Source organism: Oligoflexus sp. (assembly GCF_035712445.1).
Classification (GTDB): domain Bacteria; phylum Bdellovibrionota_B; class Oligoflexia; order Oligoflexales; family Oligoflexaceae; genus Oligoflexus.
In genome coordinates, this window is the sequence record NZ_DASTAT010000086.1 from 1 (window position 1) to 57,671 (window position 57,671).

Sequence of the window (57,671 nt, forward strand, 5' to 3'; positions counted from 1 at the left end):
AACCTGGATAAGATCGCCGAGTCGACCAAGGTTGATGTGGCCGCCGCTTTGAAAGATTACAAAGGCCGCACGGAAGTGGCAGCTGGTGAACTCTTCGAGCCGACCCTCGTCAATGTTCAGAAAAGAACGCAGTACAGCGAGCTGCCGAGCGGCATGAAGGTCGCGCTGACCCCGAAGAAATCCCGCGGCGCGCCTGTGAGTTTCCGCTTCGATCTGCAGGTGGGAAGTGAAGCCGAACTGAAGGATCGCCTCGTGGCTCTGCACATCCTGCCTCGCGTGATGATGCGCGGCACCAAAAAGCATGATTACCAAACCCTGACCGATCAGCTCGCGCTGACCAAGACGAGCTTCGGCGGTTATTCCGATTGGTCGCTCGATAACCCTGGCAAGATCGTTTTCTCCGGCACCACAGTCGGCCCGAACCTTGATAAGGCCATGGACCTCGCGACGGAAGTTCTGATGCAGCCGTCCTTCGATCCGCAGCAGTTCCAGCTCGTGAAGCAGGAATACCTCGCTGCTTTGAAAGAAGCCGCCCTGGATCCGGACGCTTTGACCAATCGTGAGTTCCTGCGGACCATGGTGGCTGTTGCGCCAAGCGATGTGCGCTATATCCCGACCATCGAGGAAGAGATCAAGCTCCTCGAAAAACTGACTGTGAATGACGTCAAGAATGTTTACAGCAAACTCGTGGGCGGCAGCGCCGGTCAATTCGTGGCCGTCGGTGATCTGGATGCGGAGAAATTGAAGAAGCAACTGACGGCCAGCGTCGGTCAGTGGCGTTCGCCCAAAGCCTTCCAGGCCATTGCCTATAAGCACCAGCCTGTCAAAGGCGCTATCAAGACCTTCAATACCCCTGATAAAAAGGGTGCGAACGTCTCGGTCGTTCAGCCTCTGGCTCTGAAGGATTCGGATCCCAACTATCCGGCTCTGCGCATTGCCAGCAACATCCTCGGCACGGGCGGTACATCGCGCATCTTCGGTCGCCTTCGTCAGAAGGAAGGCCTGTCCTATGGTGCCGGCGGCATGATCCGTGCGGATCAGAAAAGCGATGTCGGCTATATGCTGGCTTATGCGATCTGCGCCCCGCAGAACGTGGATAAGTCGGTGACGGCGATTCGCGAAGAGCTGGTGAAATTCCAAAAAGACGGCGTCACAGCCGACGAACTGACGATGGCGAAGCAGGCCTATGCGGAATCGAAGAAGAACGCTCTGATGCGCGATGCGAGCATCGTCGAACTTCTGTCCCGCAACATGGAGCTGGGCCGCGATCTGAGCTTTGATATCAAGCTCGACGAGGCCATTGCCAAGGTTGATCTGGCCGCTGTGAACGCAGCTGTCAAGGACGCTGTGAAACCGGATCAGCTGACCGTGATCACGGCTCTGGATAAGAAAGCCGCAAGCGAAGTGGCCAAGGCCACGATGTAAAAGAAATGATCAGCAGGGGTTCGGCTTTCGGGCCGAGCCCTTTGCTATTCTTCCAAACCTGCCCCCTTCAAGCCTTCGGTATCCCGCATCGCCAGTTCTCACCAACTATTTCGCGAACCTTTGGGTCTGTGACAAATAAGAGGACGGATTGTCCCCATTCCAGCCGTTAAGAAAATGTCCTGACTTCGGGACTCTTTCCTTACTGATTGGTTGAATAAAAATCCTTAAGTTTATCGACCGAGAACCGAACGCTTGAGGGAAGCTATAATTCCTTTTGGAGATCATACGTTATGAAGTTCTCGACCCCTTTGAAACTGTTCTCGGTAAGTTGTCTCGTGGCATGGGCGGCCGTCAACTGTGGTGCTCCGGAGGAGGACAAGGAGACAGAGAAGGCCTCCACCAGCGCCAGCGAGACATCAACAAGTACCGGAGGAAGCACCACCACGCAAACCTCGGGTAGCTCTGGCAGCTCAGGCAGCAGCTGCACTGCGACCGCCAACACCACCGCGACAAACACTCTCAGCACCTATGGCTGCGCACTTCTCACTCGCGATACCACATCCTGCAAGGCCAGCCGTGAAGCGCAAGGTCTGAGCGGTTTCTGGCTGAAATTCTCGTGCAGTGTGACACTGACCAAAAGTGGAAACAACGTCGTCATTGCGACGAAAAATCTCCCGGATACCAAATCCTTCTATTACAGCAGCACCGATGCATGCTACGAAGCCTTCTCTTCGACAGCGCGCAAGGCAAACCCCAACAAGATCGCTTCCAAAACGGTTTCCCTGACTGTGCCCTACGCTCCGACTGCAGCAGCCACTGCCTCAGCGACTCCCGAGGGCATTATCGGTGTTGCTCTGAACGGCGTTGCCATCTATGACAACAGCGCGGCTCCAGGTGATGACATCTTTAACGAGGAAGCCACCTTCGACAAGTGCGATGGTCACCCCGATATGTCGAGCACCTATCACTACCACACCGAACCTGGCGCCATCACCAATAGCGACTCCAACTTCATCGGTGTGCTCCGCGATGGATTCCCGGTCTATGGTCGCAACGACTACAACACCACCACGGCGGCCAGCGGCCTCGATTCTGCCGGCGGCAAAACCGGCAAGACCGTCGATAGCCCCAATACCGATGTCTATCACTATCATCTGAATCTGCAGAGCAATGGGACCAAGTCCGCGTACTTTATCTCGGCTGGTTACTACAAGGGAACACCTGGAACATGCACAGGCTGCCAATGATCAAGGCTATTCTTTCCATCACAGTCCTGATAGCGGTTGGCGCGGGAATCGTCCTTTCGTCTCTCCTGGTCCACGCGGATGATCCCCGTCTCAGGCTCGTCAGCTATGACTACGAGTGGAAGGACAGGCCTGCGAACGCCATCGTTTACAGTCTCTATGACAATCATCGTCCCAAGGAATTCTTTGTGCTGTGGCAAGGGAAGAAGCTCGGGACCGAATACATCTGGTATGACAATGGTCAGCTGATGGCCGAGCGCCCCCATTCCAAGGGCCTGCCTCACGGCGCCTGGAAGATGTGGTACGAAGATGGATCAGCCAAGAGCCTGAAAACGTATGAACTGGGGGCCATAGTCGGAGACGCCTGGAGCTGGCATCCCAACGGTCAGGTCGGAACCTTCAATCGTTATGCGGGTGGGAGCGAACGTGAGGAAACTCACAAGGCCTGGATTCCAGATGGAACGGTTTATTACAATTACGTCTATCAAAATGGACACAAAGTCGGGGTTAAAGGAGGCGAATTTTGCAAGCGCTTGGAGATTATAAAAAAATAGCCTGGATGCTGCTGGTCATCCTGAATCCCGGCTGCAAGGCGGGGCCCGATGTTTTCGAAACCGCGATAGCGCGGCATAAGGCGACACTCGTGGATCAGGTCAACAGCCCCGCCACGGGTCTGCCCTATTTCACGGTGGAGACCCTGAATCCAGTTTGGCAGCTGTCCGCCGCCACACCGATCGTCACCATGCCCGCCCTCAAGCTCACGGATCAGGACGGCAAAGTTCGTGACAGCTCGCTCTTTGATGAACGCATCACCGTCATCGGCTTTTTCTTTGCCAGTTGCAGCGGCTTTTGCCCATTTCTCGTGGAAGGCATGAAGAAGATCGAGAAGGAGACGGAAGCGATCTCGGACAAGGTGCGCTTCGTGGCTTTTTCTGTGAATCCCGAACAGGATACGCCGGCTCGCCTGAAAGCCTATGCGAAAGAGAGGGGTCTGAATACGGATAAAACGTGGACTCTGCTCACCGGCGATCGGGAAACGATCTATTCCCTGGCGAAAAAAACTCTTGTGAGTCAGGTCTTCCGCAGAGCCAGCGCCGCCAACAGCTTCGTGCATTCCGAGCATCTTTATGTGATCGACGGGCAGCGGCATCTTCGAAGCGTGTTGAATGGAACACGCGTGGATGTCAGCCGCGATGCGAAGATGGTGATACGCCAGCTCGCAAATCCTTCCGAGCTGACGAGCAATTGATAGAAAACGATTTCAAGGCAGGGTATAGCTTTGATCTTTCGAAGTCTTGGCCGTATAGAGAAGCTTGTGCCGCTGAAAAACCGAAGCTCGTAAGCATAGGCTCGGCATCATTTCGGGTTCTCACCCTTCGGCGAACGCCGCAGCTGATCGACAAATGGATAGACAAGCTGCTTGACGAAACTGCTGGAAATTCTTTCCTGATAGAGCCCGTACTTTTCAGGCCACGCCCGCGGGCAATGGAAGGTTCCAAAGACGACGTCGATGATCGAGAACGTGACGGCGAAATTCTTATCCAGGGCCTCGGGCTGGCTGCTGTGATGCCAGTGGTGGACCAAGGGGGTGGTGAGGATATAGCGCAAAGGGCCGAAGTGAAAGCGCACGTTGCTGTGCACGAAAAGGGCCTGGATGGCCACGATCGGCATGTAGACCTGGACTGCGGCCTGCGAAAAACCGAGGCACACGATCGGCACATAGCTGAAGGCCCGGGTCGCGATCACATCCCCGATGTGAAGGCGCGAGCTGGCAAGCCAGTCCATTTTCATCGTCGAATGGTGAATCTTATGAAACTGCCACCAGCGTTTACGCGTATGAAAATAGCGGTGGATCCAATACTGAGCGAAGTCGGCAATGAAGAGGATAGCGAGGACCTGAAGCCAGATCGGCATTTTTTGGGTCAGCTGCGGCACGCGGTTCAGAAAAATATTCTGATGTATCCAGTTCCCGGGCCATACGATCAGCACAAAAATCCCACCCATCAGAAGATGATTCAAAGCATAGTGACTCAGATCCGTGGCCAGACCCTCACGCAGAAAACGCTGCCGCCGCAGGTAAAAAATGCGTTCAAGCGGTACGAAGATCAGGGACATGACCAAAAGATCGAGGATGATCAGATCAAGGCTCAGATAGATCGGTTTTTGCTGGATGGGCACCTCCACCGTGACCGCCGATCCCCCAAGGATGCTGGCCAGCGCCGCCATCAGAATCGCCGCCAGGGCCAGGCCCTTTTTCCGACCCAAAAGCAGCGCAATCAGTCCCAGGCCGAACGATACATAAAGACTGCCGAGCAGGATCATGCGAAGCTGCTCGACATCATAGACTTCGCGCAGCTGAGGATTGGATAGATATTCCGGGAAGTGGAAGGCCAGGACCGAGAGAAAACAGAGGATCGCCAGATAAAGAGCGATATAGGCCAGCTTGTTATAAATCGACGTTTTCACAGCCCGTCCTTAATCAAAGTTGGTCGGAATGCCAAGACGCAGAAGAAGCGCTTCGATCCGCGTCCAGGGAATGCGATTGGTCAAAGGATTGGCCCAGCCGCTCAGGATGCAGTAATTCACGCGGAAGGGCGGCCTGTGATGCTGCAGGTGCTCGTCGCTCGGAAGGACGATGCGATACTTCTGAAGGGATGAAAGCCAGGACGGTTTCTGCGTCCGAGGCCAGTGGGACCAGCGATGAAAAAGATTGGAAAGAAAACTGAAGAGGAGAAACCAGATCCAAAGATGCCAAAGGAAACCCTGGCTCCCGGCCTCTGGCCGCAGGAAAGCCAGGATCGCAGTCCCGGCTATCGCGGATGCCCCCAGATTTTCAATCAAAGAGATACGGGTGATTTCCAAAGGATCCCGATGATGACGCCGAAACGGGCCGACCAGCATGGGACCCCACACAGGAGTCGTCTCGCAGCCGAAGGAATCGCAAACCCAATGGACAAAGCCCGTGAAGAGATCTGCAAGGTAATAGCCCAAAGGCAAAGCGAGGCAGCTCCAGCCCAAAGCCGAAGTAAAATCGTCTGCGAACAGATGATGAAAGGATAGGACCAGCAGACTGCAAAAGCCGACGAGTCCCATGACCTCGAAGCCGCGTACTAGCATCGCCTGTGTTTCCCGGGGTAAACTTTTCAATTTCAGTATATCCTACTATAATAATGAACGGAAATGCCGCCCTCTTTTCTCAGGACACAGAGCATGCAGTCTTTCGCACAACCTCGTATGGATGCGAAGCGTTCTCAGGCGCTTTGGCAAACGATGCTCGAAACCATCCATGAGCAAAAACTGGATGCGCCGGCGACCGCGCGCCTTCTCTTGAAAGTTCCCGCGCTCGTGACCCTCGGCGGTCTTGGGCTCTACGCAGCATGGTTCGCGGCAGATTCGGCCCAAACTATTATCGCCTGCCTCGCCCTGGCCTTCATCCTCGCGCAGTTCGCGTTTTTGGGCCATGACGCGGGGCATGGGGCTCTTGGCTATTCACGGCGGATTCACACGGCGCTTGGGCAACTCTGTATGACGGTCGCGACCGGGCTCGCCTTTCAGGAATGGTACGGACGTCATCGGACTCATCATCAGTTTTGTCAGTATGAACCCAAAGACCCCGATATGGATGTGGACCTCGTCGTGTCCCTGACGGAGGATTCACGGCGTCGTAAAAGAGGGCTCGGACGTTTTTTGACCCGCTGCCAGGGGATTTCCGTCTGGTTTTTATCCCTGCTTTTCGCCCAGAGTCAGCGGCATCTTTCCCAATGGGGCGTGCTGCTGAACCTCAGGGCCTATGCCCTGGATGCTGCCGTGCTCCTCATTCACTTCGGACTTTGGTGGGGTCTTCCTTTGGCCTTGGGCGTCGATCCCCTACGGGTGCTGATCGTCTATACCCTGCCGCTCTTTTTCCTCGGCCCCTATCTGGCTGCCATTTTCTGGGTCAATCACGTGGGCATGCCGCTGATTGAAAGAGTCGACAGCTTCAGCTTTCTGGAGCATCAGGCCGTGACCTCACGCACGGTCACCAATCCCCGCGCCCTCGACTGGTTCTTCGGTGGCCTTAACTTTCAGATCGAGCATCACCTTTATCCGCAGATTCCTTCGTTTCGCCTGCGCCAGGTCCAAACGATAGTCCGCCCTTCCCTGGAAGCGGAACGGATTCCTTATCAAGCCGTGTCTTTTGCTCAGGCCGTCCGCGATATCGCGGCCCACTTTCGATTTATTGCAAAGGGAACGAATCCATGAAAGCGCTTGTCATCGTCAATCCCATGGCCGCGCATGGCAAGGTCGGGCGTAACTGGAAGCAGTCGGAGTCGCGCCTTCATGAGAAAATCGGGCCCTTTGATACGGTCTTCACCGAAAGACCGGGGCATGCCGAGGTTCTGGTGCGGCAAGGGCTCAAGGATGGCTACGATCATATCCACATCTATGGTGGGGATGGAACCGCGACCGAATCCATCAGCGGCTTTTTTCAGAACGGCAAAGCCCTGCGTCCCGAAGTTCTGTTCTCCGTCTGGCCCGGCGGCACAGGCTGCGACTTTCATCGCGCGATTCTGCTTCCCGATACCTTCAAAAATCGCGGTGCGGATGGCATCACAGTGATCGATGTGGGTCGCCTGACCTTTCTGGACCATCAAAAGAAAGAGTGCGAAAAATATTTTCTGAATATCGCGAGCTGCGGCATCAGCGGTTATGTCGATCAGCTGATGGCGAAGAAGTGGAAACGCCTCGGCAGCGCGGGTTTTCTTTTGAATACCATCGAAGGCCTCGCGCGCTATAAGAACCGCCGGGTCCGCATCAAAACCGATCGTGGTGATCTGGGTGAGCGGGTCGTGCGGGCCGTTGCGATCGCCAATGGCCGCTTCTTTGGTGGCGGCATGAAGATCGCGCCCGATGCGCAGCTGGATGATGGAAAATTCCAGATGGTGATTCTGGGCGACATCGGTCTCGCCGATGCCCTCATCAACACGCCGAAGATTTATTCCGGTGAGCATATGAGTCATCCCAAGATCGAAACGCAGAACATCACCTGGACGGAACTGACCAGCGACGAGGAAGTCCTGCTCGATCTGGATGGCGAACCGCTCGGTACTCTGCCCCTGCGCGTCCAGATTATTCCCGCCGCCCTGCGCCTGAAAACCTATTGATCTTCCGCCTTGACCTCCCTGAACCTGCTGCTTAGAATCGCCGGCAAGAGGGAGGAGAATTCACCTATGCAAAACATCATCAAACAAGGAATTCTGGTCAGCCTTTTGACACTGGCGGGTCCAGGCTCCGTACAGGCCACGGAGGCTCCACCGAAAATGGAATTTCAAATTCGCGATCCGCAGACCCGCGAGGTCTTTTTTCAGGGCTATGAACGCGTCACCGACACAGGTGCCAATACCCGCAAGGAAACCTTTTTCTTCGACATGAATCGGAAAGAGGCTCTGGTCGAAGACGCCGTTTACAACCGGGATTCGCTGCGCATGGAAAGCTATGTATCCCGCAGTTCCGTGACGGGTGAAGAGACCATCATGAAAACTGAAGGCCAGCGCATCCAGATCAAATACCGGCCGGAAAAGGATGACGACTTCAAGGAAACCACGCTGTCGTGGTCTGCGGACACTCTGCATGGGAAAGTCTTTGACGACCTGATCGTGCGCAACTGGGACAAGCTCCTGAAGGGCCAGATGCTGAAGTTCGATCTGGTGCTGCCCTTTCGCCTCGAATCACGCGGTTTTCAGATCTTTCATAACCGCCGCGTGACCAATCAGGGCCGTGAACTGGAAGTCTTCTCGCTGCAGCCGCAGAATTTCCTCTTGCGTGCCTTTGTTCCGAAAATGGAATTTTATTATGCGAGCGACCCCAAGCCGGAACTTAAAATCTTCACCGGACCATCTGTGATTCCGATCAAGGGCGAAACCAATCGCATGGTCGAAATCATTTATGGACTCTCGGGTGCTCCCAGCTGAGGGAGCTTCGCAGCCGCAGACTGGGCCGAATAGGCCCGGTTTTTCCAATTCATGGGCCGACGGAACACCCGATCATAGACGGCCAGCATGGTGATATAACAGAAGAGTCCCAGGGAAAACGGCAGAAGGATCACACCCCATACCGAAAATCGTCCGAGATTATTCTGGATCCGGAGCAGCACCAGCCATGTTAGAAGCAGCACGAGCCAGGGATAGGGTTCGTTCAAACGCCCTTCACCGATCGCCGCCGTTATGAAAAGCGTAATTTCGAAGGTCGAGCCCCAGTAGCTATAGCCCATGCCGGCACGAAAATTCCGACGCCAACCGCGAATGAAATCGGAAAGAGTTTCATACATGCGCACGGAAAAAACAGCTGGTCCTGTATAGACTTTCCAGCGGCCACCATCGGCCAGCACCGCCTCGGCCAAGGGAATATCCTCGACCCAGTCCGCGCGCACCCGTGTGTGACCGCCCATGCGTTCGTAAAACTTGCGTTCAAAAACCAGATACTGGCCAATGGCAAAGACCTGACCCGAACGGGCTTTGCCATAAGGATTCGTCACGGCCAAAAGAAGCGCATGAAAGGGTCCTGTCAGACGTTCCCAGAATTTCGGATTCTGATGCTGCGGCAGGACCGTGAAACCCTGCGCCTCGCTGTTCAGCATCTCGCACATGACCCGTCTGAGTCCTGTGGTGTGATGCACGGTATCCGCATCGGTGAAGAGCAGGTACGAACCGTGCGCGGCCATGGCTCCCTGATGGCAGGCCCACTGCTTGCCGTTCCAACCCTCGGGCCTTTCCTTTCCGCGGATCAGACGGACATTATAGGTCCTGGCAATGAGGGCCGTATCATCGTCCGAGCAATCATCGACCACGATGACTTCGTAGTGTGGATAATCGAGCCTGGTCAAGGAATCCAGCAGCGGACCGAGCACCTTCTCTTCATTGCGTGCGGGCACGATGATCGAGACAAGCGGCCAGCTGGCCGGCTGCACCATGCAGGGACGAAAGGTTCGTGGCCACATGCGATAGATCAGAAGCAGCAGGCCCAGGGCTCCAAGCAATCCAGGGATCATGCGCGCGGCCCTTTAAAATGGCAATTGAGCGACCGTTTCCGCGACGCCGGGATAACCTTCAAGGTACCAGTGCCACCAGGCGGCGATCATGAGCACATGACCGGCAATCGCGACGAAGTGAGCCCACATTTCCACGCGGTCCACGCCCTTGTTCAGATAGCGGTGCCAGTGCAGGGCCTCATCAATAATACTGTAAAAAAAGGATAGAGCGGTCAGTCCTGCCGCCGCCACCGCAAAAGTTTCACTGTGCTCGTAGCAAAGACAGAGGGCCATGACGCTCGTGACAGCGGTGACCATGATCATCTGATGAACATGCTCCTCTCCGCCTTTGATATCCTCTTTGTAAAGCGTGCGATGGCCGATATCATCAATCGACAAGGCGGTCACGAACATGCCGACGCCGATGGGAATCCACCAGACATAGCCGGGATATTGCACGCCTTGGGAATGACCAAACGCAAGAAAGGCGCTGACGCCGATCAGAAGGCTGGTGATGGTTCCAATCCAGCAGGAATAGCGGAACCAGTCTTCGCGTTCGAAATTTCTTATCTCGCGGACATAATCCCAGGCTTCCGTCAGCCAGGGTTTGGGTTGGGCCAGAGCTTTCGTACTATTCATGCAGAGCCATCCTTTCTTCCGTACGCAGACCTAGAGTCAACTGATGCAAACGATAGGGCACGGTTTTCAGTACGCGGCCCACACCACGGCAGGCCACGCGCACTTTTTGAGGCCAGGGTATCCATACCCGCTGATCCCACGCGTGTCCCTGACGACGCCGGACCTCGTGCCCAATAGCGGAATAAACCTCACGGGCTATGGCCACGGCGAAGGCGCAGCGCAGCGGCAGATATTTCAGTCCGGCATCACCCGAACTGTAATAGCGATCGGCCATGCTCAGGGCCCGTTCGACAACGGCAAGGAGAGCAGGCCTATACACGGGATGCAGAATATTTGCGCCTTCCGGGATGCCCGCCTTGTCCAGCCAGGTTCGCGGCAGATAAATGCGGCCCATCGCCGCGTCCTCGGCGATATCGCGCGAGATATTGGTGAGCTGCATGGCAATTCCAAGGTCCACGGCATGCGGAAAGGCAGCCTTCGACTCGGCGTTCATCATGTAGCTCATCATCAGGCCCACCACACCGGCGACCCGATAGCAATACAGCAGAAGCTGCTCTTCCGTCTGGTACTGAACCTTGTCGAGGTCCATGGCCATGCCCTGGATCAAATCCCGCGCATGCTCATCGGGAAAAGGAACTTCGCCGCGGACCTCGCGAAAGGCCTGCATCGCAGGATGGAGTTCGCGGGGCGGCATCTCGGCAAAGCTTTCGTCTTCCAGTTCACGCAGAACGCGCTGACGCTCTTCGAAGGAAGCTGTGGCCGGCAGACCGTCCACCCGATTATCCACATAACGGCACCAGGCATAGAGTCTCACCACGCGACTGCGAATGCTTTTGGCAAAGAGTCGCGAGGCGAAGGAAAAACTCAAAGAGCCCTTTTGCATCGACTGCTGGCCGTAACGGGTGAGCTGGCCCTGAGCCACCGCATTCATGCTTCGACTCCCTGCATGGTGGGCGAGAAGGGACGGGCCACGGCGGGCACCGCGAAATCCTCTTCAATCACCGAGCAGGTGGCCTTGGCCGAACCGATCACACCGGGAATGCCGGCACCGGGATGCGTGCCCGCACCGACGAAGTACATGCCCTCGATCGCGCTGTCGCGATTGTGCACGCGGAAATAAGCGCTTTGCCGCAGGGTCGGCGTCAACGAGAACGCGGCCCCATGGAGTGCATTCAATTCCGTTTCGAAATCCTTCGGCGTGAAGAGGCGCTGCACCTGGATGCTTTCCCGAAGACCGGGCATGTAATGCTTTTCCAGATAATTCAAAATTTTATCCGCGAAGATCGGCGCCTCATCCTTCCAATCGACCGACGAGATCTTCATGTTGGGAACCGGTGCCAGCACATAGTAGCTCGCGTGTCCCGGAGGCGCGAGCGAGTCATCCGTTTCACCCGGCGCATGCACATAAAGCGAGAAGTCATCGGCCAGCTTTCCGGTTTTGAAGATATCATCCAGAAGGCCTTTGTAGCGGCGACCAAACATGATGTTGTGATGGGTCAGCTTCTCGAAGCGCTTATTGCAGCCGAAATAAATCACGAAGAGCGACATCGAAAAATCCTGCCGGCTCATGCGATCGGCTTTTTTCTGGGCGCTCGTGTTGCTGGCCAGAAGCTTATCGTAGGTGTGGAAGACATCGGCGTTGCTGACGACAAGGTCAGCGGGAATCGGCGTGCTGTCACCGACGACCTGGACGCCGGTCACCCGGTTGTCCTTGGTCACGATCGAGGTGACGCCGCGATTCACATGCATGCGGCCGCCGATTTCTTCAAAGAGCTTCACCAGCGCCATGACCAGCGCATGGGTTCCACCCTTGGGAAAGTGCACGCCGAATTTCTTTTCGAGCGGATGGATCAGGGTATAGATCGAGGAAATTTCAAAAGGATTGCCGCCGATCAGAAGGCTATTGAAGCTGAGCGCCTGGCGCGTCCTTTCATCTTTGATATAGCGGCTGATCGTGCTGTAAACCGGCCGATGCGCATTCAAACGCAAAAGCTGTGGCGAGACCTTGACCATATCCCAAAAGCGCAGGAAAGGCACCTGGCCGAGTTTCACGTAGCCTTCCTGATAGACGTCCTCGGCATAACGCAGAAATTCCTGATAGCCCGCGACATCATCCGGATTCCGCTTGCGCATTTCCGCGTGCAGCGCTTCCTCGTTGTTATCATAATCGAAGGTGTCGCCGTCCTCCCAGAAGAGGCGATAGAAAGGATGAATGGGAATCAGCTCGATGTAATCTTCCATTTTGCGGCCGGCGAGTTCAAAGAGCTCTTCCAGACACTGGGGCACGGTCACCACCGTCGGGCCCGCATCGAAGCGGTAGCCCTGGTCTTCGTACATATAAGCCCGGCCACCCGGCTTGTCCCTTTGTTCGAAAAGTTCCGTCTGGAAACCGGCGGCCTGCAGACGAATGGCCGCGGCCAGCCCACCGAATCCACTGCCAATGACTATAGCTTTGCGTTTAACCATAAGCCTTTTGAATCCTTTCCTTCAATTGAGCGAGGGGGCGTAGATCGCTCCACGACATGTGAGTCGCATTTTTAAAGTCCCTGAGGGCTTGATCCATTTCGCGTTCAGCCAGAGCTTTGGCTTCATCACAGAGTTTATGGCTGTCCATCCACGCCTGCCACGCGCTGTCATCCGGCAGGGCGCGCACGGCTTCGATCAGCTGCTGCACATCGGCCTGACCGTATTCCCGGGCGACAAAGCCCCAGATGAAGGAAGGCTTCCATTGAATCAGGTCCTCCCATTTTTTTTCCGGGTCAAAGCTGCCGGCGCAGTTGCCGAGGTCGTTCATCCTTTGCAGATAGATGCCGAGCGCGTAGCCCAGATGTTCCACCGCCTTGAGTCGCGCCTGATCCGCGCCGCCTACCAAAGCGCCGAGCATCAGCGCCAGCATCACGATGGATCCGGTTTTGTAGCGCATGCATTCGTGCGAGAGAGTGTCCATCTGTGAATAGGGCACGCGATCGATCTTCACGCAAAGGTCGAGGATCTGCCCGTAATGAGCGATCTCCACCGTTTCATGATAGACCTCGTAAAGAGCGTTCCGCTGCGCCTCGCTCAGTTCCAGATTGGAAAGGATGCGCAGGGAGTAAAAATAAAGCCAGTTGCCGACGCCCAGGGCATGCGGCGTCCCGAGGATGCAATGCAGGGCCTTGCCGCTGCGGCGAACTTCGCTGCCATCCTGGATGTCATCGACGATCAAAGAACCGAGATGCAGATATTCGATGGAATCGGCGCAAATATCCAGATTATGCCGATCCTGGGCTTTGGGAAGAAGACCCTGCGCGAGTAAAAAACCAAGGTCAACCAGCTGGGAACGAAAGCTGTGGCTGGGACGCTGCCGCAGTTCCATGGCGGGCTTGAAAAGATACTCATTCAAGGCGTCCTGAACGGCAGGATGCAAAAGCCCCGCGCCGCCCGGCAGATGACCCTGACGTTCCCGATAGCCATTCGTTCCGGCTTTCATCGCTTCCAGCCGCTGCTTGTGAAGAGACAGAAATGTTTCGATCTGGCTAAGCTGTTCCACGACCCACTCCGACTCTATGAAAGAAATGATAAAGCCCTTTGCTCACGGGAACCGGCGGCTTGCCTGATAGGATGGCCAGCTTATCCCGGGCACTGGTCTGTCCCGAATAAAAGCGAGCGACGAGACCTTCCTCGTGCTCATAGAACTTTTCAAGGACACGATAGCGTTCATGATCGACGCTGGCCAGAAAGAGCATATTATTGAGGCGTCGATAAAATTCATTCTGACGCCAACGCTCACTTGTGAACTGCTTCAGTTTCCGTTGCAAATCTGCGGCCAACCAGGTCGTCTCGCGAGCCAGCCATTCCGCAATCATGATGGCCTCGTAAATGGAGTAGCCAGTTGTGGCATGAAAGAGCCCCGCACGGACGCCGATTGTGGGTACGGCTCCTGTGTCCGGCAGCTCCTCGCCGTAAAGCGGAATCGGCAGAGCCCCCTGCTCACGGGCCAAGACGCGATCAAGCTGCCAGGATTTTTGCCGGGCATAGTTGAGGATTTCAGTCTGATAGAGTTCGAAATCAATCACCGGGTTCCGGCTGTAGTGCGTGTCTTCGATCAGCAGATGGCGATCGTCCCAGGGCAGCACATACATGAAACGGAAGCCATCAGTCTGTGGCACAGTGGCATCCATGAGGATGGGATGCTTCAGTCCATGCGGCTCTTTTAATAAGAGCTGAAGGCCGACAAACTTTTGAAAGCCCGAAGTGCTCTGCGGGCCCGCCTCACCCCAGCCACGCGCATCCACCACGCAGCGGGCGCGAATCTTCGCTCCATCACGCAGCGTCACGGCTTCAGGCTCGACCTTGCTGATCCAGACCCCGCTGCGATAGCTGGGACCGAGACTTTTTTGAAGCAGCTGGATGAAGTCGCGATAGCGGAGGCTGGCATAGGGCAGATTCATGACCCGGTGTCGCTCGGGAAAATGCACTTCATAACGCGGCCAGTATCCCGATAGAAAGGGTGCCAGCCACGACTGATCAGGCGCGCGGAACACCTCGCTGCCGGTCTCACGAAGTCGTCCAGGGACAGTTTGAAACGACCAGGTCTGATCCCAATCCGCCGGCCGTCCTGCATCGAGGACGAGTATTCGCGCCGTAGGGCGTTCCCGTCGGATAAGATAGGCAGCGAGGCCGGACGCAAGGCCACAGCCAGCAAATACCAGATCGTAGTCAAATTCTCCCACTTCATCTCTCCCTGAGGATCGTTGACAACGGTCGTACTCCGTCATCCCACAAAATGGACCTCGAAATCTATCATGGTTTTGCACAAGCAGACCCTGGTAAGTCTACCCAAACGCTGTCTGATTTTGCGGATATACGAATGAAACGCAGGGCCAGAGCGCCTGCAAAGTTGCACAGCTATTGAGCAGCAGGCCTCAGAAGGCGAAAAAAAAAATTTATGCGAGAGAGGAAGGACCAGCAGCAGACACCGGTTGGGGCAAGGCGTTCTGGCTAGACAAGCCCTGCCAAGGTATGCGGACTTCAGCGTGATTCGGCGCTCGGGCAGATCTGCATCGCAGCCAGATAGCGACAGAATCGTTCGTAAAGGGTCGCAGGCGAGTTGGGAATAAACAGCACATCACCCTGGACGGCCGTGAGGATGTCCCCGCCGTCGGCGCTGATGCTGAGAGCCCTGGATTCCTGCAGGCCACGCTTCAAAACAATTCGATGACGGAGCGAAGCGTCCGCAAGATTGAAGGTAACAAGATCACCGGCAAAGGTGGCGACGGATAAGATGTTCTGCCGCGAATTGAGATCGGCCATGTAAGGGAAACTTTTTTCCAGCGGGAGCTGCGTGAGCTGCCCGGTACTGAACTGATAGACGATCACCGTGCTGAAGCGTGCGGCTATGGCGATGAAGTCGTCGTTCAGATCCACATGATAGATAATCTCGGGCACGGCAAAGAGCAGCTGGCTCGCATAAGCCCCGGCCTCATTCGGAGTGAGCATGAAAAGCTGTCCATCCTGCCCGGCGGAAACCACATCATGGCTCGCCCCGCGGAAGTCGATGCTTGAGACCGCTTTGCCAAACATATCCCCATTGACCTGATACGGCGACTGCTGATGCAACTGCTGCATAAACAAAATGGTTTGCGACTTCAGATCGACGATCTCGACAAAACCCTGCGCATATCCCAAAGCCAATCGCTGACCATCCTGGGAGACAGCGAAGCTGATGATGGCGCCACGTTCCTCGATCAAGGAAGGTTCGGAACGATCCACCAGGCTTGCCTGCGTACCCGACAGGACATTCAAACTTTGGATGCGATGCTGATCCAGCGGGAACACCAATTCATTCGCGTTCAGAAATACGCTGCACATCAGAGTATTGACAAAGGACGCGGTCGTCCTCGTGCGACCCAGCTCCTTCAGCGAGGCGCGATCCCAAACGCGCAAGAGCTTCGCGACCTCGCCTTCTGTCCCTGATTCCTCGATGGTATAGAAACGCGACGCATCAGGCGCATACTTCGCGACCTGCACTCGCTGCGGCAGAGCGAATCGATCAATAGGCGCCGCTCTTAAATTCCAGAACTCAAGACGACCATCCATCTGATAATTGACAAGGCGTGTCCCTTGATCAGACGCGTAGGCGTTGCGGGAACCGGATGCGATTTCCAGCAGCATCGCCCCATCCACACTCTGAACGCGTATCATCCCTTCGACCCCGGCCTCGCCCGAGGTCGTGGTCAGCACCCGGGAATCCGTCGTCCAGTAAGCCCCATCGGTGCTGATCTTTCCATTGAGAGTCGCAAATCTCAAGTCATCCCGTTCCCCTCGTGAGGGATCATGGAGCTGCTCACGCCAGTTCGGGAAGAAGGGAGCTCCATTGCTGCCTTCACCGATCGCGACGAAATGCTTCCGATCAGGCGAGGGCAAAATTTTGTCAATGTTGCCGGCAATGGACGCGAGGCGGAGCGGAGTCTCACCCAAGCGCGCATAGAAGAAACCGGCTTTGAATTTTCGGCGATTCTCGCGGTCGGTCTGCTCGATGGATGATAGCACCAGCTCGTCTTCGCTCAAAAAGGCAGCGGCCGAAACATACTGGCCGTCCTCGCGCGTGACCGTTTCCAGAAGGGTGCCATCACGCTGATAAACGAAGGCGCTCTTGCCGGATGTTGTAACAAAGCGTTCACCGCTCGGTGAAAATGCCAAGGACAGAAGAAACTTGTCATAGGCCACCGAGGTGACGAGCGTCGGTTCCGCAGCAGCCAGATCATAAATCAGAACAACATCATCGAATCCGGCCGCCCCCAGAAAGCGATCATTGGCAGCCAGGAAAATATCAAAGACCTTGTTTTCAAAACCGTCACGGCCTGGTCTGGGTATGCGCTTCAAAATCTCGCCCGTTTCGGTCGACCAGATCAACAGCTCCCCCGACAAAGCCCCGCTTGATATCATCCGCTTGGAATCCGCAGTGAAGGCTACGCGCTGCATGCGCCCGTTGGGATGCTCGGCTCGCCACAGCTCCTGGCCGGTGCTGCTGTCCAAGGCGATCAATGCATTCCCGGGTTCCAGCTGATTGATGATGGTGCGCGATCCGTCGGGCGTTACGCTCACGAATCGAACCGAGGGAACCTTCTTTTCCAGATAAGGAATCTGGTTGGGGCTCATTTGATAAAGGTTCGCGTTTATAGCAGGCTCTGCTTCGCTCTGCTCAAAAGCCGTCGGCAGTTTCCGACGCCGCGTTTCGGCGGCAAGGGTCTTGGTGACAGCTCTGAGATTCTGGTTATTCTCAAAAAGAAAGGCCGTCAGCTCCATTTCAAGTGAGAGTTCGCGCAATGTTCCGCCCTGATAGACCATAAAAGGCTGCTGCATGAGCGGCGAACGTTGACCGGCCTCATCCACGGCCTGATAGACCAAGGTCCAATACCCTTCGCTCGGCGGAGAGATTTCAGACCCGAGAGGCTTCAGCGGACAGTCCACGGTATTCTGTGGCGCCAGCATGGATTCCTTTTGGGGCACCCAGCAGGATAGGATCTCGGTTCGGGAATTATCCTGCGTCTTGAAGCGAATCTTGGCGGTCGGTTCGATCAGGGTGAAGCCCTGCGAATCGCGCGGTAAAAAAGAGTCCGGCTCCAGGCTCAGTTGGGGCGCGGTGCTGTCGAGGCGGATATCACAGCGCAAGGTACGCGGAGGCAGGTTTTTCAGAAGATTCTGCGTTCTGATTTCCAAAGAATAGCGGCCATCCGGAAGGTCACGGAAAGGCTTCAACGAATAATCCTGCCGGGCAACCAGGGCTGCGCTCTGCGCTCGGAATTTCAGGTCGTTATCGGTCAGCCGCAGATCGAGGGCAAAGCCATCCAGCTCGCCGGCATTCCTGAGGCTTTCGCCCAGGTCAAAATCCTGGCTCACAGCCATGGTCGGGCACACCAGACCCAGCTCGCTGGTCTGCACATCACGCAAGGTGATCAACCGCACATCCTGGCCACGCGGGACGGTAAGGCCCTGGTTGCCTTTCGAATTCACGATATAGTCATGCTGCGAATCATAGGCGAAGCAGCCCTTGCGCGTCGGCGCCACGGGACTGAAAACTTCGCCATCGCGGCGGAAAATCGTCAGCTCCTCCGCCTCCAGCTCCTGACCATTGGCGTTCAAAATCTTGACCAGACCGTCCTCGGTTTCGGAGGGGCCACACTGAATTTCCAGGGGGTTAACCCTATTGCTGATGGGATGACAGGACGCAAGGACGAGCGCGCATCCGAAAAGCCAAAGCAAGCGCATAAAGACCCCATAGTCATAAGAATGTCCTGTCTATCGGACCACGAAAGGCTTGGCAAGCAAGGAATGCTCGCAAATCGAATGAAGTCGAAAAAGTTCCACTTTTATAAACCGCTCGCCGCAGCAGCCACCAAATTTCACTCAGCATACTATCATGTAATATACATAATATATTGATTTCATTAACAAATATAAGAAACGCTGCGCGATCCGCACAATGCCCTTATTTCAAGGACCCGGACATTCGAAAGAAGGGCTCCTTATCTTCATAATGGAAGTGAGCAGACACTCGCTGACGTCATCGCGTTCTATAATCAGGGCGGCAAGGCCAAACGCGCCAACCATTCGGAACATATCAAACCCTTGGGTCTCAACAAGGCGGAAATGAAGGACCTTCTTGAGTTTCTGAATACTTTGAATAGTCAGGACCCGGAAATGTCCGTCCCGTCTTTACCGCAGTAACAGGAGGAGTTATTCATGGTCCGCGGCAAACACCTTGTTCTTTTCTGCCTCTTTCCTGCTTCCTTGGGCTGGTCGGCCCAGCACACGATCACCCAGAAGGGCAAAGCCTTCTCGGTCCAGGAAATCACGGTCGCTGTGGGCGACAGCGTGGTGTTCAAGAATGACGATGACACGTCCCACAACGTTTTCTCCAGCACCGCAGGTTATGAATTCAACGTCGGCATTCAGAAAGCCGGCGTCGAATCCTCCCAGAAATTCGACAAAGCCGGGGCCGTCGAGAACGGTGAGCGAAGAGCTGAAGTCCATCGCGATGGAAGGCAAGGGCCAGATCCATGATGCGGCGCAGGCGGTGCATAGGATCAGCAACAATGAAAAGTCGAATCTCCTGCTGACCCGCAAGGCCTCGGATCTTGCGAAGCAGGCCAAGCAGCAGACGGATAATGGTACAAAGCTGGTCGAGGACCTCAATAGCAACAGCATCAATCTGAAGCTGAATATCAGCAATATTTCAGAGATCATGGAAATCATGAACGGCATCGCCTTTCAGACCAACGTTCTGAGTTTGAACGCCGCCGTGGAAGCGGCCAAAGCCGGCGAGCAGGGCCGCGGCTTCAGTGTGGTGGCGGCCGCTGTTCGTGAGCTGGCTATGAAGTCGAAGGATTCCGCGCAGAAGGTGGCGGGTATTATCCGCGAGGGTGACGATTCCCTGGCCCAGATGGAAAGTCGCATGCAGAAGACAAGGGCGAGTTTCCTTGAGATCGATCGTCAGTTGGCAACTCTCACGAGCCTGATCAATGAAATTTCCCAGGCCAACAGTCAGCAGGCCTCCGATGTCGAGGACGTCCACGAAACCCTTCTGATCCTCGACCGGGTTTCCTAACAGATGACGACAATCGCTGCGACCCTGGAAGATCAAAGCACGACCCTGAACAAGGACTTCGAGACGGTCGACCACTCCGTGCAGACCCTATCGTAGATCGTCCGCGGCGCGTGATGGGGTCCGTCCGCTTCCACGATCGTCCACTGTCCTCCCATTCGATATCTCCAACCGCGAAAACCTATTGATATTTCCCGGACAAGATGGCATTTTGAGCGCCGATTGAGCCCCCAATAAAGGACGTCGGATGAGCCTCTCCCCCAAAGCCTACGATACCGCGACCATCGAAAAACACGCCGAAATGTTGGCCAACCGCGCGCATAAGGTCTGGAAAAAACTGCACCCGCGCTTTGAAAAGCAAAATATCGGAGTTTTTCGCATCTACGATCGGGATATTCCCGAGGTCCGTGCCGTCGCAGATTGGTATGAAGGCCATGTCGTCCTTGGGGAGTATGTGCGCGAGCAAACGGCGGGCCTGCCTTATCTTGATATCCTGGGCCAGGCGATGCGGGAAAAATTCGGACTCACAGGCGACCAGCTGCATCTGCGCCAGCGCCAGACCCGTCCCCAGGATGGGACGCGCTATCAAAGGCTCGATAAACGAGGCGAACGCCTTGAAGTGCGCGAAGGCGATCTGCGCTTTCTCGTGAATCTCGATGATTATCTCGATACCGGACTCTTCGCGGATCATCGCCTGACGCGCAGCTGGGTGCGCGAAGAGAGTGCCGGAAAACACGTTCTGAATCTTTACGCCTATACCGGAGCCTTCAGCGTTTATGCCGCGAAAGGTGGAGCGAACACCACCACGACAGTGGATATCTCGGAAAATTATCTCGACTGGGCCTGGGACAATTTCAAACTCAACGGCCTTGACGATATCGATCGTCACACAGCCATCGCCGAGGAAAGCCGCTTTTTCCTGCGTGCCGCCGCGCGTGAAGGTCGCCGCTGGGATATCATCATCCTGGATCCACCCTCCTTTTCCACCAACAGAGCCGGACAGGAACTTTTGGAAATTCAAAGGGATCATCCTGATCTTATCAATGAAGCGCTCGCGGTTTTAAAGCGCGGCGGTAAACTTTATTTCTCGACCAATCATCAGCGTTTCCAACCTGAGTTCCAGCGCGTGCAGGCCCACTCGATCGAAGACCTGACTGAAAAATCCACCCCGATCGATTACGAAGGCCACACTCCGCATCGAATCTTTGTGATCTCGTGAGTTGTGCAGTAGGATGAGTTCCTTACAAGGAGTCATCCATGCGCTTTCTTCTTCCTGTTATCTTTTACCTCTTCAGCTGCACAGCATTCGCCGCCACGCACAAGTTTTTGTCCCAAGGCGCCCCGATTCAGGCCGGAACAGCTGAGGCGCCTTTGAAGGCGCGGCTCTATGCGACTGACTTGAGAACTTATGAATCTGTGCTCTTCCTGAATCCCGGTGGTCTCATCCCCGCGCTGGCCATGTCGGGCCTCGCCGAGGCTTTGGCGCAGGCAGGGCACATTGTTTTTGTCCTGGATAATCCGGGTGATCTTCCCATCCAGGCGGTGACTTTAGCCGCGGATCTGGCCAAGGTTATGCGAACAAACCTGGACAGCATCCAGGGCCTTCCTCCCTCTTTAAAAAATCCCGCGCTTGAATCCCTCCCGCTGCGCGCCATGGGCCATAGCCTCGGCGGGGCTGTGCTCGGCGCCGAGATTGGCAACACGGCTTCGCTCTTTCAGGACATCATCCTGATCGGAGTCTCGCGCCTTGTCACCACACCCGAAGCTCCCGCCGTGAATGTCACCATGCTGCTCGGGGAACGGGATGGACTCGCCGCCCGCAGCGCTGTGGATCAACTTGCCGCAAAGTTAAATACCCAGACGCGGCTGATCCCTGGCGTGAATCATTTCTGTATTATTACCGATCCGAATGCAGGAGCCCCGGATAAGAAAGCCCAGGATCTTCCGACTGATTTAAGCAGCGATCAATGTGTGGCGCGTGTGGCTTCGCTTTTGCTATCACTCTGGGGTGAACCGAACTCTTCTGATAAGGGATAAACCATGAAAGTCCTCCGCCCGCTTCATCTCCCGGACCGAACATCTCTTGGTCTAGTCTTTCTCCGCGTTTTGGCTGGTGTGGCCATGATGATTCACGGCTGGTCCAAAATTCAAGCGCCTTTGAACTGGATGGGTCCTGATGCTGCTGTTCCGGGAGCCTTGCAGGCCCTCGCTGCTCTGGCGGAATTTGGAGGTGGATTGGCCTGGGTACTGGGCCTTGTGATGCCTCTCGCATCCTTCGGCATGGCCTGTACGATGGCGGTCGCTGTTTACTTTCATGCCGTTGTCCGCGGCGACCCCTTTGTGGGGCAGGGCAGCTCGTATGAACTGGCGTCCGTCTATTTTGTGATCGCGGTGCTTTTCCTTTTGAGCGGACCAGGACGGTATTCCCTGGATCACAAACTCTTCCGCTGATGTCCATAAAAAAACCCGGATCGTTTACACGGATCCGGGCTTTCTCTTTACTGAACCGCAGCCGCTCTTTGCGTTTGCCAGCCGCGATAAATAACCCCCTCCTCGCGCTTCAGCCGGTGTCCTGTGCGGGCATCGGTGCAGCAGACGTCTTCCGTTTCCGACTTGCTGAGTGGGAAGTAGTCGCCGTTGCCGAGGAAGATGGCGTAAATCAACTTGTAAGGGAAGCGGACGACATCGCCGTCCGCCGATCGGCCTTCATAGGACAGATTCGTAAACTGCCTTATGATGAGGCCGCCCGAATTATGGATACCGTAATCGAGCAGAGTCAGAAGCTGTTTGCGATGATCGCGATGGTAGCCAACGCTCCCTGTTTCACTGACATCAAACACAAAATCAGAAGTCTCATCGTCGAGCAGTATGCTCAGAGTCACCACTTTTTTGCCCGGCATATCCCGGATCAACGTCAGAAGTTCGCGTGCTTTCTTCATGCCTGTGCTTCCCCCTCCGTGGTCACGGGACAGCCTCTGATCGAGCGTGAGGCTTCCTATCCCGCTTTTTTGTTGAAAGCAAAGTGCAGAGCATCATCCTTGACAGAGACGTGGATCACGCCGCCCTTCGACATCTCGCCGAATAGAAGCTCGTCAGCCAAAGGCTGCTTCACTTTCTCTTCCACCAGACGGCGAATCGGTCTTGCACCATAGGCTTCGTCATACCCCTTCAAAGCAAGCCAGGCGATGGCTTCCTGATCGAACTCGAGCGTGACCTTCTTCTTCGCCAGCTTATCGTTGAGTTCCTCAACGAATTTCTTCGCGACCATCTGCACCACATCCTGAGGCAAAGGACCAAAGGTGATGATGGCATTCAAACGGTTGCGGAATTCAGGCGAGAAGGATTCCTTCACCGCTCGTGACAGACCCTGACCTTCGGCCCGGGCTTTGGTGCCTTTGTCAAAGCCAATGGACTGCTGACTCAACTCCTTCGCGCCCGCGTTGGTGGTCATGATGATCACCACATTGCGGAAATCTGCCTTACGACCATTGTTATCCGTAAGAGTACCATGATCCATCACCTGGAGCAGGATGTTCTGCATGTCCGGGTGAGCTTTTTCGATCTCATCCAGCAGCAGCACAGCGTGCGGATTCTTGGTGATGGCATCCGTCAGAAGACCACCTTGATCGAAACCCACATAGCCGGGAGGTGCACCGATCAAACGGGACACCGAATGCCGCTCCATGTATTCGCTCATATCAAAGCGAATCATTTCGATCCCCATGGTCTTCGCCAGCTGCTTGGCCACCTCGGTTTTACCGACACCCGTAGGTCCGGTGAAGAGGAACGAACCGATCGGCCGGTCTTCATCACCCAGGCCCGAACGCGAAAGCTTGATGGCCGAAGCCAGCGCTTCAATCGCCCGATCCTGACCGAAGACTTTGGCTTTCAGACGGCTATCCAGATCACGCAGGGATTCACGTTCGGTGACGGTCACCTTGCTGATCGGAATGCGAGCCATCTTCGCGACCACGGTTTGCACCATTTCCGCGGTGATGGTCCGATTGCCTTTGCCATTCTGTCCTTTCAGAGCGACCGCGGCAGCGGCTTCATCGATCACGTCAATCGCCTTGTCAGGCAACTTGCGATCGGTGATATAACGCGACGACAGGTCCACCGCGGCCTGCAGGGCAGCCGGAGAATAGTGGACGTTATGATGCTTCTCATACTGGCCCTTGATGCCTTTCAGGATCTTGAGCGCATCGTCGCGGGATGGTTCCTCGATATCAATCTTTTGGAAACGACGCGCCAGGGCGTGATCGTTCTCAAAGTGATTCCGGTATTCCTTGAACGTGGTCGAACCCATGCAGCGCACATCACCGGAGGCCAAAGCCGGCTTCAGGATGTTGGACGCATCCAAAGCACCACCGCCGACAGCGCCCGCACCGATGATCGTATGGATCTCGTCGATGAAGAGCACGTGTTTCGGCGTCTTTTGCAGGGCTTTGATCACACCTTTCAACCTTTGTTCAAAGTCGCCGCGGAATTTGGAACCGGCGATCAGCGAACCCATGTCCAGCGAAAACACCTTGAGCCCGCGCAGAGCTTCCGGCACCTCGTTGTTCACGACCTTCAACGCCAGCCCTTCGGCCAGCGCCGTCTTACCCACACCGGCATCCCCGACGAAGAGAGGATTGTTTTTCCGGCGCCGGCAGAGGACCTGCATAATCCGCTCCAGCTCAAAATCGCGACCGATCAAAGGATCGATTTTGCCCTGACGAGCTCGCTCGACAAGGTCGACCGCAAATTTACCCAGGGGATCTTTGGATGGGGCTTCACCCTCATCTTCCGATTGTCCGGGCAGAAAGCGTGACGAACTGTCTTCGGGATCGCTACCGGGCTCATCCGCATTTTTGCTGACGCCATGCGAAAGGTACTGGATCACATCGAGACGCGTGATTTTTTCTTTTTCCAGGTAGAAGACCGCGAACGAATCTTTCTCGGAAAAAATCGCGACCAGGACGTTGGCGCCCTGGATCTTTTCTTTGCCTGCCGACTGCACGTGCTGCGCAGCCCTCTGGATCACCCGCTGGAAGCCAATGGTTGGCTGCGGCAGCTGACCCGAGCGCAGGGAATTGTTGTCAATGTGTTCTTCAAAGAATGATTCCAAGTCACGGCGGACATTATCGATGCTGCCCCCACAAGCCTCAATCGCTTCGCGGGCTGTGGCATTGTGGAGAAGAGCATAGAGTATGTGCTCGACAGTTACGTAGGGATGCCCACGCCGTGTTGCTTCACTCACCGCTAGATTCAGACTTATTTCGAGATCTGGGCTAAGCATGCTAATAACCGACTCCTTTCACGCCCTCTCCATGACGCACTGAAGAGGGTGCCCGTTTTGCCGTGCTTCTTCGGTCACTAAGGTTACCTTCGTCTCGGCAATCTCATAGGGGTATATACCACAGAGAGCACGCCCTTCGTTATGGACTTTTAACATAAGATCGGTGGCCGCAGCGTGATCCTTGTTGAAGTATTTTTCTAGAATATGAACGACGAACTCCATAGGTGTATAATCGTCGTTCAGCAAATAAACCCCGTAAAGCCGAGGTTTTTGTGTGAGGACTCTTTCCTTCAAGATGATGCTGGTATCGTTCTCGCCAGCTGGTTTTCCGCCCATGTCCGTTTCACTCCTCAACTACGGCAAGGATTCTCCACTCATCATACCCGAAGCAGACTTCCCTTTGATAGAAGGTAAGTACGAACATCAGGGTGTCAAGGGGGGTACATAAAGGGAGGAATCAGTCCAGGCGAATGATAACCCGGCGATTGGCGCGACGTGCTTCCTGCAAAGACTGTCCTGTTTTTCCTTCAATCGGTATTTTTGGCTGCGTGTGAGCCACAGCCTGGACTCTCATCCGTTTCTCATCCAGGCCACGATCCTTCAGCAATTTCAAAAGAGTAATACCGCGGGCTGCGCTCAATTCCCAGTTCGATTTAAACAATTTGGATTGGATTGATAAATCGTCCGTGTGACCTTCTATGCTGACCGTATAACGGTCGGGAGCCTGAGACAGGATACTCAGTACCTTGTCCGTGGTTTTTTCAAAGTCAGGACTGGCCTGGGCTGAACCCGAGGCGAAAACGAGCCTTTCGCTGAACTCCAGGAGCAGGCCGTTGATGTCGATGCGGACGCGAATATCGTCCTCCAGCTTCAGCTGCTTGATGGCCTTTTCCAAATCCTCGGCGACAACGCTCAGGTTGGCGAGTTTGTCCGCAGCCGGATCCTCTGCCTGCACAGCGCTCGCGACCTTATCATACTGCTCGCGGTCAGGCTTCGACATCGACAGCATGAGAGCGAAGAAGGCCATAAGGATGAAGGTGAGGTCGGTGAGGCTGTAGAGCCAGAGGGCTTCCTTTTTTTTCACCTTGATGCGTGGGGGGCTCGCGCTATCGAATTCCGCCATGATTCACCTTTTCGCCTGCGGGGCTGCGGTGGACGCGGCGCTACCGGACGCCTGCTGGCGCTGCGTATAGGTACTCATGATGTCGCGCATGTGAATACTGGACTTTTTGCCCTTCAGGGAGAGGACGCCCTCCAGGACCATGAGGTCAATCTGCAGGGACTTCTCGGCTTCGAGCTGAATTTTCTCTGCACAGGGTGCATAGATAATGTTGCCGAGGATAAGTCCATAGAATGTCGTGATCATGGCCATCGCCATGCCGCTGCCGATGGACTCCGGGTTTTTCAGGTTGGCCATCATCGAGATCAGGCCCATCACCGTACCCATGAGCCCCACGCCCGGCGCCAGGCGCGCGAGGTTATCGAAAAGGTTATTGGCCAGGGACATCCGCATCTGCTGGGCATTGATTTTATTTTGAATATTGTGGCGAATTTCTTCGATGGTGAAATCGTTGAGAATGAGGGAAAGCCCATCGCGCAGAAGGGGGTGGCGAACCTGATTCCGCACCTTCATCAGAGAGCCTATGCCTTCTGACCGCACAAGGGCCGAAGACCTTGTCAGGACGTCGATGACTTCCTTTTCTGTGCGCCCTTGCACGCGGAAGAGCGCCTGGGCCAGAATCGAAAAACCGACCGCGAAATCCCTGAGTCCATGCGAGAGGAGCATCACGCTCGGCGGCATGATCCCAAGCAGGACGATACTCGGTTTATCCAAATACCCATGAAACGACGTAGCAGGATGCGTCGCTGCAAAGTACAAACTGTAAACAATGCCTATGATGCCGATGATAAGGGACACGTGGGGACCTCCGTTCCCTGAGAACCCTATCTTTATTCTAGGGAGGTCCTTCGAAGCTGTCAGTCAGCAGGCTTTGCCCATGCCGATGTCGGGAAAGTCACCCTCCGAGCATTGCCCACGTCCGGGTATAAATAGCCCAAACTAAAGTGTCAGAAGCCATAAAATTCCTTTGTTTATATCTCAATACCTAGATTGACCGACCCCATATTCGATGTTAAAAGAGAAGCATGGTGAAATAGACGAGAAGATAGTTATGTCAAACGGCTGCCGTGGTGGGCTTCACCGCTGCATTGCAATATGTCGTACTCCGGGAGGATGCCTTGCATGAAAAAGGATATGGCGGTCAAATACCCCCATTCAGCCAATCTCTTTCAATTCTGTCGCAAGGTACTCGATCATAAATTCGGTGGCATTCGCGTCATAGATCAGGACGTCGGGCAGATCCTCGGCTTTGATCCGGCTGACTGCAGTCACTGGAAAAAAGGCAAAAAGAACATTCGTTCCATTCAGGCCATGAAATCCATCGCCAAGCATCTGGGCGTGGATGAAAGGCTCGTCGTCGACGTCGCGTGCGGGGAGATGACGGAATGGGAAGCCTTCTACGAATACACGGGCTATGGTGATTTCACTCCGGATCCCAAAGTGCTGGATTCCGCGAAAAAGGAATACTACAGGCGCAACGCCAACAGCTGGGGCCGCGAGAAGGAACTCGAATTCAAAAAGCAATTCGAAGTCAATGAACCGGAAATCAATCGGATCGTGCGCAGCATCCACGAGACGATCAATTTCCATGAAGCGCCGCTCTATCTGCCCGAGATCGTCGCCTCCTATCCCGAACTCGCCATGCGCGCGGTCGATAAGCATCCCGAGAAAAACGAAGAGCCGATCACGGTCCTGGAGCCTGAGCCAGGCAAGATCATGATTGAATATCCCATGGACGTGAAGATGCGGCCTTACATCCGTTATCGCATCGCGAAAGCCATGGCGTCCTATTTCCTGAAGAAAAATAATGTCACGCCGCCGGCCGACAACACCGAACATTCCGCGTATATCGCCGAAGTTCAGGCCAATCTCTTCGCGGCCAAGCTTTTGACTCCGGCTTATCTGATTCGCAAGGAACTCGCGAATCTGGATGCGGCCAAGGATATCGTCGCGCAACTCGCCGATGTCTTCTGGATGTCGAAAACCTTCATGAACGGTCGTCTCAAGGAAATCCTGGAGAAATCGGCTGAAATTTGAGCAGCCTTAAGAGCTGGAGTCAGAACGAAGCTTCCGCTAGACTGATTGTGGGCGCCAGATTACCCGGTGCCTTCATCGTGATCCAGTAAGGGAGGAAAAGATGGCGAGTCGCCGCCTGCGCCTGACTCTATGCCTCGTTTTGAGTCTGGCCCCACATCATGCGTGGTCCCAGGAACCAGCTCCAGCTGCGATGCCCAAACCTGACCAAACGCCTGTTCCCACGCAGCCAGGTGTCCGGCAAATTCCACCGCCCAAGGCCCCGGCTCCCGCAGCGCCGACCACCGCAGCGCCGGCCATACCCAGCACGCGTGCTCCGGTGATGGCACCCCCGCAGGCCCCGGCGGGTGATTCCAAAGCCGAGCTTCAGAAATTTGCCGATGGGCTCGCTATCCTGCTTTTGAATCTGAGGTCCTATCAGGATCCGACGCCTGATCAAAAAAATCGCATTGCCATTGCCCTGAAAAGTTTGAAAGGCATAGCTGCCGAGGTGCAGCCGCTCCTCGCTTCTGCCGGTGCCGAGCCAGTGATGGCTTACATTGCCTTCGATCTTTTCAAAAATCTTCTGCGCTTGGAAGCGGCCATCAATGCGGGAACCTTCAGCTACGCGCGCTACCTCCTCCGTCAAATCACCCATTACACCATTCCCTGGCAAGCGGGTCAAAACGCGAAATCAGCCGGCGTCCTGCAATTTACCGAGCCGCCCGCCTCCATCAGCGACCTCGACAAGGCCGAATACTATGCCGCCATCAAAAAATATGAAGAGGCGATGCTCGCTTACGAACGTGTCTTGGGCGACAAACAGTTTCGCAAGACGCGACCGGATATCTGGGAACGGGCGGTTGAAAATCTGATGGCGATCACCATCCGTATTCGCAATGATCCGCACATCACCTTGGAGATGACCAGCGCTCTGCGTGATGAATCCAATTCGACCCCTGCGCAAAAAGAAATGCTCCTGGCCTGGAGGAACTCGGCCAAGGCCTGGACCACGGAAAACGTCGCGCAGAAGATGAGCGGCAGTGAACTTTTGAACAAGGCCCAGCAGATCGTGGAGAAGGGTCATCAGCTCAGCAGCAAGGGCCGGAACCTCGGCATGATTGAATATCTGCGGGGCATGTCGCTCCTGAATGAACTGGCTTCGACCCAATCGAATGACGTTCTGAAAGCCAAGGGCTTTCAGCTGGCAGGCAGGACCAGCGAAAAACTGCAGAACGACTTTATCTGGATGCAGGCCGATGCCTACTATGAAGCCTGTATCCGAGTGCGGCCCCATTCGGCGGAATCCCGCGAATGCATGAAGCTCTTTGAAGCGTTCCAGACCCAGGAAAAGGATGTCGTCCCTGACCGCGATAAGCTGAAGCAACTTGCCGAATTAGCCCGCTGATCCAACCCGGCTGGAGAAATCCAGCCTCCCAACTCCCTGAATTCAATTCGAATAAGTGCCCCCATTGAATGTTTTCGGTATTCTGCCGATAGCAAACGGGGGACTTTATTATGAAGAAAATCATGACCTTGACGGCATTTTTGGGCCTTGCGATGGCCTGCCGCGAGACGCGGTCGATCAACTCGACCGAAGTCGCGAGCGTGAATAAGAGTGCTGACTTTTCCGTGTCGGATGCAGAAGCCGAAAGGATGATGCAGATCATTCGCGGCAAAATCGAGCGCGGCGAGGATCTTTCACCGAACCTCACCCGCATCATTCAAATCGTCATGAGTCGGCAGGGGCCTGATTATGCTCCGAAGCCCTTGCAGCTGGATGCCGCTCGGCAGCAAAAGCTCAGGGCCAAATACGAGACTTATAAAAGGCTTTACGCCAGCGCCTTGGATGCGAATGGTTTCGTCGAAGGTTGCGATGGTCTTCTGTTCACCTCCCTTTTAGTGGCCTCGAGGCTGAACCAGGATCTGAGCCAGGCGGAATCGGCAAGCGAGCCCGGGCGCTGGTATCGTTCCGCGGCCCAGGATTGCTATCCAACAGGTCAAAGCCGCAGTGATATCAGTCGCGATATGCTGCTCGGCCTGAGCCTTGCTCTTTGGCAAAAGGCTGATGGCGCGGCGGTGAATCGGTTCCTTCTTTATAGTCAAAAAAACAAGGGCGTTCTGGGTGGAGCCATAGATGGTGAGGAACTCGCCGGTGCAGCCACGATGAGTCCCAGCCTTCTGAGCCTCTATAGCGAATTGGATTATCTTTTGAACGGACGCACTTCGGCGAACCGAGGCTATTTCCCTGAACTCGGGAAAAATTTCGCGGGTTTTGAAGCGCATCTGATGGCCCTGCGTTTGCTGATGAAAAGTTCGCTTTACGGTGGATTGATTGATTCGGACTTTGACCTGATCGCCCGCAAGGCGGGTGAGCAGCCGCGGAATGCGCTCTTTCAGGCGATTCATCATAGCTTCACGGATGGTGACGGCAGTCAGGCCGCGGATATACTTTTGGATGAAAAATATTTCCCAGCGAATGCCCTGCCTCAGAGTGCGCAGCGCTGTGAACTCTATCTTTGGCAAAGAGATCAGGACACCCAGGATTGGCAGCCCTGCGCCAGCGAAAACAAGACGTTTCCCGCTGTGGATTTCTTCTGGGTGTATGCACTGCTGACAAACAGCTTCCGCCAGTGAGGGCTTTGCGATGCGACTTGGGATTATGCTGTCCGTGATACTCTTTGCCTTGTCCGAACCGGCCATCAGTCAGAGCCGGGCGTCGTCCAAAAAAGATACCAAACCCGTGGAAAGTCCCGAGGACAAGGCCCAGCGCCTGCGTCCAGGTTGGGCCGCGTCCTTCGAACTTGGCATTCCGCATCCCGTGGATATCGGCTTTGGTTACATGCAGCCCAAGGCTGACAGTCACATCGGATCCTTTGGCCTTTTTCAAAGAAACATCGCATCAGGGCGTGGGGTGCGGAATATCAAGCTCAGCATGCAGCATCTGGAATATAGATTCCGCAGCGAACCGTCCGAGCGTCATCCTCTCTTCTGGCAGGTGGCTGGCGGTTATCAGGAAATTCAGGTGGATGGTACAAAATCGGTGACGCTGACGCAGGATGAAATCACCTTTACAACGGACATTCAGGGTTCCCTCAAAATCCGCAGCCTTTACTGGACGCCGAAGGTCGGGATCACCAAACATTTTATGAATGGACTCACCCTCAGCTGGGGCTTTGGTTACATGATCCCTGCCCTCGTCACCTCGGATTTTTCCAGCCGCGTGCCGGATGATCCTCTGGTCGATGAACTGCTCCAGGCCGTCGGCTCGTATCAGTTGACCAAGCGTGAACTCGAACGCATTGGAAAACGCGTGGGGCAGCTTGGGATTCCCCACGTCGATATCATTGATGTGATATGGCGGTTTTAGAGCGATGTGGCGGTTCTAAACCGATGTGGGGGTTCGAGCGTGAACAGGCGGCTCTAACCGCCCTTCTGCATCTCTTTCAAAAGCTTGTCCAGCAGCTGCTGCTCGGTGGGCGGCGCCACGTTAATCGTCAGCGGGGCTTCGATGACCTCGCCGTTCAAACCAGTAACCCGCAAGCGGAAACTCGTGGTGCTGACCAGCTGGAATTCCTTCGCCGACTGAAGAGCGACCTGTTCACTGGTCGCGCTAATCAACTCCACTTTTGCAGCTTGAGACACTTTCCAATAAAGCGTCGTGCTCTCCTCCCAGGCGATCGCCGTGCGTGACGCATAAAAATATTCGATGGCGGGCGGTGGCGGCAAAAGCACGCCGATGGCAAGGTCCACGACGGCCTGCTTCTGACCATCCGGACTGTAAGCGGTCAAAGGATAATGCTGGGTTCCATTGGGTCGAACCACGGCGCTGCCTTCACAGGGAAGCACCGCGCTATTCACACCGGCGATGGACACGCGTCCGCAGTTCTGCACCTTCCAGCGGAGTGTCGTCGACTGGCCCAGATTCACGGTGCTGTCATCCGCATAGAAATATTCCACCGTAGGCAGGGCCTGCGGCTGCACGGCCGTGACCGTGATGATCTGATTGACGATCTCGCCGTTGAAGCCGCTTGCGATCAGATTGTAGTTCGTCGTCTGCGAAGGGGCCACGGTCCAGCTTCCACTGCAGCCCACAGTCACGCGAATGTCACCGATCAATTCCACCTTGGAACAAAAGCCCACATCCCAGCGGAGCGTCGTGGTCTGACCAGGCTGCAGGAAGGGTTGATCGGCTGCAAACAGACGGATTTCAGGCAAACGTGTATTGACTGTGATGGTGAACTGCTGGCTCACGACCTCACCGGAAACGCCCAGGGCCCGCAAAAAATAGGTCGTGGTCTGCAAAGGGCGGACGGTGATGCTGCCTGAAGCCGCCTGCGGCACCTCGGGAGCTGTCGAAAGATAAACAGCGCTCGCATTGCGCACAGTCCAATAGATATTCGCCGTGGATCCGGCATCAAGATTCAAATAATTGGTCCAGAAGGCTTCGATGACAGGACTGGGCTGCGGCACGGGATTCACCTGAATCACGAGCGAGCTCGTGCCCACGGGACGATTGTCCTGATCGAAGGCGCGCAAGGTCCAGAGACCGCTGAAGGTCGGACGCACTTCAACCGAACCCACGCACGGCAGCGTCTGGGTGAACTGCGGCTGACCTATGGCTTCGAGGATGACGCGCGCGCAGCGATTGGCTTTCCAATTCAGAATGGAAGCTTCGCCGGCATTGATGGTCAAATGAGAAGCCCAGAAGTATTCGATCGCATTCGGCACCGGCTGGGTCCTGACATCCACCTGCACCTGTCTTGTGATCAGGCGGCCCGTGTGGGACTTCGCGCGTATCGTATAGGTCGTGCTTTGAGTGGGACGGACGATCTGGCTTCCTTTCGCAGGAAGATTGCCGGCGATCTGCAGCAGTTCAATGTCAGTGGCCGAGGGGAGATTCCAGCTGAGTGTGACGTCAGCTCCAGGCGCCACCTCCTGAGGTGTGGCAAGAAAATAATGAACGAAACCAGTATCCTCGCCGGGACTGTCATGCAGCGCGCTGGAAGGGCCTGAAGCGCCCCCACCACAGTTCGTTACCAAACTTAACATACCAAGATAACTTATGAGAATAATTATATATTTCATGGGTATACGCTCCGACTCAGGTGACCTGATCGCGATCATATACTCAGATGAGTGAAGAGGGCGAGCGTTATTCCTTACGCGGCATTCGCCTTGGAATTCTGCGGACCCTTGATGGGCAGCTCCAGGATAAAGGTGGTGTACGGGCCTTGGGTATCAAGGGTCAGGCGACCTCCATGCCCGGCGGCTATCCCATGGGATATGCTCAGGCCCAGGCCCGTTCCTTGGCCGATGGGCTTGGTGGTAAAAAAGGGCTGCATGATTTTGGAGCGCAGGCTTTCGGGAATGCCGGGACCGGCATCCGTAACGATAAAGCGCAAAAGGTCTTCATTCACCGCGTGAACGTCCACCTTCACCCACGGGTCTGGGGTATTATGAGCGGCGTCATAGGCATTGTTCACAAGGTTCAGGAGAATCTGGACGATCTGATTTTGATTGGCCACGAAGCTGATCTCGGGAATCGGTTCGACGATAAGATTCACACCATGTCGGCGGATGTGCGCACGACAGAAACTCAAGACCTGGTCGAGCACCCGCTGAGCTGTGGTGTGCAAATACTGGATGTGACTTTCACCCCGCGCAAAGTCCAAAAGCCCTTTGACGATGCCCGCGATGCGCAGCGAGGTCTCGCGGATGAAAGCCAGCTCCTCCTTGAATTCCTGAGCATCCATGCGGCCCTGATCGATGCGTTTGCGCATTCGATCGACTTTGCCCATGATGATAGCCACAGGATTATTGATCTCGTGAGCCACACCGCCAGCCATTTCTCCCAAAGAAGCCATCTTGCTGGCCTGAAGAATCTGAGCCTCAGCCATCTTCCGATCGGTGATATCGACTCTCAAGGAAAGGTACTTGCTCACCTCACCCTTGGGTCCGATCATCGGTGTGATGGCCGTCTGCACCCAGTAAAGCGTTCCATCCTTGCGCCGGTTGCAGATCTCGCCGTACCATTTTTTCCCGCTGGCTATCGTCTTCCACAGATTCCTGAAAAATTCGGCATCATGCATTCCCGAATTCACGACGCGATGGGTTTTGCCGATCAACTCTTCGCGGCTATAGCCGCTGATCGTACAGAAGTTGTCATTCACATAGGTGATGATGCCGGCTGGATTGGTTTCCACGACGATGGCCATCGAAGATATGGCTTCAAACATCTGCCGCAACTGATCCTGGGTTTCTTTGATAGCGGTGTGATCCATCGCAACGCCCCAGACTTTCCGCGCCTTGCCATCGGGGCTTCTGTCCACGAAGCTTCTGACCAAAAGATGCCGCAGGGCGCCGTCGGGACGAAGCACGCGGTACTCAAGATCAAAGCGGTCGACCCCACTCCGAATGATTCTGGGTATGTCCTCGAAGATATTCTTTCTGTCTTCAGGATGAAGGGCTCGATGGATGGCGTCGGCTCCAAGGGGACATTCAGTGCGTGAAATCCCATAGAGTTCATAAAGCGAATCATCCAGTTCCGTGTGATTCAGGGCAGGATCAAATTCCCAGACACCACAGGAAACGGATTTCAAGATCAACGAGAGTTTGCGATTAAAATCGGAACGCAGCCTCTGCGAGGCAACAGCAATGGCTTTGAGGGTTTCCGTAGCCCAGATTTCATTTTGAAAGAATTCCTCCTCCGGCTGCAGCGCTGCAGTGACAGCGCGCGATACGCCGATGATGGCAAGGACGCGTCCATTCGCGTCCAGAAGAGCCGAGTCGGTGACCTGCACCATCAACTGATGCCCATCACGGTGTTTTACGGCGAATTGCCCTGACCATGTCTGACCTGACTGCAGAATCGCCATGATCCGCTGGGCTTCCTCCAGACTCTGCTCGCTGGGTATCACATCGAGTATGCTGCGGCCGATGGCTTCGACCATGGACCAGCCATAGATGATCTCGGCGGCTCTGTTCCAATAGAGAATCTGTCCCTCGGGATCGGTGACGATCATCGCATCGTCCGTGCTTCCCGGATTCTGCGAACGGCTGAGCGCAAGCTTCAGGGTCCGATTTTCTTTCTCCAGTTCGCGGCAACGCTGCAAAAGCAGCTCCCGATCCGCGGCGGGATCCTGATCATTTTCAAGAGGACGCTCGTGCTTGGACATCGCTTGAACTGCCTGAAAAAGTTAATTGCTACACTTATCGGGTTTCCGCAAAAACGCTTAAGGAAAAAGTGGTGGGCAAGGTGTCGGATTTCGAGCAAGAGGCTGAAGCCCAGGCCCTGGCTTTCAAGCCGCTCAGCGCCGTAAGCCGACTGCACGAATCGGCGACCGCGACCTGCGAACCAGCAGCAAACCCATAGCAGCACTCACGAACTTCCCATAATTTGACATTTGCCCTAAGCCATCCACCAGTGCATGACCTATCGAGAAAACTGATCCGAAGCGCCGCATCGTAGGCTTATGACGGCACCGGCGTGACCTGAACCCCACGCTCAAGCTTCCATTTTTACCACCGATCATATTCCTGGATAGCTAAGGGGTCAGCACCTGTTACGCCCCATGTGAGGCGTCTTGTTTGAGGATGACAGCTTTGCCTAAAATTGAGCAGACCCGGATCATCAAAGAACTCTATCGCTCGCCCCGAACCGTCGTCTTCCTCGTTGAATCAGAAATCCACGGGACCTGTGCATTCAAGACGGTGAATCCTGATTCGGATTTGGCTTTGGCTTCGCTCGAAAATCTGCGCTATGAAGCTGAAATACTGTATTCGTTGGACGATCCTCGGCTGCTCAAACCTCTCGCCTTGGACGAGACACCCGGCTCGCAGGGGCTCTATCTCCCTTTTTTCGACGCCCCTTCTTTAGCCGCTCGCTTGAATCGTGAAGGCGGGATGAGCCTGCAGCAATTCTGGGACTGTGCGCGGCAGGTCCTGGAAGTCCTGACTTATATACACAGCAAGGGTCTTGTCCATAAGGATATCAATCCAAATAACATCCTCGTGGCATCGCAAGAGACCACCGTTCGACTGATAGACTTTGAAATTGCAAGCCGCGTGTGGGACGACAGGCAGAAGGATTTCACGTCCGATCATCTGGAAGGCACGCTTGCCTATATGTCTCCAGAACAGACGGGGCGGGTCGATATGCCAGTCGATGCGCGGAGCGACCTCTATTCCTTTGGCATCTCCTGCTTTGAAATGCTGACGGGCAAACTTCCTTTTCAGGCTCACGATAGAATTGGCTTCATCCACGCTCATCTTAGCCTCGAAGCCCCGGATCCTCGCAAATTGCGCTCGGATCTTCCCAGGGAACTTGCGGCCATCATTCAGAAACTGCTTTTGAAGAATCCCAAAGAGCGCTATCAGAGCGCCTATGGGCTCCTGCGCGATCTGGAGCAGCTGTTTGCGCCAGACGCTTTGAAGGTATCCGAATTTATTCTGGGCCGCGATGATCTGCCCGTTCATTTTGAAGCGCCGCATCAGTTGCTGGGCCGTGAGCAGGAAACGCTGAAGATCGAGCAAGCCTTCGCCTTGAGCAGTCAGGGGCAGATTCACATCTGCGGCCTCGCGGGAGCTTCGGGTGTCGGCAAGTCGAGCCTCGCCCGGCACGCCCGCAGCTTGACCCTCAAGCAGCAAGGGCTTTATCTGGAGAGCAAATGCGAGCAAGGTCAGCAGCATGCCTCCTTCTTCCCCTTCCAGCAGCTTTTCAAGATGATCGTTCAACGCTGGCAGTCCATGCCCGAGAGCCAGTTTAAAGAACTGGCTGCTGAACTGCGCAGAGGCATAGGCGAGCAATTGAAGGCTCTGGAACAGATTACCGTCGCGATGCAGGTTCTGACTCAAGACCTGCCTGAACTTCCGAGCTGTGGCCTGAAAGAGGCCGAGGATCGTCTTGCGTTTGTGACCATCGAAGTTCTGAGGGCCCTGGGCCGCAATCAGATTCTGACTCTCTTCTTCGACGACATCCAATGGATGGATCAGGCCTCTCTTCAGCTGCTCAGCAGCATCATCGAGCAGGCCGATGGTTTACGCCTCTTTGTGCTGATGGCCTACCGGGTCCATGAAACCGGCGAGAATGCCAAGGCCATTGCTCTTCTGCGACGCTTGCAGAACCAGCCCAACTGCCATCTGCATGATATCCGTGATTTTGATGAGGCACGGACGAGTCTTTACTTGAACAAGGTTTTTCCGCGCTTGAAGGACCATGCATCCCTTACTTCATATGTTCACGAGCGAACCAAGGGCAATCCATACTATCTCGGCCAGTATCTTAGACGGGCGGCCGAGGAGCGGATCATCAGCTTTAATTTCGCTCAGGGATATTGGGAAGCTGACCTGACTCGTCTGCAGCAGATGCTGATCGCGGATGACCTCGCCGGCTTTCTCGTGCATGAACTCGATAGACTTGACCGCAGGACTTTGAAGATCGCCCAGATGGCCGCTATTCTCGGTTTTGAATTTACGCTCGCCGAGCTCCAGCAGCTGTCAGGCTGGTCCTATCGTGATTTAAAGAGCGCTCTCAGCGATTGCGCAAAAGCCTCCATCGTCATGCCCATGAATGAACAAGCTCAGAGGTTTTTGAAGTATGGTGAACGTCAGTTAAGCTCCGACCGACCCACCTCCTATCGCTTCCAGCACGACCGCATGTATCAAGCCTGCTACCAAATGCTGAGCGAGCATGAGGCCCAGGAATGGCACTTTCGATTCGGCAGGATCCTCGAACAGGATCATTCGACTCATACTGATGCCGAGCGTTTTATGCTGATGGTGGAACACTTGAACCGCGGATGCGCTTGGATGAAGTCTCGCGAGGAAAAACTCGCTTTGGCTCACTATAATGCAGAGGCGGCTCAAACATGCTTCGACAAGGTGGCATTTCAAAAGGCCGAGCAGCTTTTGCAGCAGATCGAGGGACTGCTTGGAGCGGAACTCTGGTCCCATCATGAACTGGCCTGGACAAGCTGCCTTCTGCTGACCCAACTTGCCTATCACGCGGGGCGAATGGCCGACGGGGACCGCACCTGGCAGACGATGCTTCTGCACGCCCGGACTCAGGAGCAGAAGGCTGAACTATATCGGCATAAGCTGGAACTGCTCAGCGCTGTCGGTGAAAAATCTGCGGCAATCGAGGCGGGACTGCGAGGCCTGAAGGAATTAGGGATATCGGTCAGCGCTCGGCCCAACCCATTCCAGGTTCTCACGGAAACGGCCCGCACCCTTCCCATGATGGCCCTTGTGAATGTCGAGGCCCTGCTGCAGCGTCCCATGGTGGATGGATCGGATCGACTCGCGCTCAAGCTGCTCGTGAGTCTTGCCCCTGCGGCTTATACCTCGGGACAGGAAAACCTTTATGTGGTGGCCATCATGAAGGCCGTGCGACTGACCCTGCGCAAAGGCATCTCCGAAGACTCCGCCTTGACGTTTGTCTATGGGGGAGGCGTGGCTATGATTGCCTTTGGGATCGCTGGCCTCGCCCGAAAATTCGCAGGGCTTGCCGATCGACTCAATGCTGAGCGCCAGGACCTCAGGAACCGGGCCAAGATTCGCTTTCTCAATGGTGCCTTCGTCTATTCGTGGCTGCGGCCCTGGAGGGCGATTTCTCCCTATGTGAAGGAAGGCCGCGACGCCGGGCTCATGACAGGGGATTTCTATTTCACAAGGCTCTGTACGCTTCACTATCAGGAATGGGATCTTCAGTTTTCCTTGGACGAGGAGATTGCCTCCCTTGAGGAGCGCTTGCGCTTCGTTAAAAGCTTAGGCCCTGTGCCTCTGGACGATGCTGCCGCGTTGATGGCACCACATCTGGCCGTGGCTCAGGAATTGCGAAACGGTGAGTCGAACTTTTCCTTCGACGCGCACTGCGACGCCATGCGGGAAAAAGATTATGCATCAGGCAGCGCCATCACCTGTCTGCTGCTTCTGAAAAGAGCCTGGTTCCTGGGGCAGTGGGACGAAGCTCGCGAATGGGACCTGGAGGTGAGGCGCTTTCAAAAAGGCCTTCTCGGTCTGCCGTGGCTGGTCGATTCCTGCCTCTATCGGGCCCTTCTGCTGGCCGATTATCCATCACACAAGTCCTGGCCGCTGCGTATCCGCAAGACTTTGGGACTTGGCGTTCAGCTTCTCAAAGCGTATCGCTGGTATGCCCTTCAAAGGGAGCAGTTCGCGTTCATCTTCCATCTTCTGTGTGCAGAATGGGCCCAATCCCTCGCATGGCGTGGGAAGGCTCAGCGTCATTACTGTAAGGCTATTGCTGAGGCTGATCACCAGAACGTGAGCTTCTGGTCGGCATTGGCCTATGAGCGACTCGCCAAAACTCTCCGTTCACAGGGTTTGGATCCTATGTCTGATCAAGCTTTGCATAAGAGCCTTTATTACTACAAAAGGTGGGGCAGCAAGCTTCGGGTCAATCAGATTGCACAGCAACTGGGTTTGAACGAGAACGCCTTGGAGCCCAGAGAGAACATCTCGGGCGGGCATACCACCACCATTCATCTGGGACATGAGACTCTCGATACGGAAGCCATCGTCACCGCAGCCGAGTCGTTGGCAGGCGAGGTTGAAATCAATCAAGTCGTCCGCAAACTGCTGCAGCTATCGCTTCAATACAGTGGTTCCGACCGCGTCGTCCTCATTCTCAGGGACCTCACCGAGGCTTCGCTCATGGTTGTGGGCCACGCAAAGGGCGAGGAGATCGCGGCGGGATTGCGGGAGAGTATCGACAGCTATCCCGACCTTGCTAAAGGCGCTCTCATGCTGGCGGCTCGCTCCAAAAAAGAGGTTCTGATTCACGACTGCGAGGAGGCCAGGGCCGAACTTGATTACAATGGAGAGCTGCCGCCCGAATCGCTGGCGATACTGCCCATCATGAACAAAGGCCAGGTAGCGGGGCTGCTCTATCTGGAAAACCATCTCATGAAGAATGCCTATTCTCTGGCCCGCCTTCGGCTTATGACTTTGCTTTCCAGTCAAATGGCGATCTCCTTGCAGAACGCTTTGCTCTTTGAACAAATGAAAGAGAAGATCTGGCTCGAAAATGAGCTGGCTGCTGCCAAGGCTGTGCAGGAGACCTTGCTTCCATCCCACGCAAGCTTTGGGGATTTCGAGATCGCGGCCTCGTATCGGGCTGCTGACAGCACAGGTGGGGATTGGTTTTGGTATCACTTTGCCGAATCCGAGCACAAACTTTATGTGATGATCGGCGATGTCACGGGACACGGCATTCCCTCAGCACTGGTCACAGGGACAGTATCGGGAGCGATTCAAGCCTGTCTCGGACAGCTCGACGCCTTGGGTTCCAAAGATCCCAGGTCCACCCTTGAATCCATAGCCGCTCACGTGAATCACGTCATCTACAATACGGGTCGCAAAGCCAATCGCGTCATGAGCATGGCCTTCATCTGCCTTGATCTTGAGGCTATGCAGGGATATTACCTGAATGCCGCGCACAATGCCCTCCTTCATCTTCACAGCGCGGGCTTCTCGACTTTACTCGAACCCGGCTCCCTCTTGGGCCAGCTGACGGAGCCGACCTTTGGTTTCCGATCATTTTCCATTGAAAAGGATGACTGCTTCTTCCTCTTTACCGACGGATTGATTGAAAACGGCGGTACCCAAAGGCAGCAAAAGCTTTCCACAAAATCTTTGGGCAAACTCCTCAGCCGGGACGATAGCGCCCGTGAATCCGTAAGCAAGATTGAAGCGAAGACCCAGGAGCTTTGGGATGGGTTCAAGGCGGTGGATGATACCACATTCCTGATGGTCAAAGTGCTGTGTTCAGGGGATAAAAAGGCCGCCGCTTGATAAGCCTTTCTGTCAGAACCTCCCCGCCGCTCGCTTAGACTTCTCTTAGATTCCTGTCATGCTGCGCTCTTTAATTTACCAGCGTCACGTCCATCATCACGTTAAAGCTAAAGGGTCTTTCCATGACACAGACAGCAGCTGCGAAGCGAGCTTCCCGATCCGAGCGTTTCCTTGACCTCATTGAGCGTGTGGGGAATATGCTCCCCGAACCGGTTATTCTTTTTAGCCTTTTAACCGCTCTCGTCTTTATGCTGTCGGCCTGGGGAACCGCCGCCCGCTGGGAGGTCCAACCGCAGAAGCTTGTCATTGCGACCCAGGAAAAAGTGGATGTGAATGGACAGGTGATCCAGGAAGCTCAGCGCGGTGCCGACGGCAAAGTCATACGGACCCTGGCCCCTCACGGCGAGCCGATTGGGACGCGAAGCCTTCTTACCCAGGAAGGGATCTATTGGTTCTTCTCGTCCATGCTCGGCAACTTCACCCGCAGTCCGGCTCTGGGCCTGATCTTTGTGGCCATGATCGGCATTGGATTTGCCGAACGCTTTGGATTTTTCAGCGCGCTGATGCGTTTTCTGGCCTTTGCCACCCCGAAAAGGCTTTTAACGCCGGTGATTGTTCTGGTCGGCGCCAACTCCTCGGTGGCCAGTGATGCCGGTTATATTATCCTTCCGCCTTTGGCCGCCGCCCTTTATCTGGCGGTCGGACGGCATCCGATTGCAGGCCTCGCCGCAGCCTTTGCCGGGGTTTCAGGAGGCTTTGGCGGTGGATTTTTTCCAACCGGAGGGGATGGGGCGCTGGCCGGTTTTGCGACGAGCGCGGCCCATGTCCTGGACCCTTCCTATACTGTGAATATCACGCATAACCTTTATTTTAAGGCCGGATCGGCTTTGATCGTGATGCTGGCCGGATGGTTCGTGACCGATAAAATCGTTGAACCGCGTCTTCATAAATCCTCGGCCTGGGGCAATGCCCAGGATAATCAAACCCTGGCCAACCTGAGTCTGGATGGTCATGAGAAGCAGGCGCTGCTCGGAGCTATTCTCACAATGGTCGGCATTGCCGGCCTCTTTTTGGCCCTGATTCTGATACCCGGCATGCCTTTGCATGGTACAGGGCAGCCGACCCTGGCGTCGGGTCATGTCCTTATGGAAGGTCCGGCGGCGGCTCTGCAGAGCGGTTTTCAGGGAGCATTAAGGGCGGTGGAACGAGCCGGTGATCGCTGGTCGCAGGTGATCGTCCCCATGATTTTCTGCGTCTTCTTTTTCCCCGGCCTTGTCTATGGACTGATCACAAGGCAAATCCAGGGGCAGAAGGAACTGATCGAAGGCCTTTATCACGGCGTCCGTTCGATCGTGCCGGTGCTTGTCATCATGTTTTTCCTGGCTCAATTCGTCGAGTCTTTGAAGTATACAGGGCTTGATCGCATGCTCGCCTATGCCGGCGGTTCGCTCCTCGTGCAGGTGGATCTGCCGGTGCCTCTTCTGCTCGTTCTCTTCATCCTGGTCGTGATTCTGGGTGACTTCGCCATGAGCGGCATGCTCAGCAAATTCGGTGTGCTGGCCCCGATCTTTATTCCGATGTTCATGATGGTCGGCATGAGCCCGGAGCTGACGACGGCCGCTTATCGCATTGGGGATTCGGTGGTGAACATCATCACGCCGCTCAACAGCTACCTGCTCATCATCCTCGCGGTCATGCACAAGTATAGGCCGCAGGCAGGCCTTGGGACTTTGATTTCCCTCATGGTGCCATATACCCTGGTTTTCTTCGTGGTGTGGACCAGCTTTCTGATCGGCTGGTATATCCTGGGCTGGCCGCTCGGCACCGAGGCTCCGATTCATTACGAGCCTCAGGCCGGTTGACGCTTCAGGAAGTCTTTTTGATCGGCGGATGCGAGATCGGATTCGCCGTATCACCCACGGCCTGCTGTGAGAAAGCCGATTTGGGAATCAGATCACTGAAGCGAATCGAATTCTTGCGGTGCTGGATCTGGGCGATCGCCTCCGCAAAGTCCTGGATCACTTTATTGGTCTGATACTTCGACGGCAGTTCCATAAAGATCCCATTCACGGCCATGTCGATGGCGGACAGATAATTCTTCACGGTCGGTTCGATGAGGGCCTGCAGACGGTCCTGCTCCTGCTGACGAATCTTCATCAATTCGGAGTCCCACAGCGTAGGATCGGGCACCTCGCGTCTGACTTTTTCCGCGTAGGCATCAGCCCGCGCCCGAACTTTGGCGGCTTCGTCATTGGCCTGCACCACGATCGCTTCCACGGTTTTCTCAACCGTACGCGTGCGGGTCCGGGCTTCTTCCACGATCTTGAGAGCGATCTTCTCGGCATCATGGGTGATGGCCGCTGCGGACTGGCGTGCGGACTGGAACATGGAGCTTTCGAGGACTTTGATTTCCTCGGCTTTGAAATTTCTTTCATTGTTGGCGGTTTCAATCAAGGCCTGGGCTCGTTCGCGGGCGCTGCTCAGGATGGATCGCGTTTCATCTTCCAGGCGCTTGCGTTCGCCGGCCAGATGCTCGTCGCTTTCCTTGGCCTTGCGGGCCAAAAGAACATCCTGCTCCTTCACCTGGCGCAAAAGATCAGCCTTGGTCCTGTCGATCAGGTCCTGGGCTTCTTTTTCCGCGGCTTTGCGGGCCTGGCTGATTTTAGTGTTGGCCGCGTTGATGCGAGCCTCATTTTCCTTTTCCACCTTGAATTGAATCTCGCTGGCTTCCTTCGCGGCATTGGCCAGGATGGTTTGGGCTTCCTCTTTGGCATTCGCGACCATCAGCTTCATTTCCGCAAGGCCGCTATTTTTTTCCTTCAGAAAGCTGACTTCGGCATTGTGCGTGCGGCGACGGACTTCTTCCGCCTCATGCTGGGCGACGCGGATGATGTCGGCCGCTTTCTGATTGGCTTCCAGAATAAGGCGCTTGGCGGCGGATTCCGATTCGCGATGGACTTCCAAGGCCGTGGCCTCGGTGGCCCTGATCAAAGCCTCGTTCTTACTGCGGCCGTCCTGAAGGATTCGGGCAACCTGCTCCTCGGCCTTGCGTTTCATATCCTGAAATTCAATTTCAAGGGCGCGCAGCTGCTTTTTACGATTCTGCTCCATCTCCTCGGTCAGGATCTTGGCTTCGGCCTGCATTTTATTGCGGTGATTTTCCAGCTCGATGCTGAGCTTTTCCTTCTCCGCCTCGTAATCATGCTTGATGGCCTTCAGCTTGCTGTCGGTTTCGCTCTGCAGCGATTCGATCGCCTGCTTATAACGCCTTTCTGTAATATCCATGGTCTCAGCCAGAGTGCGGATGCTCTCCTGCTGGTGGCTGATGGTCGCCTGATGCTTTTTGATATCGGATTCGAGCGCGTGCGCTTCGCGCCGTCTGCTGGCATTGATTTCTTCCTGGGCACGCAGCTCGGCCTCGGCCTGGACCTTCATCCGGATCGAGTCTTCCGTCTCCTTCTCAAGACGTTCGATGTGCCCCTGCGAGATGGCGATGGTCTGGGCCAGATACTCGGCTGCGCCGGTCAGCTCTGCAATCTTGAGCTCAAGAGCATCGCGTTCCGCCTTGGTGGGTCCGCCATCGGAATTCGCTGCGATAGTGAGTAAACGCGCCTGTTTTTGGTCGCTCATAAATAACCCTTCAAGGTTGGCTCTTGGCTTCTTCCAGGTATTTCGGCGCTATTTCCATGAAGCCTTAAAGGATTCGTAAGACCGCAGTTTCCCACTTTCAAATCCGCCTCTTAAAGAGGCAGTTTTCAAATATTACCGGGCGGAAGATTTGGGTTTGCCGCAAAATTTCAGCGCGGTTTCGGAAAGAGCGGGTAAGGCAGCTCCAGCGGCACACGGATCCATATCAAACGGAGGGTCTCAGACGGCAGCAGTTTCCATGTCGTCTCCGTTTCAGCCTGATGCACGATGAAATCCCTGCTTCTAACGGAATAGGTCTCGCTTCCGCATTGCAGGGTTCCGGCCCCGTGCAAAACAAGGGCGGCCCAGCCCATCCCGGCAGCGATGCTTCCGTCCGCTTTATCACCAGGCGAAAGCTTAAGATCGTGCATGCTGACGTCCGGGGTCACAAGCGAAATGGGGCTGCCTTCGCCCAGGAGTATCGTGGCGTGATCGCGTTGAAGGAAACGGTTCCGCGGATACACGGCATAACGCGGCGGCACCATCGTTTCCTGACGAAAGTGAGGATCAAACCAGATCTGGAGTATCTCCGCGGGCGTTTCCACGAAATGCTCCTCGTGATCGAGTCCCGAACCGGTCTGCATCAGCTGCAGATCACCGCTTTCCATGCGCGAGGCATGACCCAGGCTGTCGCGATGTTCGATCGTGCCTTCCAGGATATAGCTCATGATTTCGAAACCGCGATGCGGATGCTCCGCGACGGATGAAGGTCGCGCCGCCTGGGCCCAGGCCCAGTAATAAAGCGGCCCTATGCGATGAATGGCCGAGCCCTCGCCCGCAAAGCCGATCATCTTCTGCTCGGTGATGGCACCCTGATCAAAGCTGCCCGTGGCCTGTTCGGAAGGGGGCAGTAGCCTTGTGAAATAGGCGGGAGGACGGGCTTTTTTCACCATCTCTGTGGGCTCCTTGAAATTTGCATTATTGACATATCGACATTCCCTCATAATTAGGATACGGATAGTTCGGGTCCTAACTACTTGCCCTTTTCAGCCAGGAGGCTGACTTTGCTTTCCCTCCATGACGACTATCATAACCTTGAATATCTGAAGTTCTTCGTCGATCGCTATCAGCAGTGCGATCTTTCTTCCATACAAACCTATTTGGCCGTCGTACGGCTGGCCGATCGCCTGCAAAGCAAATCGGAAGCCTATTTTCAGCGCATGGATCTTTCCAAGGGCCGCTTTCTCATCATGAAGATGCTGGCGCGTTCGGGGGAAAGCGGTCTGGCACCAGCCGAGATCGCCCAGAACATCAGCTGCGCCCGGGCCACCGTCACCGGGCTCTTGGATACCCTCGAAGCGGCCGGCTATATCGAGCGACTCGCCGATCCCCAGGGTGATCGCCGGAGTCTTCGCATTCGGCTGACACCTGCCGGCCAAAGCAAATTGGATGCTGTGCTTCCCCGCCATCATCAGCGCATCAAGCAGGCCATGTCGGATTTCAGCATGGAGGAGCGCGATCAGCTCATGTCCCTGCTCGCGAAATTCAACAAGGGCCTTAGCGCTTTTGAAAATAATTCGAACGAATCCAGCGACCATGCTCAGGATATTTCTCGCGTCAGGAAGGAAAAACCATGAAAAAAGCCCAGAAAGTAGCGCTGACCCTCGTCACCGGCCTTGCCCTCATCGCCGGATACATCACCATCCGCGATTACGGCCTTGAATCCACGGATGATGCTCAGGTGGAAGGCCGTATTGTGAATATCGCCTCACGCGTTTCCGGGCAGGTGCAGAAAGTCTTCGTCACCGACAATCAGGTGGTGAAGGCTGGCGATCCCCTGGTGGAACTCGATAAGCAGGAACTTCAGTCGCGCGTCGCCGCCGCCCAGGCGGAACTGAGCGCCGCCCGCGCCGCTTTGAGTTCCAGTGAATCCGATGTCGCCGCCGCCACATCCCGCCTGAAGCTCGCGGACATCGAACTCGATCGCATCCGAACGCTCGGCAAAAGCGGAGTGGTGTCACAGTCGGAAGTGGATACGAGAAAGGCCCAGTATGATCAGGCGAAGGCGGCCTATGATCAGGCCATGTCGCGGCTCGGTGGTGGCAAAGGGGAAGGCGGTGCTCCAGGTGCCGCGCTCGCCAAGGTTCAGCAGGCCGAAGCCGCACTCGAACTCGCCAAAGTCAACCTTTCCTATACCACCATCACAGCGCCGATTTCGGGCGTGATTTCCCGTAAGAACGTCGAGGTCGGGCAGATCCTCGCGCCGATGACCAACCTCATGGCTTTGGTGGATCTGAATGATGTCTGGGTGGTGGCCAACTTCAAGGAAGATCAGCTGAAGCACATGAAAGTGGGTCAGCCCACCTTCATCAAGGTCGATACCTATAAAGGCGAGAAATTCGAAGGCGAGGTCGCGTCCATCGCCGCCGCCACGGGTGCGAAGTTCTCCTTGATTCCACCCGACAATGCCTCGGGCAACTTCGTGAAGGTGGTGCAGCGCATCCCCGTTTACCTGCACCTCAAAAACTTTACGAATTCCCCCGAGAATGCTCTGGTCCTGCGCCCCGGCATGAGCGCCGTCGTCTCCATCAGAACGAATTGATAGCCTTGGAAAAAAGGGTTTTACTCCATGGAACAAACGCTCATCACCGGCTCCAAACGCGGCATCACGATTGCCGCGATGGCCGCGGCTATGATGGCAATTCTGGATATATCCATCGTGAACGTGGCGATCTCCGATATTCGCGCCGCGTTCGGCACTCCGATTGATCAGATCGCCTGGGTTTCCACCGGCTATATGATGGCCAACGTCGTGGTCATTCCCATTACGGGCTGGCTGCAGAGGCGTTTTGGTTTCAAACGCTATTTCACCGTCTCCATCGGCATCTTCATCGTGGCCTCGGCGCTCTGCGGCCTTGCCTGGAATCTGCCGTCCCTCGTGGCCTTCCGTATTCTGCAGGGCATGGGCGGCGGCGCCATCATCCCCACCGCGCAGTCCATACTTTTCGCCCGCTATCCGCGGCAGGAGCACGGCATGGCCGGCGCCATGTTTGGTCTGGGCGCCGTGACAGGACCTCTTCTGGGGCCGACGCTGGGTGGTTATCTCATCGACATCGCCAGCTGGCATTGGATCTTCTTCATCAACCTTCCCATCGGTATTTTTGCAGCTGCGATGGCCTGGCGTCATATCGATGAACCTGGATTCAAGGCGGAAACCACTCCGATCGATCGCTGGGGGCTGACGCTTTTGGCGATCGGCATGGCCAGCCTTCAGTTCGTTCTGGAGGAAGGCAACCGCGATGACTGGTTTCAAAGCACAACGATCGTCATCCTCTCGGCCATCGCCTTTGTTTCGCTGATCACCTTCGCCGTGCATGAACTGGAGGTCAAAAATCCGATCGTGGACCTCAGGGTCTTTGCCAATCGGTCCTATGCGGCGGCCACCGGCATCAACTTCATGATCGGGATCGCGCTTTTTTCCGCGACCTTCCTCTATGCCCTCTACTGCGGGGCCATCATGCATTATAGGGCGCTGGACATTGGCGAGCTGTTTCTGAAGGGCAGCTGCATCCAGATCCTGATCATGCCTTTGATCGGGCGCTTCGGACATAAATTCGATGGCCGCTATCTTCTAGCCTTTGGCATCAGCATGCTGATCGGCGGTCTTTATATGAACACCAAACTCTCGAATCAATCCGACTTCACTCAGATGGTGATGCCGATCTTCATCCGTTCCCTGGGCCTTGGATTCGTCTTCGTTCCCCTCAGCCTGATCGCTCTTTCCGATCTGCCCGCGCATCAGCGGGGGAATGCCGCGGGTCTTTTCAACCTGACCCGCGAGCTGGGCGGTTCGATAGGAACCGCGTGGATGAGCACACTCCTGAGCCGGGCGCAGACGCGGGAGTATGCCTACATCTCCGAGTCCGTGACCCGCTATTCGGAGGCCACAAGACAAAGGCTCGAAATGATGCAGCATGGCATCGGCACCAAACTTCTCGATTCGGAAACCGGAGTCCTGGCCCTACTGCGCCTGAAGGTGACCGAACAGAGCCTCATCAAAGCCTTCAATACCAACTTCGTCATCATCACCCTGGCCTTTACCGCGACGCTGATGCTCGTCTTTCTTCTGCGTCGGCCTTCACAAGGAGGAGCACCTGTTCATGATGCCCACTAAATATCTGTCCCGAATTTTATGGATAAGCCTCGCATGGATTCTACCGCTGCAGGCGTCGGCCGCCAGCGATCCCCGCGTGCGCCTTGTGAAAAAAGGCTCGGGCCTGTCGCTGGACGAGGCCATGCAAAGAGCCGAGAAGGAAAGTTCCGCCCTGAAATCCCTGGAGGCCGCGCGCCAGGCGTCTGAGGCTCGTGCCGATCAGGCTGGTGACAGCAAGGGCCCCCGTCTGAGTCTGGAGGCGCAGCGCGCGTGGATAGATACGGATGTGAATAAGCTTGCCGGTAAAACCCTACCCAATGGTATTCGCAATCCCGACAACGTGAACACAGCGGGCGTTGTGGTCACCCAGCCGCTGACAGGCTGGTTTGCTCTGAACAATAAAGAGGAAGCCGAGCAGCATCTGACGGAAGCGGCGCGCGCGGATTATGAGGCGAGCGTTCAGGACCTCAGAAGCCGCAGTGCAGAGACGTTTTTACGAGTTCTGAAAGCCACCCGCCTGCGCGACATTGCCCGGCAGTCCCTCGGTGTTATTCAAAAGCAGAAAAACGATGCCGAAGCCCTGCGCCGACAGGGTAAGCTGGCTCAACTTGATTTTGACCGCTTTTCTTTTGCTGAATCGGAGGCCATCACCCAGCTGAGCGACGCGGAATCGCAGCTTCTGGTGGCTGCTGCGGCCCTGCGCGAGCAGATCAATCTGCCTGCTGATCAGGAACTTGTCCTGGAGGATATTGAAAGTCAAACCACTGTCAACGCTCAGAATCATAGCGATCAGCGGTCGGAACTTCGCAGTGCCGCGGAACGTGCCGAGGCCTTCAAGAGTTATCGGGCAGCGGCCCAGATTGATTACTATCCCACCGTCAATGCCTTTGCGCGCTTCGATCGGGATTTTGCCGCCGAGGATATCGTGATCCCCATTCCAGGCGCACCGACCTATCCGAAAGAGGATTATCGGGATCGCTTCACCTATGGCTTGTCGCTAAACTGGGTGCTCTGGGACGGGCTCGCCCGCAAGGCCCGCGTGCGTGAGCTGACGGCTGAATCGGAGCGGGTGACCCTGCAGCGCGCTGCGCTGGCTTCGAATCTTCGTATTGAAGAAGCGCAAACAGCAGCCGAGTATGACAAGGCTCAGCAAACCCTTCGCAATGCTGAAGTATCGGCGCGGCTGAGCGAGGAAATCTTCGAGGCCTTCACCGCCAAATTTCAAAACGGTCTGGCCACCACCACAGATGTGCTCAGCGCTGAAAGGGATCTGACCAGGGCCCGCGCGCAGCTCGCCAGTACGGGCTATGACCTGCAGATGGCCGCGATCCGTTACAATCGGGCTCACGGCAGCAAACTCTGAGGAAACGTTCTTCGAAACGGAAGAAAGACCTTCCGTTTCGCAGCCTCCCCCTTATTGATAATCCCATTTCAGTTCCGCGATCCTGAGTTCCCCATCTTTTTTGATCAGCAGATAGTGCTCCTTCACATTTTTTTTCTTTTCATAATCCGTGATCAGTTCCATGCGTATCGACTGCTGACCGTTCTGGGTCTCGGAAACATACTCAGTGGAACGGCTCGCCCCCCGCACGCCAAGGTCGTTTTGCACCTGAAGGGCCAGGGTTTTGATCATCTCCAGTTTGTCCTTATCCCAGGTGGTCCAATCCTGGAGACATTCCTCGGGCTCTTCTTCCAAAAGACACTCATTGAATTTCTGCGGCACTTCCTTCCCGGAGAATCCACCACCACCAAAAATAAAACTGATCGCCGCGAACGCGGCTGCGATCACGAGGATCACTCCCAGGATCAGAGCCAAGCCAACGCCAAGAAAGACGAAGAGGAGAACGAGCATTATCAAAACCAGAGCACTGATAAAAAAGCTCATAATGTCTTCCTGCCTGCATGGAACGGGTCACGTTGCACACTCAGAGTAATTTCCCAAGTCAGCCGAGACAAGCGAAATCCCCGCTCACAATTTTAGCAAATCCTGAACCTCATGCCACCAAAGTCTTCCAAGCAGTCGCTCAAATCAGACGGACGGAAAACTTTTCGGTTGAGCGTTTTCGCATTGACCGCAAACATGAAGGCTGTCTATGCTCCGTTGCAAATCCGTTTCTCAAATTCAATATCATGGAGGAAATCATGCTTTTCTCGAAACTTCTCGCCCTGGGTGCTCTTTGCGTCAGTGGTGCTGCGATGGCTGGAGTCCAAGGTCTTTATAAGGCCGACTGCTGGACGGTTGAAGCCGAAGGTCTTTCCGTCGGTCGCAGTATTAACTTTGAAAAAGACACTGCGACTCAGGTTCAGACTATCTATGGGGACCTGACCTGCGCGCAGCCTGCCTATTCCTTCACCTTCCAGGGTCCTTATACTCTCGCTGCCGACGGCGCGGCTGATTTCACCTCGGCTTCGATCCAACTCACAGCTCTCGACGCCCGCATTGCAGCGAGCTTCAGCGCGGCTCAGCTCTGCGGCTTCGCTGATTGGGAAGCTGGCGCCCCGCGTGAAGTCGCAGGCCTTGACTGCGGCGGCACGCAAATCCCTGCAGCCAACAGCGTGACCTATGATCTTGTGAAAGAAGTCGACGGTGGCATCGTCTTCGGCGCTGTGACTGAAGACAAGGACGGTTCAACTTTGGAAAAACGTCCCACGGAAGTGGATGAGACGACAGTATTCAAGGCCGTGAGCAGCACAGCTCAGTAAGAGGCCGTGGCTTCCCCTGCGGGAAGCCCCACATTTTCCCGCATTTTATGGGGAAATGTACCTGGATCCCCTCAAAAAACCATGCTACGATTTGGTCATCTTTATTAAATCGTGGAAGGGACAAGAGTGGTGGATACCAATCTCCTGCCTGATTTCCGTTTTAACGACACGTTTCGCAATCCTATTATCGAGACCGGCGCTGATCCTTGGATCATTAAGAAGGACGATCTCTATTACTACTGTTTTTCCGATAATAAGTCGTCGATCTATGTAAGCTACGCCCGCTGCCCCCTGCTCCTGGCCAAGGCGAAGAAACATTTGATCTGGCGCGCTCCCAAGCGGCAGGCCTATTCGCACGAGACCTGGGCGCCCGAGCTGCATTTCCTCGATGGCCGCTGGTATGTGTACTTCGCGGCTTCCGATGGCGATAATCACACCCATCGCATGTATGTGCTGGAAGGCGAGAGTCCGGTCGGGCCCTACCGCTTCAAAGGCCAGATCTCCCCTGCCACCGATCGCTGGGCGATCGATGGAACCATTCTGGATATGAACGATGGCCAGCGCTATTTCGTTTGGTCCGGCTGGGATGGGAGCACCAATATCCAGCAGAATCTTTATATTGCCCGTATGAAGAATCCCTGGTCGCTCGTCGAGCAGACCGTTCCGAATCCCCAGCTGAAAGCCCTGCGGCGGCAGACAGGAACCCTCCTTAATTTGGAAGTGACGGCTGAAGAAGCGGGGCAGTATACGCTCGAAGTCCTTTACCACTGCACCTCGACCGCCATGCAAAGACTTGAGATCAACGACGAGACTCATCTGGGTCTGCACTATACGCCGACCGGCAATCGCAATTGGCAAACCCACTTCGAACGCATCGAACTGAAGCAGGGGCGCAATGTCCTGCGCTTTGCGACTGGTATTGGCAAGGTGACGATTGACAAGGTTCTGATAAGGCCCGTCGGCCATGACAGGACCATGATCTCTTCACCTGAATTCCACTGGGAAAAACAGGGCGGCCCGCCTTATATCAATGAGGGCCCGCAGATTCTGCGGAAAGATGATCGACTGCATATCGTCTATTCAGCGAGTGGCAGCTGGACGGATCATTATCAGCTGGGTCTTCTGACCTTTCAAGGCGGCTGCGTCCTGGAAAAGAAGAACTGGAAGAAGAAGGGGCCGGTCTTTGCCGGCACCGATCGCGTCTTTGGGCCTGGACATGCGTCCTTCATCGAATATGAAGGGCATGACTGGATTGTCTATCACGCTGCGAAACACAGCGGGGCGGGCTGGAATCGTCACGTGCGCATGCAGCCCTTTCACTGGGATGAGGCCGGCGATCCCATCTTTGGAACGCCCTGGCCCACCCTCGGTGATGATGATACGCCGGATGATCTGATCCGCACGTCAGGCGCTTAGTGCTTGCCTGACTCTTTCGCGGGGTTTGGCATATCCAGCTTGCCTGCATTCGGATCCTTCAAAGGCGGGTTGGGGCATTTGGGCTCCCCATTGGCCATGTCATAGGCTGGATCACCTGGATCCATACAGGTCTCGGCGCGCGGCTTGTGCGCGTCGGGGTTCTTGGAACCCGTACATGCCATCAAACCCAACCCAAAAGCCATCCAGAGAACAGGACGCAGTGTCTTCATAGCCTCGTTTTCCCCATGGTCGTTTCTTTCAGAAGATTACGCACTTCTACGACGTGCGTCTCTTCTTCTGCCATGGCTCTTTGGAATTGCGCCAGCAAATTCTGATCGCCCATCTCCTGGGTCAGCTCGATCAGCAGGTTCCAGCCGTCTCTATCAGCCAGTTCGGCGATTAAAATGGCTTCCAGGCACTGGGCTACGCTTGTCCGGGGATCATTGAGGACCTGGACAAGGCCCATCGACGCCACCGCCATGGCATCAGCACCGGGCGTTGTGGCTGTGGGATCCCCGCCGACATCCTCGATGGTCTTTTTGATCAGCAGCATGTGCTGGAGTTCCGCATCGCAGATTTCCTGCAAACGGTAAAGGTCCAGCGACTGATGCCGGGCCGGATCCATTTCACACTTGCGGATCAGAGCCCGGTAAAGCCTGACTCCCATGCGTTCAAACGCAAGGCGCTCGCCGAGTTTATCGATGAAGACCTCGGGCTTTTCGCCTTTGATCTTTTCATAGCCGGTTTTCGCGAGGCCCTTCAGGGTCATGGGCACCGGAATGGATCCGATCGGGTGCGCGTCCTTCGCATAGTCCAGGCGAATTTTATCGGGCGTGTCCGGGGACATGGGTACCTCGTCCCAGGCAAAGTCCTTGGCCGATTCCATCATCGCAGCGGTCATCAGCGGCGACATCTGGCCGCCCGTGCGATTCCTGCCCAGCGTGGGTTCCTGATGGGTCATAGCGCAGCTCCTTTCATGGCATACTTGGGCCGGGTCAGCTCAGTTCCGGGATTCCAGCGATAGCCGCTGGCCACGGCTTCCGACGGTGAACCCGACGCATTGAGCTGCGCGCGGTAATGAACCGAACGAGGATGCTCCTGACTGCGATCGACAAAATTGGCTCCATTCGCGGCGAGGTGCACTTCGTTCGCCAGGACATTCTTCACGTAATTGCGATTGCTTTGATAGGGCAGGGGATCGGGCAATACGGACGGAACGATTTCCATGGGATCACGGCGCTCGATTTTTTTGAAGAGCTCCATGACCACCTGCAGATGACCCAGTTCATAGTCAAGGAACTGCTCCCAGATCGCTTTCACGCGGGAGTTGGTTTCCTGCTCCACGCAGCTATAGTAATTGTAGACCTCATTGGCTTCATGCAGCAGCCACTTTTCCATCCAGCTTTCCGCGGGATCGGCCATCGACTCGTACTGAGTCACGTGCTGCTCCTCGATCGAGGCGATTTCCGCATAGAGCTGACGGGCCAAGGGATCCGAGAATAAAGGACCGATGTTCATGTAGTAATCGTGGGTTTGGAATTCCCCCGCGACCAGGATCATCGCATGCAGTTTGGTCAATGGATCCGCGCTGCTTTTTTCGTAGGGCGTGCGGATATCATCAATAGGATGCCGGTGCTCGGCGACGGTCGGACGGCCGGGAAGAATATCCGTGTAGCTTTGCAGAATGGAGTTGGCGTCCTTGCCTTCCAGCCGATCCATCAAGGCCGAATAACGATAGAGATGGTCGAAGTCTTCAAGCAAACCAAATCGGTAAACCTGAGCCAGATAGGGATCCGGTTCACGCTGAGCCACGGCTGCCGTGACTTCGATGGCCACCTGTTCATAGGCGATCGTGGTTTCCAGCGGGGATTGATCGGGTGGCGTCAGCCAGTTGATAGTGGTCGCCTGATGCTGCTCCACCCGTCTGATTATGGCGAGTTCATTTTGAAAGTCAGGGTTCATCCGATGGGCAACGTGACTGAAGCGGAGGGCTTCAATCTCGATGCCATTCATCAGGATCTGCCGCACACGGGTCATGGCGTCGTCATCAAGTTTGCTCAGGGGCTCAACGACGATATCTTTCCAGGACCGCATCTGCTTGTCCAGCGGGTAACCTCGGTTTTCTTCCAGTTTCATTCCCATAGGTTCCTCCAATGTCTGGTCGTTTCCGACAAGGGTGCAGACATCGTGCCAGAGCCTGGGAAAGCATGGTCTCGTCCCAGCCCAAGGGACGAGCACCCAACGTCAACTCAGAGCGGACTCGCGCTGAATTTTGGCCAGTCGGAAATACTGGTGCCCAGACAGGTCTTCGCCAAATCCAGAGATTCGCCGATGACAACGTGCATATCGAGGTAACGGTACGTACCGAGGCGGCCTATGAAGGTAATGCCGGGCTCGCCCTGGATGCGGTCCATATACTGCCGCAGGAGTTCCTTGTCCTTCTGCAAGCGCAGCGGATAATAAGGCGTGTCGCTCGGCTCGGCGAGCTTGCTGTATTCCTTGAAGCACACGGTTTTCTCGTGGGTTTCCCAGGGCGCGAAATGCTTGTGCTCGGTAATCCGTGTGTAGGGAATCCGGGCCTCGCAGTAATTGATCACCGGGTTGCCCTGATAATCACCTTCCGCGTCGAACCGTTCGAACTGCAGACTGCGATACTGAAGGCGACCCAGTTCAAAATTATAATAGGCATCGATCGGTCCGCTCCAGAATACGTGATCAAACTGATCCTTGAAGGCCGGATCGAATTTTTCGCCAAGCTGCACTTCGATGTTTTCATGATCGAGGATCTTCTCGACGATGGCCGTATAGCCGTCGATGGGAATTCCCTGATAGCGCGACACATAATAGTTGTCGTCATAGTTGAAACGCACGGGCAGACGGCTCAGGATGGACGCCGGCAATTCCGTGGGCTCCACGCCCCATTGTTTTTTCGTATAGCCATAGAAGAAATTCTCATAAAGATCGCGCCCCAGAAATTTCAGGGCCTGATCTTCAAAGGTCTTCGGCTCTTCAATGGAAGAATCACCCAAAGAGCCGATGAATTCACGTGCTTCGCGGGGATCGAAGGTCTTTCCAAAAAACTGATTGATGGTCAGAAGGTTGATCGGCAGCGAAAACACGCCACGCGCTGTCACAGCCTTGACCCGGTTGGTGTAAGGACCGAATTTCGCAAAGCGGTTCACATACTTCCAAACGTCCTCGCGGCTCGTGTGGAAGATGTGCGGCCCGTACTGATGCACCATAACGCCGGTTTCCGCATCCCGTTCGGTATGGCAGTTCCCCGCGAGGTGGGGCCGTGATTCAAACACCACGATCTTATACTTTCCCGTTTCAGCCAATTCTCTGGCGACCACAGCTCCCGCAAAACCAGCCCCGGCTATTGCAATCTTCTTTGTCATCGTACTCTTCCTTCCCCTATTCCCTATTGTATTGCGACGCGGCATTCCGTCATGAATCGTTCCAGGGCATTGTCCAGTTTTGGCAAAAGCTGACCGCGTTCGCTCCCGAGGGCGCTGAACTTCGGTCTTTTTGCAAGATGCACAACGTTGGATGAATCCACAGGCTGAATGAGCTTGGCATTCAGGCCCTGAAGCTTCGCGGCCTCGCAGGCGAAGTCATACCAGCTCAAAACCCCATGGTTGGCGAGATGCCAGATTCCGGCTTCACCATCCATCAAAAGATCAAGGCTGCTATCCACAAGATGCGGCACATAGGTGGGCGACACCACCTGATCCCGGAAGGCCCCGATTTCCCGTCCCTGCGACAGCTGACGCAAGGATTGCACAAGGAAATTATACTCGTCCCAGGGTCCGAAGAAGGCGCTGGTTCGAATGATCAGGGCTTCCTTGTGGGCATCGTTCACCTTGCTTTCCGCCATGGCCTTCGACTGGCCATAGATATTCAAAGGCGCAGTGAAATCCCTTTCATTATAGGGATTATTCTGCTGCCCGTTGAACACGAGGTCCGTGGAATAAGTCAGGAACTGAATGCCCATTTGGGCACAGATCTGCGACAGCACCTCGGCGCCGATCACATTCGCCCGGAAACAAAGATCCGGGTTTTTCTCCGCCTCATCCACTTTCACATAACCCGCGGCGTTGATCACCGCCCAGGGCCTGAGCTCTTTCAGGCAGGCCAGCACCGCGTTATAATCCGCGATATCAAGATCCTTGTGACTCAAAAGTCGATATTGGAGCCCGCGCCGCTTGCAGATGAAACCAAAGGCGGTGGCCAGCGTTCCTGGACTGCCCGTGATCACGATCTGCCGCGAGCGATCCTGCTTCAAAAGATTGGGTTTCTGCCCAATCGCATTGGCTGGAACCGTGGTCGGATAGAGCACACGGTCCTCCCTATGCCACCAGCCCAGCGTATCCAAAGCAGGGTGATCATAGGTCTCGCCATGATTGATGGCTTTCACCAGTTTGGCCAAAGCGGTCGGACGCGGCTCGCCGCCACGAACATCGTAAACGCCTGACTCGTAAAAACCATCCGCACGGGTCACAAGGCTGTTCCAGTCATAGGAACCGAGCAGACTCCAAACCGTGACCGCACGGATATCGACGCCTTCCGCCTTGAGCTCGTGCGCGGATTGCCAGACTTCATGAAGCCAGCGCAGCTGCTCATCACGCGTGCAGCCCACATGGCA

The 57,671-nt window shown here is 55.4% G+C and carries 49 protein-coding genes (1 of these 49 running past the window's edge); 24 read left to right on the top strand and 25 right to left on the bottom strand.

Going from position 1 to position 57,671, the window contains the following annotated elements; genetic code table 11:
- The 4 genes from VFO10_RS18790 to VFO10_RS18805 form a co-directional block, all read left to right on the top strand.
- The coding region (locus tag VFO10_RS18790; protein WP_325143015.1) for a pitrilysin family protein at nucleotides 1-1,425 on the top strand (1,425 nt) is incomplete at its 5' end.
- A 290-nt stretch (nucleotides 1,426-1,715) separates the two neighbouring features.
- Complete coding sequence (locus VFO10_RS18795) at nucleotides 1,716-2,672, top strand: YHYH protein (RefSeq protein WP_325143016.1); 957 nt, start codon at nucleotides 1,716-1,718, stop codon at nucleotides 2,670-2,672.
- Complete coding sequence (locus VFO10_RS18800; RefSeq protein ID WP_325143017.1) at nucleotides 2,654-3,223, top strand: hypothetical protein; 570 nt, start codon at nucleotides 2,654-2,656, stop codon at nucleotides 3,221-3,223. The genes VFO10_RS18795 and VFO10_RS18800 overlap by 19 nt, the downstream gene beginning before the upstream one ends.
- The gene (locus VFO10_RS18805) at nucleotides 3,193-3,918 is read left to right on the top strand and encodes an SCO family protein (protein ID WP_325143018.1); all 726 of its coding nucleotides are present in this window, start codon (nucleotides 3,193-3,195) and stop codon (nucleotides 3,916-3,918) included. Before VFO10_RS18800 ends, VFO10_RS18805 begins: the two co-directional genes overlap by 31 nt.
- A gap of 107 nt (nucleotides 3,919-4,025) precedes the next feature.
- Here VFO10_RS18805 and VFO10_RS18810 read toward each other — a convergent pair whose 3' ends face one another.
- On the bottom strand, nucleotides 4,026-5,135 hold the full coding sequence (locus tag VFO10_RS18810; protein ID WP_325143019.1) for a sterol desaturase family protein: 1,110 nt from the start codon (nucleotides 5,133-5,135) through the stop codon (nucleotides 4,026-4,028).
- Between the two features lie 9 nt (nucleotides 5,136-5,144).
- Nucleotides 5,145-5,786 (bottom strand): fatty acid desaturase CarF family protein, encoded by a 642-nt coding sequence (locus VFO10_RS18815; RefSeq protein ID WP_325143021.1) that lies wholly within the window; start codon nucleotides 5,784-5,786, stop codon nucleotides 5,145-5,147.
- 93 nt (nucleotides 5,787-5,879) lie between these two features.
- On the opposite strand from VFO10_RS18815, the gene VFO10_RS18820 reads away from it, so the two are divergent.
- The 3 genes from VFO10_RS18820 to VFO10_RS18830 all read left to right on the top strand — a co-directional run bounded on the left by VFO10_RS18820 (nucleotide 5,880) and on the right by VFO10_RS18830 (nucleotide 8,620).
- Entirely contained in the window at nucleotides 5,880-6,911 is a 1,032-nt protein-coding gene (locus tag VFO10_RS18820) for an acyl-CoA desaturase (protein ID WP_325143024.1), read from the top strand.
- On the top strand, nucleotides 6,908-7,813 hold the full coding sequence (locus VFO10_RS18825) for a diacylglycerol kinase family protein (protein WP_325143026.1): 906 nt from the start codon (nucleotides 6,908-6,910) through the stop codon (nucleotides 7,811-7,813). Before VFO10_RS18820 ends, VFO10_RS18825 begins: the two co-directional genes overlap by 4 nt.
- 66 nt (nucleotides 7,814-7,879) lie before the next feature.
- The gene (locus VFO10_RS18830) at nucleotides 7,880-8,620 is read left to right on the top strand and encodes a hypothetical protein (RefSeq protein ID WP_325143028.1); all 741 of its coding nucleotides are present in this window, start codon (nucleotides 7,880-7,882) and stop codon (nucleotides 8,618-8,620) included.
- On the opposite strand, the gene VFO10_RS18835 is transcribed toward VFO10_RS18830, so the two are convergent.
- From VFO10_RS18835 to VFO10_RS18865, 7 genes are all read right to left on the bottom strand, one after another.
- Entirely contained in the window at nucleotides 8,593-9,696 is a 1,104-nt protein-coding gene (locus VFO10_RS18835; protein ID WP_325143030.1) for a glycosyltransferase, read from the bottom strand. The two genes, VFO10_RS18830 and VFO10_RS18835, sit on opposite strands and share 28 nt — an antisense overlap.
- 12 nt (nucleotides 9,697-9,708) lie before the next feature.
- Nucleotides 9,709-10,314 carry a hypothetical protein gene (locus VFO10_RS18840; RefSeq protein ID WP_325143032.1) on the bottom strand — a complete coding sequence of 202 codons (606 nt, stop codon included), beginning with the start codon at nucleotides 10,312-10,314 and terminating at the stop codon, nucleotides 9,709-9,711.
- Complete coding sequence (locus VFO10_RS18845) at nucleotides 10,307-11,245, bottom strand: phytoene/squalene synthase family protein (protein ID WP_325143035.1); 939 nt, start codon at nucleotides 11,243-11,245, stop codon at nucleotides 10,307-10,309. Before VFO10_RS18845 ends, VFO10_RS18840 begins: the two co-directional genes overlap by 8 nt.
- Nucleotides 11,242-12,780 (bottom strand): phytoene desaturase, encoded by a 1,539-nt coding sequence (locus VFO10_RS18850; protein WP_325143037.1) that lies wholly within the window; start codon nucleotides 12,778-12,780, stop codon nucleotides 11,242-11,244. Before VFO10_RS18850 ends, VFO10_RS18845 begins: the two co-directional genes overlap by 4 nt.
- Complete coding sequence (locus VFO10_RS18855) at nucleotides 12,773-13,843, bottom strand: polyprenyl synthetase family protein (RefSeq protein ID WP_325143040.1); 1,071 nt, start codon at nucleotides 13,841-13,843, stop codon at nucleotides 12,773-12,775. Before VFO10_RS18855 ends, VFO10_RS18850 begins: the two co-directional genes overlap by 8 nt.
- A complete protein-coding gene (gene crtY / locus VFO10_RS18860) occupies nucleotides 13,830-15,026 on the bottom strand; it encodes a lycopene beta-cyclase CrtY (protein WP_325143042.1) in 1,197 nt (398 codons plus the stop codon). The genes VFO10_RS18855 and crtY overlap by 14 nt, the downstream gene beginning before the upstream one ends.
- Before the next feature lie 298 nt (nucleotides 15,027-15,324).
- Entirely contained in the window at nucleotides 15,325-18,564 is a 3,240-nt protein-coding gene (locus VFO10_RS18865; protein WP_325143044.1) for a WD40 repeat domain-containing protein, read from the bottom strand.
- 474 nt (nucleotides 18,565-19,038) lie between these two features.
- Between VFO10_RS18865 and VFO10_RS18870 the strand changes: the two genes are divergently transcribed.
- Together VFO10_RS18870 and VFO10_RS18875 are read left to right on the top strand one after the other, a co-directional pair.
- On the top strand, nucleotides 19,039-19,359 hold the full coding sequence (locus VFO10_RS18870; RefSeq protein ID WP_325143046.1) for a cupredoxin domain-containing protein: 321 nt from the start codon (nucleotides 19,039-19,041) through the stop codon (nucleotides 19,357-19,359).
- The gene (locus VFO10_RS18875; RefSeq protein WP_325143048.1) at nucleotides 19,307-19,903 is read left to right on the top strand and encodes a methyl-accepting chemotaxis protein; all 597 of its coding nucleotides are present in this window, start codon (nucleotides 19,307-19,309) and stop codon (nucleotides 19,901-19,903) included. Before VFO10_RS18870 ends, VFO10_RS18875 begins: the two co-directional genes overlap by 53 nt.
- Before the next feature lie 32 nt (nucleotides 19,904-19,935).
- On the opposite strand, the gene VFO10_RS18880 is transcribed toward VFO10_RS18875, so the two are convergent.
- Nucleotides 19,936-20,058 (bottom strand): hypothetical protein, encoded by a 123-nt coding sequence (locus VFO10_RS18880; protein ID WP_325143050.1) that lies wholly within the window; start codon nucleotides 20,056-20,058, stop codon nucleotides 19,936-19,938.
- A gap of 89 nt (nucleotides 20,059-20,147) precedes the next feature.
- On the opposite strand from VFO10_RS18880, the gene VFO10_RS18885 reads away from it, so the two are divergent.
- From VFO10_RS18885 to VFO10_RS18895, 3 genes are read left to right on the top strand one after another with little or no spacing between them, the layout of a single operon-like run.
- Nucleotides 20,148-21,119, top strand: a complete 972-nt coding sequence (locus VFO10_RS18885; protein WP_325143051.1) for a class I SAM-dependent methyltransferase — start codon at nucleotides 20,148-20,150, stop codon at nucleotides 21,117-21,119.
- 38 nt (nucleotides 21,120-21,157) lie between these two features.
- Complete coding sequence (locus VFO10_RS18890; RefSeq protein WP_325143053.1) at nucleotides 21,158-21,937, top strand: hypothetical protein; 780 nt, start codon at nucleotides 21,158-21,160, stop codon at nucleotides 21,935-21,937.
- A gap of 3 nt (nucleotides 21,938-21,940) precedes the next feature.
- Nucleotides 21,941-22,351: a DoxX family protein gene (locus VFO10_RS18895; RefSeq protein ID WP_325143055.1), complete on the top strand. Its 411-nt coding sequence runs from the start codon at nucleotides 21,941-21,943 to the stop codon at nucleotides 22,349-22,351.
- Between the two features lie 47 nt (nucleotides 22,352-22,398).
- On the opposite strand, the gene VFO10_RS18900 is transcribed toward VFO10_RS18895, so the two are convergent.
- The 5 genes from VFO10_RS18900 to VFO10_RS18920 form a co-directional block, all read right to left on the bottom strand.
- Nucleotides 22,399-22,839 (bottom strand): hypothetical protein, encoded by a 441-nt coding sequence (locus VFO10_RS18900; protein WP_325143058.1) that lies wholly within the window; start codon nucleotides 22,837-22,839, stop codon nucleotides 22,399-22,401.
- Nucleotides 22,840-22,895: 56 nt separating this feature from the next.
- A complete protein-coding gene (gene clpA / locus VFO10_RS18905) occupies nucleotides 22,896-25,181 on the bottom strand; it encodes an ATP-dependent Clp protease ATP-binding subunit ClpA (RefSeq protein WP_325143060.1) in 2,286 nt (761 codons plus the stop codon).
- Nucleotides 25,182-25,199: 18 nt separating this feature from the next.
- Nucleotides 25,200-25,535 carry an ATP-dependent Clp protease adapter ClpS gene (gene clpS / locus VFO10_RS18910; protein WP_349259376.1) on the bottom strand — a complete coding sequence of 112 codons (336 nt, stop codon included), beginning with the start codon at nucleotides 25,533-25,535 and terminating at the stop codon, nucleotides 25,200-25,202.
- 103 nt (nucleotides 25,536-25,638) lie between these two features.
- Nucleotides 25,639-26,304, bottom strand: coding sequence for an OmpA/MotB family protein (locus VFO10_RS18915; RefSeq protein WP_325143063.1), 666 nt, complete (start codon nucleotides 26,302-26,304; stop codon nucleotides 25,639-25,641).
- Nucleotides 26,305-26,307: 3 nt separating this feature from the next.
- Nucleotides 26,308-27,099 carry a motility protein A gene (locus VFO10_RS18920; protein WP_325143065.1) on the bottom strand — a complete coding sequence of 264 codons (792 nt, stop codon included), beginning with the start codon at nucleotides 27,097-27,099 and terminating at the stop codon, nucleotides 26,308-26,310.
- Between the two features lie 324 nt (nucleotides 27,100-27,423).
- Here VFO10_RS18920 and VFO10_RS18925 point away from each other — a divergent pair, with 324 nt between their 5' ends.
- From VFO10_RS18925 to VFO10_RS18940, 4 genes are all read left to right on the top strand, one after another.
- Nucleotides 27,424-28,338: a hypothetical protein gene (locus tag VFO10_RS18925; protein ID WP_325143067.1), complete on the top strand. Its 915-nt coding sequence runs from the start codon at nucleotides 27,424-27,426 to the stop codon at nucleotides 28,336-28,338.
- Nucleotides 28,339-28,438: 100 nt separating this feature from the next.
- Nucleotides 28,439-29,722, top strand: coding sequence for a hypothetical protein (locus tag VFO10_RS18930; protein ID WP_325143069.1), 1,284 nt, complete (start codon nucleotides 28,439-28,441; stop codon nucleotides 29,720-29,722).
- Between the two features lie 110 nt (nucleotides 29,723-29,832).
- Nucleotides 29,833-30,951, top strand: coding sequence for a hypothetical protein (locus VFO10_RS18935; protein WP_325143071.1), 1,119 nt, complete (start codon nucleotides 29,833-29,835; stop codon nucleotides 30,949-30,951).
- Nucleotides 30,952-30,961: 10 nt separating this feature from the next.
- Complete coding sequence (locus VFO10_RS18940) at nucleotides 30,962-31,684, top strand: hypothetical protein (RefSeq protein ID WP_325143073.1); 723 nt, start codon at nucleotides 30,962-30,964, stop codon at nucleotides 31,682-31,684.
- Nucleotides 31,685-31,737: 53 nt separating this feature from the next.
- Here VFO10_RS18940 and VFO10_RS18945 read toward each other — a convergent pair whose 3' ends face one another.
- Nucleotides 31,738-33,402, bottom strand: a complete 1,665-nt coding sequence (locus tag VFO10_RS18945) for a hypothetical protein (protein ID WP_325143075.1) — start codon at nucleotides 33,400-33,402, stop codon at nucleotides 31,738-31,740.
- Nucleotides 33,403-33,476: 74 nt separating this feature from the next.
- A complete protein-coding gene (locus tag VFO10_RS18950) occupies nucleotides 33,477-35,492 on the bottom strand; it encodes a PAS domain S-box protein (protein WP_325143077.1) in 2,016 nt (671 codons plus the stop codon).
- A 427-nt stretch (nucleotides 35,493-35,919) separates the two neighbouring features.
- Between VFO10_RS18950 and VFO10_RS18955 the strand changes: the two genes are divergently transcribed.
- Together VFO10_RS18955 and VFO10_RS18960 are read left to right on the top strand one after the other, a co-directional pair.
- Nucleotides 35,920-41,127: a protein kinase domain-containing protein gene (locus VFO10_RS18955; RefSeq protein WP_325143078.1), complete on the top strand. Its 5,208-nt coding sequence runs from the start codon at nucleotides 35,920-35,922 to the stop codon at nucleotides 41,125-41,127.
- Nucleotides 41,128-41,249: 122 nt separating this feature from the next.
- Complete coding sequence (locus VFO10_RS18960) at nucleotides 41,250-42,989, top strand: AbgT family transporter (protein WP_325143080.1); 1,740 nt, start codon at nucleotides 41,250-41,252, stop codon at nucleotides 42,987-42,989.
- 4 nt (nucleotides 42,990-42,993) lie between these two features.
- Here VFO10_RS18960 and VFO10_RS18965 read toward each other — a convergent pair whose 3' ends face one another.
- Nucleotides 42,994-44,757 carry a hypothetical protein gene (locus VFO10_RS18965; RefSeq protein ID WP_325143082.1) on the bottom strand — a complete coding sequence of 588 codons (1,764 nt, stop codon included), beginning with the start codon at nucleotides 44,755-44,757 and terminating at the stop codon, nucleotides 42,994-42,996.
- A 167-nt stretch (nucleotides 44,758-44,924) separates the two neighbouring features.
- Nucleotides 44,925-45,707 carry a pirin family protein gene (locus VFO10_RS18970; protein WP_325143085.1) on the bottom strand — a complete coding sequence of 261 codons (783 nt, stop codon included), beginning with the start codon at nucleotides 45,705-45,707 and terminating at the stop codon, nucleotides 44,925-44,927.
- 111 nt (nucleotides 45,708-45,818) lie between these two features.
- Here VFO10_RS18970 and VFO10_RS18975 point away from each other — a divergent pair, with 111 nt between their 5' ends.
- Genes VFO10_RS18975 through VFO10_RS18990 form a run of 4 tightly spaced genes read left to right on the top strand, consistent with a single transcriptional unit; the run spans nucleotide 45,819 to nucleotide 50,270 of the window.
- Nucleotides 45,819-46,391 (top strand): MarR family transcriptional regulator, encoded by a 573-nt coding sequence (locus VFO10_RS18975; RefSeq protein WP_325143086.1) that lies wholly within the window; start codon nucleotides 45,819-45,821, stop codon nucleotides 46,389-46,391.
- Nucleotides 46,388-47,356 (top strand): HlyD family secretion protein, encoded by a 969-nt coding sequence (locus VFO10_RS18980; protein WP_325143088.1) that lies wholly within the window; start codon nucleotides 46,388-46,390, stop codon nucleotides 47,354-47,356. Before VFO10_RS18975 ends, VFO10_RS18980 begins: the two co-directional genes overlap by 4 nt.
- A gap of 27 nt (nucleotides 47,357-47,383) precedes the next feature.
- Nucleotides 47,384-48,928, top strand: a complete 1,545-nt coding sequence (locus tag VFO10_RS18985) for a DHA2 family efflux MFS transporter permease subunit (RefSeq protein WP_325143090.1) — start codon at nucleotides 47,384-47,386, stop codon at nucleotides 48,926-48,928.
- Complete coding sequence (locus VFO10_RS18990) at nucleotides 48,915-50,270, top strand: TolC family protein (protein WP_325143092.1); 1,356 nt, start codon at nucleotides 48,915-48,917, stop codon at nucleotides 50,268-50,270. The genes VFO10_RS18985 and VFO10_RS18990 overlap by 14 nt, the downstream gene beginning before the upstream one ends.
- A 51-nt stretch (nucleotides 50,271-50,321) precedes the next feature.
- Here the strand turns inward: VFO10_RS18990 and VFO10_RS18995 are convergent, their stop codons facing one another.
- Entirely contained in the window at nucleotides 50,322-50,792 is a 471-nt protein-coding gene (locus VFO10_RS18995; protein ID WP_325143094.1) for a hypothetical protein, read from the bottom strand.
- Nucleotides 50,793-51,049: 257 nt separating this feature from the next.
- Between VFO10_RS18995 and VFO10_RS19000 the strand changes: the two genes are divergently transcribed.
- Both VFO10_RS19000 and VFO10_RS19005 read left to right on the top strand, forming a co-directional pair.
- Nucleotides 51,050-51,610 (top strand): hypothetical protein, encoded by a 561-nt coding sequence (locus VFO10_RS19000; protein ID WP_325143096.1) that lies wholly within the window; start codon nucleotides 51,050-51,052, stop codon nucleotides 51,608-51,610.
- Nucleotides 51,611-51,739: 129 nt separating this feature from the next.
- Nucleotides 51,740-53,026 (top strand): family 43 glycosylhydrolase, encoded by a 1,287-nt coding sequence (locus tag VFO10_RS19005; protein ID WP_325143098.1) that lies wholly within the window; start codon nucleotides 51,740-51,742, stop codon nucleotides 53,024-53,026.
- Here the strand turns inward: VFO10_RS19005 and VFO10_RS19010 are convergent.
- The 5 genes from VFO10_RS19010 to rfbD form a co-directional block, all read right to left on the bottom strand.
- Nucleotides 53,023-53,256, bottom strand: coding sequence for a hypothetical protein (locus VFO10_RS19010; RefSeq protein WP_325143100.1), 234 nt, complete (start codon nucleotides 53,254-53,256; stop codon nucleotides 53,023-53,025). The genes VFO10_RS19005 and VFO10_RS19010 overlap by 4 nt on opposite strands.
- The gene (locus VFO10_RS19015) at nucleotides 53,253-53,987 is read right to left on the bottom strand and encodes a ferritin-like domain-containing protein (RefSeq protein ID WP_325143103.1); all 735 of its coding nucleotides are present in this window, start codon (nucleotides 53,985-53,987) and stop codon (nucleotides 53,253-53,255) included. Before VFO10_RS19015 ends, VFO10_RS19010 begins: the two co-directional genes overlap by 4 nt.
- Nucleotides 53,984-55,168, bottom strand: a complete 1,185-nt coding sequence (locus VFO10_RS19020; protein WP_325143105.1) for a hypothetical protein — start codon at nucleotides 55,166-55,168, stop codon at nucleotides 53,984-53,986. Before VFO10_RS19020 ends, VFO10_RS19015 begins: the two co-directional genes overlap by 4 nt.
- A gap of 107 nt (nucleotides 55,169-55,275) precedes the next feature.
- Entirely contained in the window at nucleotides 55,276-56,424 is a 1,149-nt protein-coding gene (gene glf / locus VFO10_RS19025) for a UDP-galactopyranose mutase (protein WP_325143106.1), read from the bottom strand.
- 23 nt (nucleotides 56,425-56,447) lie between these two features.
- Nucleotides 56,448-57,671: the 3' portion of a dTDP-4-dehydrorhamnose reductase gene (gene rfbD / locus VFO10_RS19030; RefSeq protein ID WP_325143108.1), read on the bottom strand. Its footprint extends 957 nt past the window's final position; only the last 1,224 of its 2,181 coding nucleotides appear in the window; the start codon falls outside the window, past its right edge; the stop codon is at nucleotides 56,448-56,450.

Coding starts and splice junctions, on each gene's coding strand:
- VFO10_RS18845 (WP_325143035.1), bottom strand. CDS start 11,245: ATGAATGCGGTGGCTCAGGGCCAGCTCACCCGTTACGGCCAGCAGTCG.
- VFO10_RS18935 (WP_325143071.1), top strand. CDS start 29,833: ATGAAGAAAATCATGACCTTGACGGCATTTTTGGGCCTTGCGATGGCC.
- VFO10_RS18885 (WP_325143051.1), top strand. CDS start 20,148: ATGAGCCTCTCCCCCAAAGCCTACGATACCGCGACCATCGAAAAACAC.
- VFO10_RS19010 (WP_325143100.1), bottom strand. CDS start 53,256: ATGAAGACACTGCGTCCTGTTCTCTGGATGGCTTTTGGGTTGGGTTTG.
- VFO10_RS18850 (WP_325143037.1), bottom strand. CDS start 12,780: ATGGTTAAACGCAAAGCTATAGTCATTGGCAGTGGATTCGGTGGGCTG.
- VFO10_RS18835 (WP_325143030.1), bottom strand. CDS start 9,696: ATGATCCCTGGATTGCTTGGAGCCCTGGGCCTGCTGCTTCTGATCTAT.
- VFO10_RS18895 (WP_325143055.1), top strand. CDS start 21,941: ATGAAAGTCCTCCGCCCGCTTCATCTCCCGGACCGAACATCTCTTGGT.
- VFO10_RS18960 (WP_325143080.1), top strand. CDS start 41,250: ATGACACAGACAGCAGCTGCGAAGCGAGCTTCCCGATCCGAGCGTTTC.
- VFO10_RS18870 (WP_325143046.1), top strand. CDS start 19,039: ATGGTCCGCGGCAAACACCTTGTTCTTTTCTGCCTCTTTCCTGCTTCC.
- VFO10_RS19020 (WP_325143105.1), bottom strand. CDS start 55,168: ATGGGAATGAAACTGGAAGAAAACCGAGGTTACCCGCTGGACAAGCAG.
- clpA (WP_325143060.1), bottom strand. CDS start 25,181: ATGCTTAGCCCAGATCTCGAAATAAGTCTGAATCTAGCGGTGAGTGAA.
- VFO10_RS18990 (WP_325143092.1), top strand. CDS start 48,915: ATGATGCCCACTAAATATCTGTCCCGAATTTTATGGATAAGCCTCGCA.
- VFO10_RS18925 (WP_325143067.1), top strand. CDS start 27,424: ATGAAAAAGGATATGGCGGTCAAATACCCCCATTCAGCCAATCTCTTT.
- VFO10_RS18930 (WP_325143069.1), top strand. CDS start 28,439: ATGGCGAGTCGCCGCCTGCGCCTGACTCTATGCCTCGTTTTGAGTCTG.
- VFO10_RS18900 (WP_325143058.1), bottom strand. CDS start 22,839: ATGAAGAAAGCACGCGAACTTCTGACGTTGATCCGGGATATGCCGGGC.
- VFO10_RS18830 (WP_325143028.1), top strand. CDS start 7,880: ATGCAAAACATCATCAAACAAGGAATTCTGGTCAGCCTTTTGACACTG.
- VFO10_RS18795 (WP_325143016.1), top strand. CDS start 1,716: ATGAAGTTCTCGACCCCTTTGAAACTGTTCTCGGTAAGTTGTCTCGTG.
- VFO10_RS19015 (WP_325143103.1), bottom strand. CDS start 53,987: ATGACCCATCAGGAACCCACGCTGGGCAGGAATCGCACGGGCGGCCAG.
- VFO10_RS18995 (WP_325143094.1), bottom strand. CDS start 50,792: ATGAGCTTTTTTATCAGTGCTCTGGTTTTGATAATGCTCGTTCTCCTC.
- VFO10_RS18970 (WP_325143085.1), bottom strand. CDS start 45,707: ATGGTGAAAAAAGCCCGTCCTCCCGCCTATTTCACAAGGCTACTGCCC.
- VFO10_RS18800 (WP_325143017.1), top strand. CDS start 2,654: ATGCACAGGCTGCCAATGATCAAGGCTATTCTTTCCATCACAGTCCTG.
- VFO10_RS18945 (WP_325143075.1), bottom strand. CDS start 33,402: ATGAAATATATAATTATTCTCATAAGTTATCTTGGTATGTTAAGTTTG.
- VFO10_RS18940 (WP_325143073.1), top strand. CDS start 30,962: ATGCGACTTGGGATTATGCTGTCCGTGATACTCTTTGCCTTGTCCGAA.
- VFO10_RS18820 (WP_325143024.1), top strand. CDS start 5,880: ATGCAGTCTTTCGCACAACCTCGTATGGATGCGAAGCGTTCTCAGGCG.
- VFO10_RS18985 (WP_325143090.1), top strand. CDS start 47,384: ATGGAACAAACGCTCATCACCGGCTCCAAACGCGGCATCACGATTGCC.
- VFO10_RS18840 (WP_325143032.1), bottom strand. CDS start 10,314: ATGAATAGTACGAAAGCTCTGGCCCAACCCAAACCCTGGCTGACGGAA.
- VFO10_RS18965 (WP_325143082.1), bottom strand. CDS start 44,757: ATGAGCGACCAAAAACAGGCGCGTTTACTCACTATCGCAGCGAATTCC.
- VFO10_RS18865 (WP_325143044.1), bottom strand. CDS start 18,564: ATGCGCTTGCTTTGGCTTTTCGGATGCGCGCTCGTCCTTGCGTCCTGT.
- VFO10_RS18950 (WP_325143077.1), bottom strand. CDS start 35,492: ATGTCCAAGCACGAGCGTCCTCTTGAAAATGATCAGGATCCCGCCGCG.
- glf (WP_325143106.1), bottom strand. CDS start 56,424: ATGACAAAGAAGATTGCAATAGCCGGGGCTGGTTTTGCGGGAGCTGTG.
- VFO10_RS19000 (WP_325143096.1), top strand. CDS start 51,050: ATGCTTTTCTCGAAACTTCTCGCCCTGGGTGCTCTTTGCGTCAGTGGT.
- VFO10_RS18815 (WP_325143021.1), bottom strand. CDS start 5,786: ATGCTAGTACGCGGCTTCGAGGTCATGGGACTCGTCGGCTTTTGCAGT.
- VFO10_RS18880 (WP_325143050.1), bottom strand. CDS start 20,058: ATGGGAGGACAGTGGACGATCGTGGAAGCGGACGGACCCCATCACGCG.
- VFO10_RS18825 (WP_325143026.1), top strand. CDS start 6,908: ATGAAAGCGCTTGTCATCGTCAATCCCATGGCCGCGCATGGCAAGGTC.
- VFO10_RS18980 (WP_325143088.1), top strand. CDS start 46,388: ATGAAAAAAGCCCAGAAAGTAGCGCTGACCCTCGTCACCGGCCTTGCC.
- VFO10_RS18890 (WP_325143053.1), top strand. CDS start 21,158: ATGCGCTTTCTTCTTCCTGTTATCTTTTACCTCTTCAGCTGCACAGCA.
- VFO10_RS18915 (WP_325143063.1), bottom strand. CDS start 26,304: ATGGCGGAATTCGATAGCGCGAGCCCCCCACGCATCAAGGTGAAAAAA.